The sequence below is a fragment of the Stenotrophomonas sp. 62841_Sma genome, assembly GCF_056482945.1.
The window spans coordinates 649,184-705,703 of the sequence record NZ_CM151224.1 but is presented as its reverse complement, the minus strand read 5'-3'; the positions used below and the strand labels follow the sequence as shown (position 1 = coordinate 705,703).

Below are 56,520 nucleotides of genomic sequence, written 5' to 3'. Positions count from 1 at the left end.
CAGCGCCTGTTCCAGTGCGTCCGGGGTATGTGCGTAATCGACTACCACGGTCGGCAGGCCGTCTTCGCCGCCCAGGCGGTTCATGCGGCCACGGATCGGCTGCAGCGCCGACAACACCTCGGCAATGCGCGGCAGCGGCTGACCCTGCGCGTGCAGGGTGCCGGCCACGGCCAGCAGGTTGTCCACGTTGAAGCGGCCCAGCAGCGGCGACTGCACCGCCGCGCGCTGGCCGTCGATGACCAGTTCGAAGGCAATGCCACGGCCGTCCAGCTGCAGCGCCTCGGCGCGCACGCTGGCATCGGTGGCACCGCGCGAGCTCAGGCCGATCGGTTGCACGCCCGCCGGGAGGCCGGCGAACAGCTGGCGACCGAACGCGTCGTCAAGATTGATCACCGCGGCCTTCAGTCCCGGGCGATGGAACAGCCGTGCCTTGGCCGCGCCGTAGCTGGCCATGTCGCCGTGGTAGTCCAGATGGTCGCGGGTGAGATTGGTGAATACCGCCACGTCGTAGTGCACCGCATCCACGCGGCCCTGGTCCAGCGCGTGCGAGCTGACTTCCATCGCTACCGCGCGCGCACCGGCATCACGCAGCTGCGCCAGCAGCGCATGCATCTGCAGCACCAGCGGCGTAGTGAAGCCGGTCGGCTCAACTGCACCGTAAAGTCCGGCGCCCAACGTGCCGATACTGCCACTGGGCGTTCCGAGCAGGTGCCAGGCCTGGGCCAGCAGCTGCACGGTGGAGGTCTTGCCGTTGGTGCCGGTCACGCCCACCATCGCCATCGCCCGCGACGGTGCGCCATGGAACTGGTCGGCCATCGCACCCATGCGCGCGCGCAGGCCCGGCACAGCGATCGCATCGTCCGGTGCCGGCAGTTCGACCGGTGCCGGCGGTTCGAACAGGATGGCGCCAGCGCCGGCCGCACGGGCCTGCTCGACAAAGCCCAGGCCATGCGCGCCGAAACCGGCGATGGCGACGAAGGCATTGCCGGGGCGCACGGCGCGGCTGTCCAGCACCAGGCCGGTCAGAACGGGATCGTGGCCCGCCAGGGCCACATCCGGAAGCAACTGCGAAAGCAACATCGAAGGACTCATTGCGTGCCTCCCGTAGCGGGCGGCGTCTGGGCTTGCGCGCTGGGCAGCGCAGCGTCGAATTCAGCGGCGGCATCCACCGGCAGCGCGGCCTCGGCCGGCGGCGCGGGCAGGATCGAGGCCGAGTGACCGACCTTGCCGGACTGCTGTGCGGCCAGCCACGACTGCAGGTCGTCCAGCGGCACGTCCATCAGGCGCAGGGTGCCTTCCATCACGTTGTGGTAGACCGGCGCCGACACCAGGCCACCGTAGAACTTGCCGGCCTGCGGGTCGTTGATGACGATGACGGTGGCGAAGCGCGGATTGGTGGCCGGCACCACGCCGGCGAACAGCGCGTTGTAATGGCCGCGCTCGTAACCACCCGGGCCGGTCTTGCGCGCGGTACCGGTCTTGCCGGCCACGCGGTAACCCAGCACCGCCGCCTGCTTGGCGCCGCCTTGGGTAACAACCGTTTCCATCATCGCCACCACCTGCCTGGCGACGCTCTCATCGATGATCTGATGCGCTTCGTTGCGCTGGCCTTTGACAAAGGTCGGCGCGATCAATTTGCCGCCATTGGCCAGCGCCGAATAGGCGGTGGCGATCTGCAGCGGGGTCACATTCAGGCCGTAGCCGTAGGACATGGTGGTCTTGGTGGCACCGTCCCAGTTGGCCGGGCGCCGCACGACGCCGCCGGATTCACCCGGGAAGCCGCTGTGCGGCACCGAGCCATAGCCGAAGCGGCGCACGCCGTCATAGAACACCTGGTCCGGCATCTTCGCCGCGACCTTGGCCGCGCCGATGTTGGAACTGCGGGTGATCACACCAGTCACGTTCAACACGCCGTTGTTGCGCGGCACGTCGCGGATGGTGAAGCGCGCCACCTGCATGTAGCCCGGATTGGTGTCGATGACGGTGTCCTTGGTCACCGCACCGGCCTGCAGCGCAGTGGCAATGGTCAACGGCTTCATCGTCGAACCCGGCTCGACCAGGTCGGTCACTGCGCGGTTACGGCGCGCATCGGGCAGCGCGCCGGTCAGCGAATTCGGGTTGTAGGTCGGCAGGTTGACCATGGCCAGGATCTCGCCGGTGGTCACGTCCATGATCACCATCGAACCGCCGGCCGCCTTGTTGGCCACCAGCGCGTTGCGCAGTTCCTTGAACGCCAGGTACTGGATGCGGCGGTCGATGCTGAGGGTCAGGTCCTTGCCCGGTTCGGCGGCGCGCAGCAGATCGCTCTCGACGGTTTCGCCCTTGCGGTTGCGGATCACCCGCTTGGCACCGGCCTTGCCGCGCAGCCATTCGTCGAACGCCAGCTCCAGGCCTTCCTGGCCGCGGTCGTCGATGTTGGTGAAGCCCAGCACGTGCGCCATCGCCTCACCCTGCGGGTAGAAGCGGCGGAACTCGCGCTGCGCGGCCACGCCCGGAATCTTCAGCGCGACCACCTTCTCTGCCTCGTCCGGATTGATCCGGCGGCGCAGGTACATGAATTCCTTGTCCGACTTCTGCGACAGTCGGCTGCTCAGTTCATCCACCGACATGCCGACCGCCTGGGCCAGCTCAGGGATGCGCTCAGGCGAACGCAGCAGGTCCTGCGGGTTGACCCAGATCGAAGCGACCGGGGTCGACACCGCCAGCGGCTCGCCGTTGCGGTCGGTGATCATGCCGCGCGAGGTCTTGATCGGCAGCTCGCGCAGGTAGCGGGCCTCGCCCTGGCGCTGGTAGAAGTCGCTGTTGATGATCTGCACGTAGGCCGCACGACCCACCAGCGACACCGAACACAGGCCGAGCGCCAACGCCACCCAGCGCAGGCGCTGGCGCAGGTTGAAGGCGTTGCGGGGGCGGTTGCGGCCGGTCTTGCTCATGGGCGCACCACCACGATGTCGGCGGCCTCGGGGAACTTCATGCCGAGCTTCTCGCGGGCGATGCGATCGACACGGTTGGCTTCGGCCAGGGTGGCCTGCTCCAGCTGCAGGCGGCCGAATTCCAGATTGATGTCATCGCGCTTGCGCTCAGCGCGCGACAGCTCGATGAACGTCTGACGGTGACGGTGACGCACGAACACGACGCCGATCGCCGAGGCCACGGTCGAGGCCAACAGGATGATCAGCAGCAGCCGGCTCATGCATCAGCCTCCCGCTTCTGGGCCACGCGCAGCACGGCGCTGCGGGCACGCGGGTTGGCCGCCAGTTCTTCGTCGGTGGCCTTGATGGCACCGCCGATCAGATCCAGCGTCGGTACGAACACCTCCGCCTCGGGCAGGCGGCGGTTGGCCGGCGGGGCCTTGGCCAGGCGGTTCATGTACTGCTTGACGATGCGGTCTTCCAGCGAGTGGAAGCTGATGATCGCCAGGCGGCCGCCGGGCTTCAGCCGTTCCACGGCCGCATCAAGCCCGGCTTCCAGGTCGGCCAGCTCGCGGTTGATGTGGATGCGGATGGCCTGGAAGCTGCGCGTGGCCGGGTGGATCTTGTCTTTTCCGCGCGGCATCACCGAGGCGATCAACTCGGCCAGTTCGGCGGTACGGGAGAACGGCTGCTTCTCGCGGCGGGCCACGATGGCACGGGCGATACGGCGGCTCTGGCGCTCTTCGCCGTAGGTCCACAGCACGTCGGCAATCTCGCGTTCTTCAACGCGGTTGATCCATTGTGCGGCGCTTTCACCGTTGTCCGGATCCATGCGCATGTCCAGCGGGCCGTCCTTGCCGAAGCTGAAGCCACGTTCGGCCACGTCCAGCTGCGGCGACGACACGCCCAGGTCGAACAGGACGCCGTCCAGGCCTTCAGCCGTCGCATCCCACTGCAGCAGCTGGGCGAAGCTGCCACGGAAGATGGACACGCGCGGGTCCGGCGCGAAATCGCGCTCGGCTACGGCGATGGCTTCCGGATCCTTGTCCATGACCAGCAGGCGCCCCTCGGGACCGAGCTGGGTGAGCACGCCACGTGCATGACCGCCACGACCGAACGTGCCATCCAGATAACGTCCGTTTTCGATCACCCTCAGGCCTTCAAGGACCTGGGTGTACAGGACCGGCAGGTGCACCGCCGGCGACTGCGACACCGGAAGGTGACCGGCCTGCGCTTCTGGGCGCATCCGGGCACCCCGGCTCACAACTTCAGGTCGAGCAACCCATCACCCAGATCCTCGTCAGACAATGTCTGCTGGATCAGGGCCCGATGCGCCTGCTCGCTCCACAATTCGAACTTGTCGCCCATACCGAGCAATACCGCCTTCTTCTCAATGCCCACCGCACCGCGGTGGCTGGCGGGGATGCTGATGCGACCGTTGCCGTCCAGCTCAAGATGGGCGGCCGAGCCGACCAGCTTCTGCTGCAACAGGCGCACGACGCGCTGGGTGTTGGGCTTGGACATCACGTCGTCGCGGACCCGCTCCCATTCCGACTCTGCATACAGCCACAGGCAGCCGGCTTCGAACGGGTTGTAGGTCAGCACGAGACGGTTGTTGCTGGCGCGCGCGACGAGGTCGCGGTAAGCGGTGGGAACCGCCATGCGCCCTTTATCGTCAACTGTGATGGCCGTCTCGCCCTGGAACACGACGCGTGCACCTATCCTTCGCCCGGTGAAACATTGAACCACGAAAACCCACAAAACACCCGGATTTCCCTCTGATGCCCACCTTAGCAGCGGCCGAAGGGTTGTCAACAACTTTTCAGCGGGGAAATCGCCAGCCACATCAATGGCTTGCAACAACCTTTAGAGAATTGTTCAAGGCTTATCCACAAGTTGCTGATCCGTCTCAATTTTTGAGATTGAACGGAAGTTCAGGGCTGTGGACAGCGCGTGAAACATCGGCCGCGCATTCATCCAAAACGGGCTGGAAGCGGCGCCAGACTGCGCAAACCGTGCACAATGAGGCCATGTGCCTGCTCGCTCTTGGCTGGATGCACCACCCGCGCTGGCGGCTGGTGATGACCGGCAACCGTGATGAGTTCCACGCCCGCCCGACGGCGGCGCTGGCCCCCTGGCAAGATGAGACCTCCGTCATCGGGGGGCGCGACCTGCGCTCCGGCGGCGGCTGGGCCGGCGTCGGTGCCGCAGGCCGGATGGCGGTGGTCACCAATGTGCGTGATCCGCTGGCCGCCCAGACCGGTCCTTCACGGGGCGCGCTGGTGGCCGACTTCCTGCGCGGCCGCGACCCGGCCACCGTGCATATCGACCGACTGGCAACGGTGGCCGGCGCCTACGCGCCGTTCAACCTGTTGCTGGCCGACGGCCACAGCCTGGAGTTCCTGGGCAACCACCCCGCCGAGCGGCAGCGCCTGGGCCCGGGCGTGCATGGCATGTCCAACGGTGCGCTGGACGCGCCCTGGCCGAAGACCCGGCGGCTGATGGCGGCCCTTGAAGCCTGGCTGCAGGAAGGCCGGGTCAGATCCCTTTCGCAAAGCGAAAGGGATCTGACCCCGGACCTGACCCCACTCTGGAATGCCCTGGCTGACGAGCACCGCCCCGCCGACAGCGACCTGCCCGACACCGGCATCGGCCTGGAGCGTGAGCGCTGGCTGAGCCCGGCCTTCATCCGCGGCGACGACTACGGCACCCGCGCCAGCACCGTGCTGCTGATCGACGCCAACGGGCATGGGCAGATCCATGAACGTCGCTTTGGCCCGCAGGGCGCAGCCAACGGACAGAGCCACGTCATTTTCTGACCTGGTCGTGCCGACCGCTGGCGGGAATCTCTCTCCAGCAGGGGTATTGCCTACCGTTGGCCGGAATCTCTTTCCAGCAGGGTAGTGCCGGCCGCTGGCCGGCAACCTCCGGATCTTCGGGCAGGCCACGCCGCTGCCGGCCAGCGGCCGGCACTACCCGTCACTGCGATCCAAGGCTGCCAACGTCATTCAGCTTCCCGACGCAGCGCCTTTCCGCCCGTGCCACAGGGCCTGCGTTGCCGCAGCCACCCCACTGTGCCCTTTTTGCGCTTGGCACTGTGTCTATAAATGCCGCCCGCAACCTCCCAAGGTGGTCATGCCCGGCACCATGCCGCGCGATCCACATCCACATGGAGGCCCCATGCGCCGCACCCTCATCCTGCTCGCCACCCATCTGCTCACTCTCGGCCTCGGCTTCGGCCTGGGCGTGTACTTCCTGCCGATCCTGATCGCTCCTGATGATCCGCCCGCGGCACAGGTGCAGGCCGCCATGAACGACGCCACCCATCACACCACGTTCCGCCGCGACCTCAAGGGCAGCGACGCGGTGCACTGGGCGGAAGGCAAGGTCAGCGTCAGCGCACGCCAGGTGGCCTTCGACGGGAAGATGGGACCGGGACCGGACTACAAGGTCTACCTGGTCCGCGATTTCGTCGACAACAAGGCGGACTTCCTGAAGATCAAGGCGCAGGCCCGGCGCATCGGCGAGGTGAAGACCTTCAACCGTTTCCTGGTCGATGTACCCGATGACGTCAACGTGGACGACTACACCACGGTGGTGGTGTGGTGCGAGCGCTTCTCGCAGTTCATTTCCGCAGGGCAGTACCGTACGCCGGGCTGACGAACGCGCGACGTCGAGGCAGTGCCGGCCGCTGGCCGGCACTCTGTCCGCCCTGCAGGCATCGTGAAGCTGCCGGCCGGCGGCCGGCACTACCGATGCGCGGTTCACGCATATGGAAGAAGGAGGCGGAGCCGGCCGATAAGCCGGGTTCTGTCGTGGACAGTCATTCCTCTAGGCGTTACGTCACCGCAACGCTCAAGCAACCTACCCGGATCCAACGCGGGCCGCGCCAAAGGATCCCTATTTGGTCTTGCTCCAGGTGGGGTTTGCCGTGCCGGTCTGTTGCCAGACTCGCGGTGCGCTCTTACCGCACCATTTCACCCTTACCGGCCTTCCGAAGAAGACGTAGGCGGTATCTTTCTGTTGCACTTTCCGTCGGCTTGCGCCGCCCAGGCGTTACCTGGCACCTTGCCCTATGGAGCCCGGACTTTCCTCGGCACCCCCGAAGGGATGACGCGACTGTCTGGCCGGCTCCGCCAGTGCACATTCTAGCCTACGCACGCCCTTCCTGCCGTGCTGATCGCGGCGTGCGGTTCATCCATCCACGCATGGCGTGGATCTACCGATTCACTGGACAGGGCCGGCGAAACCCGCGCGGCTCTGGTGGGTGCGGATTCCGCTCTGGTGGGTGCGGACCTTGGTCCGCACCATTCACTCGTCACTCGCCGCAGCCAACGATGTTCCTTTTTGTCGGTCGATATTCAAAACACCCGACATTATGGAACAATGCCGTCATGGGAAACGCTGAGGCCAAGGCACGAAAGCTATTGCGACGCGCAGGCACCCTGCGCGCCCGCGAACTGGTGACTGCCGGGATCGCCCGCGCCCAACTGACCCGCCTGGTCGAGGCAGGCGCACTGATCCGGTTGTCCCGTGGCGTCTACGCGTTGGCGGAAAGAAAGAGCGACGACACCGATGATGGACTGCGGATCATTGCAGAACGCCTGCCACACCCCCGTCTATGCCTGTTGAGTGCCCTGCGCCTGCATGGCCTGACCACCCAGGCACCATTCGAACGCTGGGTCTCCATCGGCAACAGCGACCGCGTTCCGCGGATCGACTGGCCGCCCCTCCGTGTGGTCCGCATGTCGGCAACGACCCTCAATGCGGGGCTGGAAGAACGTCGCGTAGGCGGACGTCTCATATACGTCAGCAACGCTGCCAAAACCGTCGTCGATTGCTTCAAGTTCCGCAATCTCGTAGGGCTTGATGTCGCACTTGAAGCCCTGCGTGACGCGCTTCACAGCCGTGCAACCACGCCGGATGCGTTGATGGAGTATGCGCGGATCTGCCGCGTTGCCAGACTGATGAGACCGTACCTCGATGCCCTGGCTTGATCCCCTCTCCAACACCTCCCCACCGCGTTGCTTCCATCCGGCAACGGCTGCTCGATCTCGCACGCAAGCGGGGTGAGGACTTTCAGTTCGTGCTGGACAGGTTCGCCGTTGAGCGCCTGCTCTACCGGCTCTCCGCTTCTCGATACCGCGACCAGTTCCTGCTGAAGGGTGCCATGCTGTTCGCAGTGTGGTTCGACGCGCCGCACCGCCCTACACGGGATGCCGATTTCCTGGGATCCGGCAGCGCTGAGCCCGATCGCCTGCTACATATCGCACTTTCGCTCTGTGGAATGCCCGGGGACGACGGCCTGCGCTTCGATCCAGGCAGCATCGTCATCGAGGCCATACGTGAAGAAGCCACGTACGAGGGGCTGCGCATGCGCCTGATCGCACATCTGGGCCGCGCACGCTGCCATGTGCAGTGGGACGTCGGGTTTGGCGACGCGGTGATCACCCCGCCGCCGGAGATCACCTATCCGGTGATTCTGGAGGGATTCCCTCCAGCCTGCCTGCGCGTCTATCCACGCGAAACCGTGTTTGCCGAAAAGCTCGAGGCTATAGCGGCACTGGGCATCGCTAACAGCAGGATGAAGGACTTCTTCGACTTGCTGGCACTGATCCGTGAAGACGCCATGGATCGCCCGCACCTTGTAGCGGCCATTGGCGCGACGTTTGATCGACGAAGGACCCCGCCGCCAACGCCCCTGCCCTACGGACTGACTCAGTCATTCGCCGCAGATACCCAGAAGCAGACCCAGTGGCGCGCCTTCCTGCGCAGGAATCGCCTGATCGCGCCGGACCTCTCTTCGGTGATTGCCGAGATTGCCAACTATCTGGACACCCTCGACACACCCGTACAGTCCTGACGCGGCAAGGCCTGGCGCTACCGCGTCCGCCCGGGTGGACGCGGACCTTGGCGCGGCCCGTTCATCCACGCATGGCGCGGATCTACCGACTCCGCTGCTCTGGTGGGTGCGGATTCCGCTCTGGTGGGTGCGGACCTTGGTCCGCACGATCCATCAACTCCCGTACAACGCCTTGCGCGGTGCGCCGGTCAGCTCGGCAGCCAGCTTGGCGGCGGTCGACGGCGGCAGATGCTCGCTCAATTTGGCGTAGACACGGCGGCCATGCGCCAGCTGCGCTTCCTCATCGTCGCCAGCACCCTGCACCATCACCACGAACTCGCCCTTGCGCTGGTTCTCGTCAGCTTCCACCTTCGCCAGCAGGCCGGCCAGGTCACCATCAAGCACGGTCTCGAACAGCTTGGTCAGCTCGCGGGCCAACACCGCCGGGCGCTCACCGCCGAAGATCGCCGCCATGTCGGCCAGCGATTCGGCGATGCGGTGCGAGGATTCGTAGAACACCATGGTGCGTACTTCACCGGCCAGCGCCTGCAGGCGGTCGCGGCGGCCGCTGGCCTTGGCCGGCAGGAAACCCTCGAAACTGAAACGGTCGCTGGGCAGGCCGGCCACGCTCAGCGCGGCGATGGCAGCACAGGCGCCGGGAATCGGGCTGACCTTGATGCCCGCCGCGCGCGCAGCACGCACCAGGCGGAAACCGGGGTCACTGACCAGCGGGGTGCCGGCATCACTGACCAGCGCCAGCGATTCACCGGCCTGCAGGCGCGAGACCAGGCGCTGGGCCAGGGCCTCTTCATTGTGTTCGTGCAGGGCCACCAACGGCTGCTGGATGCCGAAATGGGACAGCAGCTGGCCACTGCGGCGGGTGTCTTCGGCACAGATGGCCGCCACCGACCGCAGCACCTCCTGCGCGCGCGGGCTCAGATCGGCCAGGTTGCCGATCGGGGTGGCGACGACGTACAGGGTTGGCACACTCATTTCAGCGGTACTCACGGGGCAAGGGTAGAATCGTAGCGTGTACCCGGCCAAGGCCGCTGCCCTCATCGCATGGACCCGATCATGAACAAGCCCGCCGCACGGATCTCCGCCCTGTCGTTGTCGCTGATGCTGCTGGCCGGTTGTGCCACCACCAGCCTGACCAGCACGCCCGATTCGCCGGCCCAGAGCCAGGCGCTGGCGCTGATCGAACAGGGCAAGCCACGCGACGCCGCGCTGCAGCTGGAAGCCCTGGCCGCCACCCTGCGCGGCGGCGCTCGCAGCAATGCGCTGGCCGACGCGGCCTGGGCCTGGCACCTGGCCGGTGACAGTGCGCGCGCGCGCAGCCTACTGGGCCAGCTCACCGCCCGCCAGCTGTCCGGCGCCAGCCTGCAGCGCTACCAGCTGACCGGCGCCGAGCTGGCACTGGCCGACAAGCAACCGGCGCAGGCGCTGGCCCTGCTGAAGGACCACGGCGACAACGTGCTGCCGGCGCTGCGTACGCGCTGGTATCTGGCCCGCGCCAACGCGCTGCAGGGCACCGGCGATGCCTTCGGCGCCGCCACCGAACGTGCACGCGCCCATGCCAGCCTGACCGGCAGTGCGCGCAGCGAGAACCAGGCCGCCATCTCCGGCCTGCTCGGTACCCTCGACGACGCCACTTTGCGCAGCCGTGCCGCTGCCCTGCCGGCCAACGATCCTCTGTACAACTTCGCCGGCCGTGCGCTGATCGCGCGCGGCCTGCCGCTGCCGCGCCCGTTCGACCGCGATGGCGCGGCCCAGTTTGATACCAGCAAGCGTCCGCCGGCGATGAGCGACGGCTACCGGCCGCCGGCCAAGCTGGCCGTGCTGCTGCCGCTCAGCGGCCGCCTGGCCACCGCCGCGCAGCCGGTGCGCGATGGCCTGTTGAGCGCCTACTACGGTGAAAGCCGTCGCCGCCCGGACATCAATTTCTTCGACACCGCTGGCACCCCGGCTGGTGCCCTCGCCGCCTACGACAAGGCCGTCGCCTCCGGTGCCGACTTCGTGGTCGGCCCGCTGGGCCGCGACGAAGTGGACGCCGTGTACGGCCGCCAGCAGCTGCAGGTACCGGTGCTGGCCCTGAACCGCGGCAAGGATGCACCGCCGGCCGGCAGCGCTGGTTTCTCGCTGGCACCGGAAGACGACGGCATCGTCGCCGCCGAGTACCTGCGTGGCCGCGAGCGCAACCGCGCGCTGGTGATCAGCAGCAACGACGACACCGGCCGCCGTTCCGCCGCCGCCTTTGCCCAGCGCTTCGCACAGCGCGGCGGCCAGGTGGTGGCCACGGTCAATGTCAGCGAAGCCGTCGGCGATGTCGGCGCGCAGGTGCGCAATGCCGGTCAGGTCGATGCCGTGTTCCTCGCCGTGCGCGCCCCGCAGGCCCGGCTGCTGGCGCCGCAGCTGGCGTTGGCCGGTGCCGGTGGCGCGACCCGCGTCGGCACCTCGCAGCTGACCGTCGGCAGCGGCAAGGTGGAAGAAGACGTGGCGCTGGACGGCATCGTCTACCCGAACGAAGCCTGGAATGTGCGCAGCGTGTCCGGCCTGCCGTCGGCCAGCCAGGTGGCCAGCGCGCTGCCCAGCGCTCGCGGCGCCGCTGGCCGCCTGTTCGCTTTCGGTGCCGATGCCTGGAAGATCACCGCCTATCTGGACAAGCTGTCCAACGAGGGCGGCCTGGACGGTGCCACCGGCACCCTGTTCCTGGACAGCAACGGCAACATCCTGCGCCAGCCGGCATGGTCCACCTTCAATGGCGGCCGGCCGATGCCGATCGTCGGTGGTCGCTGAGCGCAGCCAACGTGGCTCGGCGGTGGAAGCCGCCGCCGAGCAGCACCTGCAACAGGCCGGACTGCGGCCGCGTGCGCGCAACGTGCGTTATCGCGGCGGTGAACTGGACCTGGTGATGGACGATGCCGGCACCGTGGTGTTCGTGGAAGTGCGCTATCGCGCGCGATCGGATTTCGGTGGCGGCGCCGCTTCGGTGGATGCGCGCAAATGCCGGCGCCTGGCCCATGCCGCGCAGCTGTACCTGCAGGACAACCCGGCGCTGGCCAATGCACCCTGCCGTTTTGATGTGGTTGAAGCCAGTGGTGAACCACCGCAGCTGCGGTGGCTGCGTGATGCGTTCCGGCTGGATGACTGCTGATGGTTACCGTCCGCTCTGGTAGAGGCCGACTTTGGTCGGCGCTTCTGTGCCAACCAAGGTTGGCACCCACCAGAGCGCAGCCGGGCCGGCACAACCACGGTGCGTGACTGATGCCGTCGATCATCACCCATGCCGCTGTGCCGTTGGCGCTCTGGTGCGCCGCTGACCGTGGCCGCATCCCACCGCGCCTGCTTGCTGCCGGTGTGATCGCTGCGATGCTGCCCGATGCCGATGTGCTGGCCTTTGCACTGCACATTCCCTACGCCGATGCGTTCGGACATCGCGGTGCCAGCCATTCGTTGCTGTTTGCCGGCGTGCTGGCGGCGGTGGCCGCGGTGTTGGCGTTCTTTGGTAGCCGCCGACCTTGGTCGGCACCCCGCAACCCCGGTAGTCGCCGACCTTGGTCGGCGCTTCTGTGCCAACCAAGGTTGGCACCTACCGAAGAGGCAATGGCACGCTCTGGTAGTCGCCGACCTTGGTCGGCGGTTTCGTGCCAACCAAGGTTGGCACCTGCCAAGGCAGGGCCAACGGTGGCATCGACCCTACAAGCGGCGGTGTTCGTCTTCGTCTGTGCCGCCAGCCATCCACTACTGGATGCGATGACCTCCGGCGGCCTCGGCGTCGCCCTTGCCTGGCCATGGAGCGAGCAGCGCTTCTTCGCGCCGTGGCGACCCATCCGCGTTTCACCCTTCGCCCCGCAGTTCTTCAGCGCGCGGGGCGTGGCCACCCTGCTCTCTGAACTGCGCTGGGTGTGGCTGCCACTGGCTACCGCCGTTGTTGCCTGGAAACTGATCCAACCCGCTCCTGTTACCCCACGAGATCCGTCATGAGTCCTGCCCTGCCTGCTGCACTGGTTGCCGAACTGTCCGCCCTGCTGGGCGCGGAGGGCTGGCGCATGGATGACGGCGCGCTGGAGGCGAACGCGCAGGACAACTCATGGCGTCACCAGCGCCCGGCGGCGGTGGCGCTGCCAGCCGACATCGAACAGGTGCAGGCTTTGGTGCGGGCCTGCCGTGCGCATGGCGTGGCCTTGGTCGCACGTGGGGCTGGTACCGGCACCACCGGCGCGGCGGTGCCGCTGCCCGGCAGTATCGTGCTGTCGTTCACCCGCATGGACCGCATCGTCGAGATCCGCGCCGGTGACCGTTGCGCGGTGGTGCAACCGGGCGTGCTCAACGGCGCCCTGCAGCAGGCGCTGGCCCCGCATGGCCTGTTCTGGGCGCCGGATCCATCCAGCGCCGAGATCTGCAGCATCGGCGGCAACCTGGCCTGCAATGCCGGCGGCCCGCGCGCGGTGAAGTACGGCACCAGCCGCGACAACGTGCTGGGCCTGGTTGCCGTTACCGGCACTGGCGACGTGATCCGCTGCGGCGGTGCCTACACCAAGGACGCCACCGGCTATGACCTCACGCATCTGCTGGTGGGCAGCGAAGGCACGCTGGCACTGATCGTAGAAGCCACGCTCAAACTGACCCCGTTGCCAGTCAGCCAGGCCGGCCTGCGTGTGCTGTACCGCGATGCCGATGCCGCCGCTGCGGCGGTATCGCGGCTGATGTCGCAGCCGGTGGTGCCGACCCGCCTGGAGTTCATGGACGCACGCAGCCTGGAGCTGCTGCGGCTGAATGGTGCCGACGTGCCGGAGGCCGGTGCGATGCTGCTGGTCGAAGCCGATGGTGACCACGACACCCTGCCCTACCTGCTGCAGGCGCTGGCCAGCGCCGCAGAGGGCGACGGCATGATCGAACTGGATGTGGCGATGGAAGGTCGTGCACGCGATCAGCTGTGGGCCGCACGCAAAGCGTTGTCGCCCGCACTGCGCAGCGTCGCGCCGGGCAAGATCAACGAAGACGTGGTGGTACCGGTGTCGCGCATTCCGGAACTGGTGGCCGGCGTGCAGGCACTGGCACGTGACTACGCACTCACCATCGTCACCTTCGGCCATGCCGGCAACGGCAACCTGCACGTCAACATCCTCTACCACCCGGATGATGCCGACGAGAACGCGCGCGCGCATGCCGCGCTGCCAAAGATCTTCGAGCTGACGCTGGCGTTGGGCGGCACGCTGTCGGGAGAACACGGCATTGGCCTGGCCAAGCGAGATTTCATGGCGAAGGCCTTCACCGCAGAAACGCTGGCGACGATGCGAGCGATCAAGGCCGCGCTGGACCCGGACGGCATCCTCAACCCCGGCAAGGTGCTGCCGCCGGTGTAGTGCCACTGCCAATGTGTTGACGACGACCCGCAGGAGCCCTCCCCAGCTGGAGGCGTCGCACTGTACCCGCTACGGACCTTCACGCTGCCAGCCGTCAACTGAAGCTCCATCCGGTGTCCAGTGTGCTTTGCAACTTGTTGCATGGGAAAACTGCGCCTTTGCCAGGTACATATCGCCAACAGCACCACACAGCTCTGACCCACGCCCGCCGTGAGCGCCAGCTGCCTGGTCCAGTGAGCCCGCAGTGACAGCACCATCGGCATCTCTGTGAGCCGTTGGCAACCGCCGAACGGGTTGGGTCGAAGCAACAGGGCCCACGCCCTGCGAACAAGGATGCCGAGATGTACAAGCCTCTCTATCCCCATGTCATCACCACTCTTGGCGAAGCCGCTGCGCGCCTGCCACATGACCTCGCGCCGATCCTGGAGCAGGCCCTGGCCGCGGTCAACGATGCGCGGTCGCTGGCAACGGTCACGTGTGAGTCCTGCCTGCAGCAGCGTCGCGGCAGGCAGCCGCAGGCTGACTGAGTACTGGATGTGCAGTTGCAGGCAGCTTAGCGACATCTGCAGAGCCGAGCCCATGCTCGGCTGCCATGGGGCACATCGCGATGAAAGCCGCGCTTCGCGCGTGAGCCGAGCGTAGGCTCGGCTCTGCAGCGTCGATGTCATCCAGCAACCGCGCACCGATACGGCAGCACCCGGTCATGCCCGGCGGTTTCAGTCGCGTGGCAGCGCCGGGCCATGCCCGGCGTCATCAATCAGACGAAGTGCTGGTATCCGCCGTCGGCGGCTTCGCCATCCACATGCACGCCCTGCCCTTCGGCAATGCGACCGATGCGGGTGAGCGGCACGTCCAGCGATTCGGCCAGGTAGTGCAGCGCGTCGCGCTGGTCGGCGGCGGCGGTGAAGCACAGTTCGTAGTCGTCGCCACCGCGCAGTGCGCAGTCGCGCGCGCCATCGCGGCCGAGCAGCTCACGCAGCGCGTGGGAGATCGGCAACGAATCGGCATCGACATGTGCGGCCACGTTGCTGCGCGTGGCAATGTGGCCCAGATCGGCCAGCAGGCCATCGGACACATCCACCGCCGCGTGCGCGAACGCACGCAGGCGCAGGCCCAGGGTCACACGCGGCGTCGGCCGCAGCAGACGCAGGCGCAGGCTTTCGTAGTCGGCCAGCAGCGTGGCGGTGGCGATGCTCAGCGCAGCTTGCTGCCACAGGCGCAGCGCACCGGCGGCATCGCCGAGTGTGCCGCTCACCCAGATGTCATCGCCAAGCTGCGCGCGGTCGCGACGCAGGGCCTGGCCACGACCGACCTGGCCCATCGCGGTCACCGACAGCGACAGCGGGCCACGCGTGGTGTCACCGCCGATCAACGCGATGTCGTGCTGATCGGCCAGGGCGAAAAAGCCATCGGCGAACGCATCGATCCAGTCTTCGGAGGCTTCCGGCAGCGACAACGCCAGCGTGCACCACGCCGGGCGCGCGCCCATCGCGGCCAGGTCCGACAGGTTGACCGCCAGGGTCTTCCAGCCGATGTCGAAGGCCGGGGTTTCCACCGGGAAGTGCACGCCGCTGTTGAGCGTGTCGGCAGTGACCACCAGTTGCTCATTGGCACGCGGCTGCAGCAGCGCAGCGTCGTCGCCGATGCCGAGCAGGATGTCGTCGCGCTCGAGGGTACGGGCGCGGATGCGGTCAATGAGGGCGAATTCGGCCAGGGACATGGGGCGCTCCCGCTGTTGTACGTGCCGCGCAGTGCGCGGTGGGCGGTAGTGCCGGCCGCTGGCCGGCAACCTCAGGATCCCTGCAGCTGCCGGCCAGCGGCCGGCACTACCACAGGTGGGTCAGTGACCCGATTCGACCTTGCGCCATTCCACGGCGGCACGATCCAGCACGCCGTTGACGTAGGTATGGCCATGCTCGGAACCGAAGCGCTTGGCCGATTCGATGGCTTCGTTGATCACCACGCGGTACGGCACGTCCAGGCGGTAGCGCAGCTCGTACGCCGCCAGGCGCAGCACCGCGCGTTCGATCGCGTCCACTTCTTCGATGCCACGGTCCAGGTACGGGCCGAGCGCTTCGTCGATGTCGCGGCGGTTGTCGAGCACGCCGTGCAGCAGTGCTTCGAAGTACGCCAGGTCGGCGATTTCGCGGGCCTGCTCGTGGGCGAACTGGGCGATCAGCGACTGGGCGTTGCCGCCGGAGATCTGCCAGGCGTAGATGGCCTGCACAGCACGACGGCGCGCGCGCGAGCGCAGCACCGGATCGACGCCATCACGGCGGACGGGTTTACCGGAGGGCTTGCCCTGGGTGTTCTTGTTCATGGCAGCTGCTCCAGAAGATTGACCATTTCCAATGCGGCGAGTGCGACTTCCTCGCCCTTGTTGCCGTGGCTGCCGCCTGCGCGGGCCTCGGCGTCTTCAACGCGTTCCACCGCCAGCACGCCGTTCAGCACCGGCACGCCGAAGTCCAGCTGCACGCGCATCAGGCCTTCGGCGCAGCGATCGGCCACGTGCTCGTAGTGGCGGGTATCGCCACGGATCACGCAGCCCAGGGTAAGGATGGCGGCGTGTTCGTGGGCGGCGGCCAGGCGCGCGGCCACCAGCGGCAGTTCCCAGGCACCCGGCACGCGGATCACGTCGATGTTGGCCTCGGTGATGCCGTTGCCAGCCAGGCTCTGGCGGGCGCCAGCGACCAGCGTGTCGGTGATGCGGGCGTTCCAGCGGCTGGCCAGGATGGCGAAGCGCGCCGATTCGGGAGTGCGAAGATCGCCTTCGAAGTGGCTCATATGCGGCTTGGGGGACTCGATAAGGGGGTAATTCTAGCGTGGATGGGCCCCGGCCGTGGCCGATGGGGGCCCGGGGCGTGCCGACCAACGGTCGGCACCCACCGGTGGCACGGGGTCGCCACCCACCGGTAGTGCCGGCCGCTGGCCGGCAATCACGGGGACTGCGGTTGCCGGCAAGCGGCCGGCACCACCCATTACAGGGTCACCGTCTCCACCACTTCCAGGCCGTAGCCGGCCAGGCCGATCTGGCGGCGCGGGGTGCCCAGTACGCGCAGCTTGCCCAGGCCCAGGTCGGACAGGATCTGCGCGCCAGCACCATTGCGGCGCCACTGGCTCACGTCCTTATCCTTGCCCGGCACCACCGGCGCCGGCTGCTGGCGCAGGCGGGCCAGCAGGGCCTCGCCGTCGCGCGGGGCCGACAGCACCACCATCACACCGGCGCCTTCGGCATCGATCGCGCGCAGGGCATCGGTGGCAGCCACGCCGAAGTCATCGCGGCGCCAGTGCAGCAGGTCGGCCAGCGGGTTTTCCACCTGCACGCGCACCAGGGTCGGCGTTTCGGCATCCGGGGTGCCGCGCACCAGGGCGAAATGCACGTCGTGGGCGATGCGGTCGCGATAGGTGACCAGCTTGAACGGGCCGAACTCGGTCTCGATCTCGCGCTCGTCCACACGCTCGACGGTCTTTTCGGTGGCCAGGCGGTAGGCGATCAGGTCGGCGATGGAGCCCATCTTCAGGCCGTGCTCGCGGGCGAACACTTCCAGTTCCGGGCGGCGTGCCATGCTGCCATCCGGGTTCAGGATCTCCACCAGCACGCCGGCCGGTTCCAGCCCGGCCAGCATGGCCATGTCCACGGCCGCCTCGGTGTGGCCGGCGCGGGTCAGCACGCCGCCCGGCTGAGCGATCAGCGGGAAGATGTGGCCCGGCTGGTGCAGGTCCGACGGCTTGGCGTTGGGCTTCACCGCGGTACGGATGGTGTGCGCGCGGTCATGCGCCGAGATGCCGGTGGTGACGCCCTCGGCGGCCTCGATGCTGACCGTGAAATTGGTCTGGAACTGCGCGGTATTGGCCTGCACCATCGGCGCCAGGCCGAGATCGGCGGCGCGGGTGCGGTTCAGCGGCAGGCACACCAGGCCACGGCCATGGGTGACCATGAAGTTGATGTCGCTGGCCTTGACCAGCTCGGCGGCCATGATCAGGTCGCCTTCGTTCTCGCGGTCTTCGTCATCGACGATGACGACCATGCGGCCCAGGCGGATGTCTTCCAGGATTTCCGGAATCGGGGCGAAGTTCATGCTGCATCTCCATGCGGGTGCTGGCCGTTGGCCGGCACGCTGATCAGGCGTTCGACGTAGCGGGCGACCAGATCGATTTCAAGATTGACCGCGCTGCCCACGCCTGCGGCGGAGAAGGCGGTGTTGGCCACCGTGTGCGGGATCAGGGCGACTTCAAAACCTTCATCGTCCACTTCGTTGACGGTGAGGCTGACGCCGTCCACGCAGATCGAGCCCTTCTTGGCGATGTAGCGGCGCAGCGAGGCCGGCGCGGCGAAACGCCAACGCTGGGCACGCGCGTCTTCGTGGATGGACAGCACCTGGCCGAGACCGTCCACGTGGCCGCTGACCAGATGGCCGCCGAGGCGGTCGGTCGGGCGCATGGCGCGTTCAAGGTTGATGACCGCCCCTTCGGACAGCTGGCCGAGCGTGGTCAGGCCCAGGGTCTCGGTGGACGCATCAGCCTGGAAGCTGCTGGCGTCGAATGCGATGACGGTGAGGCAGACGCCGTTGATGGCAATGCTCTCGCCCATCTGCACGTTGTCGAACGGCAGAGTCCCGACATTGAAGGTGAAGCGGACATCGCCGCCAATGGATTCGCGTGCGGCCAGACGGCCGACGCCTTCGATGATTCCAGTAAACAAGTAACGTTCTCCGCGAAAAGTGAGCGAAAAACGCCGCAAGGCAAACAGGCGCACGCAGGGCATGAGCCCTGTGGCACCGTCTTCTTTCATCCGGACTATGACCGTCGGCTCCGGCATTGGACCGGATCTGCTGACCCCCGGCCGTGGGCCGGGGCGCTCGCGGGCTCGTGCTTGCGCACCTACCGCCGGTGGGGAATTGCACCCCGCCCTGAAGACGTTTGTGTACCGGCGAACCGGCGTGGCTAGTGTACCAGCCCGTGCTGAACGGGGTCGGATGCCACAGCTGTGACGGCCGTCGCTCGCAATTTGTAAAACTTTCATTAAAATTCTGCCCCGGACGACATGAGGTCGCCACGGGCAGCCCGCTGGGCATGCCCGCCAAAGGACTGAAATTCACAGGAATTCCCATGCGCAAGATGCTGATCGTGGCCGCCCTGCTGGCCGCCGCCCCGCTCTCGGCTTCGGCCGACGCCCTGAGCTACACCTACGTTGAAGGCGGTTGGACGCAGGTCAAGGTTGACGACAACGCACTGGACGACCCGAAGGTCGACGGCGGCTACCTGCGTGGCTCTGTGGCCATCGCCGAACAGGTCTACGTGTTTGGTGGCTGGTCGCGCACCAGCAAGACCTATCACTACAGCGACGGTTCGCTGAAGGTTGAACTGAATCAGCCGGAGCTGGGCATCGGCTACCACATGCCGTGGACCGACCGCGTCGACTTCACCGCCGACATCGCCTGGGTGCGCCAGAACGCTGAGCTGACCGATCGTTATGACGGCTACAGCGACCGCTACAAGGACCACACCAACCTGGCCCGCGCCACCATGGGCATCCGCGGCAAGCCGTCGCGCATGACCGAAGCCTGGGCCAAGGCCGGTTACATGGACGGCGGCAACAACTACAAGGGCACCTGGGTCGGCACCCTCGGTGGCCAGATCAACTTCACCAGGACCTGGGGTCTGGTGGGCGAGATCTCCGGCTACCGCGACGTCACCCAGTACTCGGCCGGCATCCGCGCCAGCTTCTGATCCAACGATCGCTCCTCGTCGTGCGATCGAACGGGCCCCGCAAGGGGCCCGTTTTTTTGGCCGGCATACACGACCTCGTGACCCCATCGCGCCATCGAAAGCCCACGCAGATGCGCTAGGCTTGCGCGCCTCTGGAACAGGAAAACACCGTCATGAAGACCCCCACCCGTACTCTGCTGGCCAGCATGCTGCTGTGCGCCCCGCTGATCGCCACGGCCGCCCCGGCCACGCTGTCGCCCGAACAGGCGTTCGACCTGTATGCACGCACCCTGCTGGAAGACGACGCGACCGCCACGCGCGCGCTCAACGACGCACTGAAACCGGCATTCGAAGGCCAGGACGCTGTGACCCCGAACCCGGGTGCGCTGGCCAAGGCATTGGCCGAACCCTGGCAGACCGTACTGGCCAGCACCGGCGCCAAGGTAGACGCTGCAGCCACCGAAGCGCTGTATGCCAAGGCGCTGCGTGATTCGAAGTGCCGCGCGACCAAGAGCGTGATCGAAGATAACCAATACGTTGAAGACCAGAAGCTGGCGCGGATCACCTACAGCTGCCAGCTGCCCGACCTGGGCAAGGTGCGCCCGCTGTTCGCCGCCAGCCTCGCATCCGATGCCAGCCCGGCCTCGCGCAAGCAGTTCACCGATGCCTACACCCAGGCGCTGCAGAGTGGCGCGCGCGTGCCGGTCAGCGGCACATTCACCCTGTACCCGGCCAAGGACAACGGCTACTGGTACAGCGGCAATTTCGATGACCTGGTGGGCACCGTGGCCGGTGCGCTGGCACCGTTCGAGGACTGGATGCAGGACGCGCAGGCGGCCAACGCGCCGAAGGTGACCGGCGTACCGGGCTGCGACCTGTTGCTGCAGCAGCATCGTGCCTGCGTGGCGAAGATCGCACCGGACCAGATCAGCGGCGTGGACGCCATGGCCGAGGAACTGAAGGCCAAGGCCCAGGTGCAGTCTGCCGATGAGATGACGCAGGAATGCAAGGCGCTGCGCCCGATCGCCGAGATGATGTGGACCGACGCGTGCGCGTGAGAGGGTGACACTGGGACGCTTTCCAGAGCGTGGCAACCAGCTACCGTTCTATTTCAAACAAATCTGATAGACGGTACCTGACGACCACTGCACACTCGCGAGCCGTTCGCCCCAAGGCTCTAGTGATGCGCCTCCTGCTTTTATCCCTGCTGCTGGCCACGGTGCCAGCAGCAGCTCGACCAGCGCCGCTCTCGCCGGAATCCACCTTCGACCTGTATATGCGGGCGCTGGTCGAGAACGACCGCCAAGCGTGGCGTGAGTTCCACGCAACCGTGGGACCTGCACTGGACATGTTCCGGGGATGGGAAGACGAAACTTCACCGTTGTCCAAAGCCTTTCCAGACGCTGCTCTGGAATGGGTGGCCGATAATGCTGGGGCGGTCGATGCCGCTCAAGCCCAGCAGGCGTGGATTACCGCGGTTACCCGCAGCTCGCGCTGCCGCGCTTTGAGTAGCGATACCTGGCACCGGCTAAGCGACGGCTATCGCGTCGCCACCGTTCGCTTCACCTGCCGGGTGGGCGATATCGAGCGACTGCGCTCCCTGTTTGAGGCCTGGCAGTTTGACGATCAGGATGAGAGAAACGATCTCATTTGGTCGTCCTATGTCACGCTTTTGCGCGATGGCCCGTTCCGGGCTCTCAACGGCACGACCCAGCTGGTGATGGCCCCCGATAGCGATATCTGGCATAGCGAGGAGCTCGACCAGCTCTCGATCCATGGCCGGATTGAGAAAGACATCAGCCGGGTGCTGATGGAGGCATGGGCACCGATGCCCCACTGGTGGGGTCAGACGCTTACAGCGAGCGAAAAACACATGACACTGGTTGCCGATTGTGACGGCATGATCCAGCAGTATCAGCGCTGTGCGGCCCGCTTCGCACCGAATGAACTGCTGGGCGCCTACGAACTGGCAAGGCATATCAGCGCACAGCACAGGACGGTAGCGGACAGCGAACTGGCACAGCAATGCCTGGCACTGCGAGCCAAGGTTGAAGCCCTGTGGCCAGAGCCCTGCGATTAATGCGCAGATGCCCCGCCGTATGCGCCTGTACTCACCAATGCCGCATTCACCTTGAATGATGCCATTTCGGAATAATTGCATGGACGGCCATCTGCGGCGGGGCAATGCTTCCCGATCCTTCGCCAAGGGCGACCCTTGATGCGTACGCTTCTCTACTTCCTGGTCCTTGCCGCCTTCCCGGCTGCAGGCAGCCCCCCTCCCCTTACCCCAGAAGCGACGTTCGACCTGTACGCACGCACCGTGTTGCAGAACGATGCCGACTCCCAGCGCGAGTTCGATGCACGCATCGGGCCCGCACTGGGCGAGTTCCGCGGGAGGCATCCCGATTTCCCAGCGATCGCATGGGCCCTGTACCGCCAATCGCCCAACGTTCATTTTCAGGGAGTCAGCCCGGTTGACGTGAAGACCGCAAGACGGCACTGGGCTACCGAGGTGCAGCGTAGGACGCACTGTCGCGCTATCCACAGCGAGGTCAGGGATGGTCTTGATGAGGGCTTCCACGTGGCAGATGTCGGTTTCACCTGTCACGTGGCCGATCTGGATGCACTTCGCTTGCTCTACGATGCGTCATTGTTTGACCGGGACGATACGAGCGACATCCGCTTCTGGACGGCCTATAGAACGCTGTTGAGCGACGGGCCTTTTCGTGAGGTCGAGGGAGACACCCGATTGATTTCTGCACCGGGGAGCAGTACGTGGCACAGCGAAGGGCCAGGCGTTAACACCGTCTACGGCCAGGTCGAAAAAGATGTGGGTGAGGTCCTGATGCGGGCTTGGCTGCCAATGCGAACGTGGCTGTTCGAGACAATGCGGCGCGCTGAACAGCAGACGACCGGTGTAGCTGAATGCGATGAACTGACCCAACGGTATCGCCGTTGCGCCGCGCGTTTTGAGCCACAGAAGCTAACTGATGTCGATGCTCTGGCACAGAGGCTGAGCATCGAACACAAGGACGTGGCGGATACTGAGCTCGCACAGCAGTGTGTGGCGCTGCGCCCGAAGATCGATGCAATGTGGCCGGAGCCCTGCAAATGACGATTCAGATGTCGCGATATCTGACAGGTCGCACGGCGCTGTTGCTTGCCTGCCTGGTGTTGCCTGCCTTCGCAAAGGGCGCACCGGACAGGTCTGATCAGAGCCGTCTTGACGCAAGCACGCCAGAGCGGAGCTTCAGTCTGTATGTACGGTTCACGGAAGGTGACCCGCATGCCATCGAAAAAATCGCGGCACTGAACGAGGTGCCAGCGCATGATCTTGATGAACTGCGCAGTCTGATGATTCACACGATCATGTTCGGTGATACACCGCATATAGGCGAGGAGGCACAGCTGCGCGAGGAATACGTCCGTGAGCTGAAGGCGCGAATGCGCGCCATGAAGTGTCGAACCATTGGATCGAAACAGGAAGTGCGTGAGGATGTGTACTGGGCCACAGTGGACTACACCTGCCAGTTGCCGGACATTGCTGCGGTGACACCAAGGCTGACGCGGGTAGAGCTTCAAATGAAGCTGGAGGAAGATTCGCTCACAAGGCTGCGCATCGACCTCGATAGGTTGCGAAAGGCACCCAGCATCGCGAGGACCGGCAGCGTGGAATTTTCACAGGACGCGGGTACGAAGGAGTGGGTGCCGACGGACTTGCCGTCGCTGCGTACGTGGGTTTTGATGATGGCTCCGCTGTCGGGCTTACCGGGCGAACCACGCGAACCAAGCGAAGTCAATGTCTGGAATGCCAAACATTGGTAGTGAAACGCAGAGATCTGCTGTTCAGGCCCCACAGCAGGAGCCGCAGCTCTCCCCACTTGGCGCTGGTCATCTACGCGCAGAGGCAAAAGCCGGCCAGCAAGGGCCGACCGTTGTTGCCAGCACCGGCGCCAAGGTCGACGCTGCGGCCACCGAAGCGCTGCATGCCAAGGCCCCGGGTGATTCGAAGTGCCGCGCCACCAAGAGCGTGATCGAAGACAACGAATATGTTGAAGACCAGAAGCTGGCGCGGATCACCTACACCGGCCAAGGACAACGGCTACTGGTACAGCGGCAATTTCGATGACCTGGTGGGCACCGTGACCGGCGCGCTGGCACCGTTCGAGGACTGGATGCAGGACGCGCAGGCGGCCAACGCGCCGAAGGTGACCGGCGTACCGGGCTGCGACCTGTTGCTGCAGCAGCATCGTGCCTGCGTGGCGAAGGTCGCACCGGACCAGATCAGCGGCGTGGACGCCATGGCCGAGGAGCTGAAGGCCAAGGCACAGGTGCAGTCGGCCGATGAGATGACGCAGGAGTGCAAGGCACTGCGCCCGATCGCCGAGATGATGTGGACCGACGAGTGCGCGTGAGCCGCGTGTAGAGCCGAGCCCACGCTCGGCTCTCGGTCGCGGATGACGACTGCACCCGCACTTTCAGAACCGTTGCATGGCCCTGTGCGGCCCGCATGGTCAATGCTGTTGCCCTCTTCCATCGGGGCAACCGCATGAAACACCGCACGACGTCGACCATGGTCATGTTGCTGACGCTGCTGGCGCTTGTGGCGTGCGGGCAAGCCAAAGCTCCCAAGTCCAGGATTACGACCTTCTCGGTCATCCCAGCGGTTGCCTTCGAGTCAACCCTGCTGAGCGACAGGCAGCTGGATGCGTGGATGAGCGAAGACGACGACTGTCACGCGTTCCTGATGTACCACGATCAGTGTGCCGTGTTGGTATTGCCGCATGAGTACGACGACGGGTTTACCCGTCACCAGTTGCGATTGAAGGCGAAGAACCTGCCGGGCGAGGCACTGGGCGCGTACTGCCGCAACCTGCATGCGCTGTGGAAGCAGCAATGGAAGGGCCAGTGCCCCGTCGGCGAAGAAGACGACGAGGAAGCCTGACGACAAGGGCATCGCTCCTGCTTCGCGTCATTGCCTCACGGGCGCAGCAGCAGCCTGATGTCCTCACCGACCTGACGCTGGTCCACCACACGCAGGCGGCGCTGCTGGTCCATGGCATCGATGCCGAGGCCGGCCAGCAGCGGGCGACCGGTATCGCCCAGCAGCGTGGGCGCCTGATACAGCAGCAGTTCGTCCACCCAGCCGCCGTGCAGCAAGGCACCGGCCAGCGTCGCGCCGGCTTCGGTATGCACTTCGTTGATGCCGCGTTCGGCCAGCAGTGCCAGCACCGCGCCAAGATCGAGACGGCCGTCAACACTGGGCACGCTGGCGAATTCGGCATCGGCCGCATCCGGTGCACTCACTGCAGCATCGTGCAGGTACAGCGTCGGTGCCCCGCCCTCGCGCACGCGGCTGCACTCCAGTGAGCGCAGGCGCGAATCCAGCACTACGCGCAGTGGCGGCATCACCTCGGCATCAGCCAGGCGCACGGTCAGCATCGGGTCGTCGGCCAGCACGGTTTCGGCGCCGGTCAGGATCGCGCCGGCGCGCGCGCGCCAGTGCTGCACGTCTTCGCGCGCAGCCGGGCCGGTGATCCACTTGGAACTGCCATCGGCCATCGCGGTGCGACCGTCGAGGCTGGCGGCCAGCTTCACCCGCAGCCACGGCCGGTTGCGCTCCACACGCGACAGGAAGCCCTTGTTGATCTCGCGTGCCTGCGCCGCCATCAGCCCTTCGGCGACCTCGATGCCGGCGTTGCGCAGCAGATCGAAGCCACCACCATCGACCTTCGGGAACGGATCGCGCATCGCGGCCACGACGCGCGACACACCCGCTTCGATCAAGGCCAGCGCACACGGCGGTGTGCGCCCGTAGTGCGCACAAGGCTCCAGGGTGACGTAGGCGGTGGCACCGCGTGCTTCGCTGCCGGCCTCGCGCAGCGCGAACACTTCGGCGTGCGGTCCACCGGCGCGCTGGTGCCAGCCCTGCCCGACCACGCGTTCGCCGTGGGCGATCACGCAGCCGACCATCGGGTTGGGGCGGGTGGTGTAGGCGGCACGCTCGGCCAGGCGCAGTGCGTTGGCCATGTGCAGGTGGTCAAGGACGGAGAACGGGGTGGTCATGCGGCCATGGTAACGCCGCCGGTGCCGGTGTAGATCCACGCCATGCGTGGATGGGCGCCACTGTGCCAACCAACGGTTGGCACCCACCAGTGGATGTGCCATCGGCGCCAACCAAGGTTGGCATCTACCGGGGCGGTCAGCCCTTCTTCTTCTTGGTCAGGGCGATCACGTCGCCCAGCAGCTGCAGCTGTTCGGTACTGGAGGGCAGGTCGCGTTCAAGCTTCTCGATCTCCTCGCGGAAATCGGCCACGTCCTCGAAGCTGCGGTAGACCGACGCGAAGCGCACATAGCCGACATGGTCGAGCTTGCGCAGTTCGTTCATGACGAACTCGCCAACCTTGATCGAGGGCACTTCGCGCTCGCCGCTGATGCGCAGCTGGTGGACCACGGCGCGTACCGCCGCTTCGATCTTGTCTTCGGCCACGGCACGCTTCTGCAGCGCGCGGTCGAAGCCAGCGCGGACTTTGCGCTGGTCGAATGCCTCGCGGGTACCATCGCTCTTGACGATGGCGGGCAGCTTCAGTTCGACCGTTTCCATGGTGCTGAAGCGCTCGCCGCAGGCTTCGCATTCACGCCGACGACGGATCGTCGCGCCGTCTTCGGAGACGCGCGAGTCGATGACCCGGGTATCGGCATGTTGGCAGAAGGGGCAGTGCATGGAACGCCTGGCTCAGGAAAGTACCTATTGCCACGGTCATGGCAGCGTCGCAAAGGTACCTGAGAAAGGGCCCCGCAGCAAATGCTGTCTGCGCGCAGGCGCCTGCATTTCGGCCAATCAGAGCATCCAGCGAGGTCTGGGCTACCCGCTCAACCAGGCCTTCCGACCGGACATCGACGGCGTACAAGCCGAATCGGTCATTCCTCCAGCCTTGAAAGCCACCGCAAATGCCAGCTCAAACTGGCCCATGGGGCGCCGATGATGATCAAAACTGGCGCAGCCAGCAGAAGCCCGGGGGCCCAACCAGTTGCCGCGAAGAGCATCGAGACGGCCGCGGCCGCTTGGAAGGCAGAAACGATGGGGAGGGCCTCCAACCAACTTTTCCTGGCATGCAGCCCTTGCGCTCCAGCGGTTCGCCAAGTGTTGGCCAGCATCAGTGCTGCGTAGGCGCTCCACACCGACATGACCGACCAGTTTGCGATAGCCATCAGAAACGCCTCCGACGACTGGCGGCTGATCCAGATCATCAAAAGCACCAGCGCGACCAGCACGCCCGCCAGAGCACATGGAATGGAAAACAACAGCAGATGCAAACGCAACCTGATGCGTTTTTGGTGAACCAGGGTATTCATGGGTTTCCCCCCAGAATGAAGACCATGGGGAGGTTAGGCAGACGGTCTTCTCACCACCATGCAAATTGTCTGAAAGTGAGCTGTGCGGGAGAGTCGACGTTCGCGATCCCCAGCGCAGCCACGCTGGATGCCCCGCCATCACAAGCAGCCGCAGCCCATGCCCGAGTAACGCCGGCATCGATATATCTCATTGCTTGACGGTGATCTACAGCGTGGCGGCGACCACGCCGAAGGCGAATCGGAACGCCTGGCTCAGGGGAATACCTGCCGGAAGGGTTTTGACAGTGTCGCAAAAGCACTTGAGAAGGGCCCGACCAACAAACTCCGCTTCACTTGACTGGCCCGCTGGCTTTCGACAGCCATCGGAAGTGGCAGGCGAGGCTGATCCAGGGAGCCCCCCAACCGATTGCCAGTATCAGCAGTATCGGATCCACTCCAAAACTTGAAACTGTTATCACCAACGCGGAAACAGCCTGAGCAGCTGACACTAGAAACAGCGTCCCCAGCACTGGCGCGGCGGGCTTCAATCCATCCGGTCCGCGCATATGCCACGTGTTTATGAGCTGGTAAACAGGCGGGATCGCCGTCACAGACAGCAGACCCCACATCGCAAGCAATCCAAGAACTGCGCTGTTGTCACCGCCATGCGCCCATACCCCTAGCATCAGCAGCAGCGAACCCAACAGGCCAGCCAGCGCGCAGGGAATGGAAAAGAGCAGGAGATGCAGAAGCAGTCCGACGCCCTTTCGGCGACCCGTCGAATTCATGGTTTCCCCACGGTAATGAAGACCATGGGGAGGTTAGGCAGGTGATCTTCTCACCACCATGCAAATTGTCTGAAAGTGAGCTGTGCGGGGCAGTGGACGCTTACGACCGCCAACGCAACCATGCCAGGTGCCCGGCCATCACCAGCAGCGGTGGACCAAACCCGAGGAAGCCCAATGTTGAGATCTCCCCGCGCTTGAAGGTGAAGTACAGCGTGGCGGCGACCACTGCCAACGCGGCCAGCACCCCCAGCGCCAGGCCTACCCAGGCGACAACCGGCGATTGGCGCAGGCCTGCAACACCGCGCCACAGGAACAGGCCAGTCAGCCACAACCACGACAGCAGGCCGATGATTCCGGCCGACGACCACAACAGTAACAGCGTGTGCTCGTCGCCCGTCAGGTACTTGCCATCCCATACGACCATCAGCCCCAGCACGGCACCCGTGCCGCCTGCCGCCGCGGTAGGCAGGCCCACCAGCAGGCCGGCAATGGCCATCCAGCGCTTGTGATGACGCTCATCCATGCGTTCGGTTTCCTTCCATGGGCCGCGTCATGCGCGGCGTTTGATCCACACCAGCATCGCAGCCGGCACCAGCATCGACGGGCCCAACAGCAACAAGCCGATGCCTTCGGCGTTCACGGCGATGCCCCACCACAGCGCAAGCCCCAGCGGGGGCAAGGCGGCGAGACCGCCCGCCAGCAGCATCCACCACCAGAGGCGGTGCACGTGCAGCCCGGCACGCCCCTGCATCAGAAAACCCGCGCTCAGCCACAACCAGGCCAGGCAGCCGGCAATGCCGGCCAGGCCCCACAGCGGCATCACCGTTACCGAGGCCAGCGTGCCATGACCAAACTGGCCCAGCCCCATCAGCAGCAGCATCGTCGCCGCCGCGCCGCCCATCGCCAGGCTGGGCAGGCCGAACAGCACCGCCAGGACGGTGTAGAGGTACTTGAGGTGGCGCTCATCCATGCGCGGTTACTCCCATACCGGGGTCGGAGCCCTTCCCGGCGGGAAGGGATCCGACCCCTGCTGCGATCAGCCGTAGACCGGGTACTTGCGGCACTGCGCGCTGACGGCGTCGCGCACGCGGGCGATGACGGCGTCATCGTTCGGTGCGTCGAGCACGTCGGCGATCCAGTTGGCCAGGTCCACGCAATCCTGTTCGACGTAACCACGGGTGGTCACCGCCGGGGTGCCCAGGCGCAGGCCCGAGGTCACGAACGGCGAACGCGGATCGTTCGGCACCGAGTTCTTGTTGACGGTGATGTGGGCCTTGCCCAGCGCGGCTTCCGCGTCCTTGCCGGACACGTCCTTGCCGATCATGTCGACCAGCATCAGGTGGTTCTGGGTGCCGCCGGAGACGATCTTGTAGCCGCGCGCGATCAGCGTGTTGGCCATCGCCTGGGCGTTCTTCACCACCTGCTGCTGGTAGGCCTTGAAGCCCGGTTCCAGCGCTTCCTTGAAGGCCACGGCCTTGCCGGCGATGACGTGCATCAGCGGACCGCCCTGGATGCCCGGGAACACGATCGACTGCAGCTTCTTGACCAGGTCTTCGTCGGCGCCCTTGGCGACGATGATGCCGCCGCGCGGGCCGCGCAGGGTCTTGTGGGTGGTCGAGGTGACCACGTGCGCGTGTTCCAGCGGGCTGGGATAGACGCCAGCAGCAACCAGGCCGGCGACGTGGGCCATGTCGACGAACAGGTAGGCACCGACCTTGTCGGCGATGGCGCGGAAGCGCGCCCAGTCGATCACCTGCGAGTAGGCCGAGAAGCCGGCCACGACCATCTTCGGCTTGTGCTCCAGGGCCAGGCGCTCGACTTCGTCGTAATCGATCAGGCCCTGGTCGTTCACACCATACTGCACGGCGTTGAACAGCTTGCCCGAGGCGTTGACCTTGGCACCGTGGGTGAGGTGGCCGCCGTGGGCCAGGCTCATGCCGAGGATGGTGTCACCCGGCTGCAGCAGGGCGAAGTACACGGCCTGGTTGGCCTGCGAGCCGCTGTGCGGCTGCACGTTGGCGTAGTCGGCGCCGAACAGCTGCTTCAGGCGGTCGATCGCCAGCTGCTCGGCGATGTCCACGTATTCGCAGCCACCGTAGTAGCGCTTGCCCGGGTAGCCTTCGGCGTACTTGTTGGTCAGCTGGCTGCCCTGCGCTTCCATCACCGCCGGGCTGGTGTAGTTCTCGCTGGCGATCAGCTCGACGTGGTCTTCCTGGCGCTGGGTTTCAGCGGCGATGGCCTTGGCCAGTTCGGGATCGTAGGATTCGATGCGGACGTCACGCGGGAACATCGGGTACTCCAGCAGGCAGGGAAAAGGGGTACGGCTCAGCCCCCGATTGTAGCCCCGCACCGGGCCTGCCGGGGCCGAAACGGACGGGGCCGGCATCCCCGAAGGAATCCGGCCCCGTATGGTTTCGAGTGCGCTGTACCGGCGTACCGGTAGATCCACGCCATGCGTGGAGGTGGCTGCGGACTCAGCGGCTGCTGAGCACGTACTGGGCGATCACACCGGTGGCGATGGCCACCAGCAGCATGTTGCCGCGGTCATCGCGGATCCAGTGGTGGCCATACGGCGGGCGACGCAGGTGATAGCGCGGGTAGTCGTTCACCACATAGACCGGGCCACGGTAGTAGTCGCGGTAGCGATGGCCGACCTTCCAGCCGTAGCCCGGGCCATAGGCCGGGCGGTACACCACACGCGGCGGTGCCGGGCGGTAGTAGCGGTCATGGTCGCGGTGCCACTCGCGGCGATCCTGGCGGTAGTCGCGCCGGGCCTCGCGGCGGTCGCGCTCCCAGTCACGGCGATCCTGGCGCCACTCGCGGCGATCATGGTCGCGGCGGTGGTCGTTGTCGGCGAAGGCCGGGGCCACGGCGCCGAGCGCCAGCACAGAGGCCACGGCGCCGGCCATTACTCGATTGATGCGCATGTCAGACCTCTGCTCGGGTGGGTGGTGAGCCCATATTGCGCACCCGATCTGAACCGTTTCCGGCTGGAAACGCTTCCCGCTACAGGACTGTGACCGGGTATTCAGGCCGCGGCCAGCCCGACGCCCCTGCCCGGGCGCGGCCCGGAACCGGTTCCGGCTATAATTGGCGGTATTCCATTTCAGTCTGTGCCCGCTGCCGCAACGGGATGTTCCCGTGACGGGTCGGGCGCAGGGCCGCGCCTACGGAGACCGCATGTCCTCGCAATACATCTACACCATGAACCGCGTGTCCAAGGTGGTCCCGCCCAAGCGGCAGATCATCAAGGACATCTCGCTGTCCTTCTTCCCGGGCGCGAAGATCGGCCTGCTGGGCCTGAACGGCGCCGGCAAGTCCACCGTGCTGAAGATCATGGCCGGCGTGGACACCGATTTCGAGGGCGAAGCCCGCCCGCAGCCGGGCATCAAGGTCGGCTACCTGGCGCAGGAACCGGAACTGGACCCGACCAAGACCGTGCGTGAAGCGGTCGAGGAAGGCGTGGGCGAAGTGCTGCAGGCCCAGGCCGCGCTGGACGCGGTGTACCTGGCCTACGCCGAGGAGGGCGCCGACTTCGACGCGCTGGCCAAGGAACAGGAGCGCCTGGAGGCGATCCTGGCCGCTGGCGACGCGCACACCCTGGAGAACCAGCTGGACGTGGCCGCCGATGCGCTGCGCCTGCCGCCGTGGGATGCCGTGGTCGGCAAGCTGTCCGGTGGTGAGAAGCGCCGCGTGGCGCTGTGCCGCCTGCTGCTGCAGAAGCCGGACATGCTGCTGCTCGACGAACCGACCAACCACCTCGACGCCGAGTCGGTGGAATGGCTGGAACAGTTCCTGGCGCGCTACACCGGCACCGTGGTGGCGGTCACCCACGATCGCTACTTCCTGGATAACGCCGCCGAGTGGATCCTGGAACTGGACCGCGGCCGCGGCATTCCGTGGAAGGGCAACTACACCGACTGGCTGACCCAGAAGGATGAACGCCTGAAGCAGGAAGACAACCAGGAAAAGGCTCGCCAGAAGGCGATCCAGAAGGAACTGGAGTGGTCGCGCCAGAACGCCAAGGGCGGCCGCACCAAGGGCAAGGCCCGTCTGGCCCGCCTGGAAGAGCTGCAGTCGGTCGATTACCAGAAGCGCAACGAGACCAATGAAATCTTCATCCCGCCGGGCGAGCGCCTGGGCAATGCGGTGATGGAGTTCAAGAACGTCTCCAAGAAGTTCGGCGACCGCCTGCTGTTCGACAACCTGAGCTTCCTGGTGCCGGCCGGCGCCATCGTCGGCATCATCGGCCCGAACGGTGCCGGTAAGTCGACCCTGTTCAAGATGATCACCGGCCAGGAAAAGCCGGATACCGGCGAGATCGTGGTCGGCCCGACCGTGAAGCTGTCCTACGTGGACCAGAGCCGCGACGCGCTGGAAGGCAACCACAACGTCTTCCAGGAAATCGCTGGCGGCCTGGACATCCTCAACATCAACGGCATCGAGATCCAGTCGCGCGCCTACATCGGCCGCTTCAACTTCAAGGGCCAGGACCAGCAGAAGATGGTCGGTTCGCTGTCCGGTGGTGAGCGTGGCCGCCTGCACATGGCCAAGACCCTGCTGCAGGGTGGCAACGTGCTGCTGCTCGACGAACCGTCCAACGATCTGGACATCGAAACCCTGCGTGCGCTGGAAGATGCGCTGCTGGAGTTCCCGGGCAACACCTTCGTCATTTCGCATGACCGCTGGTTCCTGGATCGCATCGCGACCCACATCCTGGCGTTCGAAGGCGACTCGCACGTGGAGTTCTTCCAGGGCAACTACCGCGAGTACGAAGAAGACAAGCGCCGCCGCATGGGCGACGACGCTGCGCCGAAGCGCCTGCGCTTCAAGGCGCTGAAGTAAGGCAACAGGAAAGGCCGCGCTCGCGCGGCCTTTCTCCTTTTGGTAGGTCGCCACCGTTGGTGGTGACGCTGTGAAGCGTACCGACCAACGGTCGGCACCCACGTTCTGCATTCGGGTAGGTCACGACCGTTGGTCGTGACGCATTATTGTCGCGAGATTCCCCCATGTCCCTGTTCGAGCGCCTGTTCCAGCTGCAGCAGCACGGCACCACCGTGCGCACCGAGCTGCTGGCCGGTGTCACCACCTTCCTGACGATGTCCTACATCGTCTTCGTCAATCCCGAGATCCTCGGCACCACCGGCATGGATGCGGGCGCGGTGTTCGTGGCCACCTGCCTGGCCGCTGCACTGGGTTCGGCGGTGATGGCGCTGGCCGCCAACTTCCCGGTCGGCATGGCGCCCGGCATGGGCCTGAACGCGTTCTTCGCCTTCACCGTGGTCGGCGCTGCCGGCCTGCCGTGGCAGCAGGCACTGGGAGCGGTGTTCATCTCCGGCCTGGTGTTCCTGGTGCTGTCGCTGACCGGTGTGCGTGCATGGCTGGTGTCGGGCATTCCTTCGTCGCTGCGCTCGGCCATCGTGGCCGGCATCGGCCTGTTCCTGGCGATCATCGCGCTGCAGAAGTCCGGCGTGATCGTCGGCAATGAAGACACGCTGGTGGCGCTGGGCCCGTTGAACACGGCGCCGCCGCTGCTGGCGCTGGCCGGCTTTCTGCTGATCGCGGTACTGGAAGCGCGCCGCATCCGTGGCGCGATCCTGATCGGCATCCTGGCCGTGACCGGCGCTGGTTGGGCATTGGGCGACGTGCAGTACCAGGGCCTGGTCTCGCTGCCGCCGAGCCTGGCGCCGACCTTCCTGCAGCTGGACCTGCCGGGCCTGCTGCACCATGACGGCGGCGCGCCGATCGCGGTGCTGCTGCAGGTGGTGCTGGTATTCGTGCTGGTGGAAGTGTTCGATGCCACCGGCACCCTGTACGGCGTGGTCGGTCGCGCCGGCCTGCTGAAACTTCCGGGCGCGCAGAAGCGCTTCGGCCGTGCGCTGCTGGCCGACAGCACCGCGATCGTGGCCGGCTCGATGCTCGGTACCAGCAGTACCACCGCGTTTGCCGAAAGCGCCTCGGGCGTGCAGGTAGGTGGCCGTACCGGCCTGACCGCACTGGTGGTATCGGCACTGTTCCTGGCCGCGCTGCTGTTCTCGCCGCTGGCGGCGATGGTGCCCAGCTATGCCACCGCACCGGCGTTGCTGTTCGTGGCTGGCCTGATGCTGCGCGAACTGGTGGAAGTGGACTGGAGCGACCTGACCGAATCGGTGCCGGCGGCACTGTGCGCGCTGGCGATGCCGTTCACCTACTCCATCGCCAATGGCCTGGCGTTCGGCTTCATCGCCTACGCCGCGCTGAAGGCCGGTACCGGCCGCTGGCGCGAAGTGCATCCGGCGGTGTGGCTGGTGGCGGTGCTGTTCACCCTGCGCTACGCGTTGGAATAAGCGGTAGGTGATGCCGGCCAGCGGCCGGCACTACCAGAGCACGCTTCGGCCAGCGGCCGGCGCTACCGGGCGCTGGTTCACCTGCTGCGCACGGTGCTCTGGGATGATGCGGGCATGGTGCCGCCAGTCCTTCCTGCTGATCCGTCCTCGCCGTTGCGCCGCCGGCTGCTGCGTGCGGCAGTGCTGGCACCGCTGGCCGCTGCGCTGACCACCCTGCCCGGCTGCTCGTTGCCGGTGCAGGTCGATGGCACCTTCCTGCAGCCGTGGCGCAGCCACCTGCAGTGGGGCCTGGCCGACTGGCAGCGATCCTTGAAGCTTGCCCATACGCTGGGCTGCCGGCAGCTGGTGCTGCAGTGGACCGGCATCGTCGGTGGCAGCGACGGCGACTGGTCGTTGCCCGACAGCAGCCTGCAGCAGCTGTTCACCGCCGCCAGCGGGAACGACATCCGCATCCGCGTCGGCCTGCCCTTCCAGCAACGCTGGTGGCAGGCCATCGGCGCAGACGATGCCACGCTGCAGGCCTTCCTGGCCGACAGCCTGGCGCAGGCACGCCGCTGGTTGGCACAGGCGCCCTGGGCGCAGCAGCCGGCCTTCGGGGGCTGGTACCTGCCCTACGAGCTGGAGCAGTACCACTGGGCCGATCCGGCACGCCAGCTGTGGCTGGCGCAGTGGTTGCACGGCCTGGTGCAGGCCGCCGGCGCACGCGGCGGTGACTGTGCGATCTCCTGTTACTTCAGCCGCCTGCAGACCAATGGCAACCTGGTCACGCTGTGGCAGGCGGTACTCGCGCACGCGGCCGTGCGGCCCATGGTGCAGGACGGCGTGGGGGTGGCCGGCGCCGGCAACGTGCAGCAGCTGCAACCGCTGCTCGATCATCTCCATGCCAACGGCATCGGTTTCGATGCGATCGTTGAACTGTTCCGCGAACTGCCCGGCGGCCCCGCCGACGGCAGCGGATTCAAGGGCGAAACGGCCGATGCCGCACGCATCCAGCGGCAGTTGGCATGGGCACGCGACAGCGGCGCACAGCACGTGCTGGTCTATGCACTGGAGCCATGGCTGACCCAGGACACACCGCAGGCCGCAGCGCTGCGGCGACGCTGGGGCCTGCCTCAGTAGTAGAGGATGGCGGTGGCGAACAGGCCCTTGGCACGCTGCGTATCACCACCGCCGATCGCGATGCGGTACTGCACGGTCAGGTCCAGGTAGGAACGCGGCGTGTTGTAGTGGTCCTCGCGGAACCAGTAACGCACGCCCACGCCTGGCCCTGCGCCAAGTGACCAGCTGCGCTGTGTATCGTTGAGCGCGAACGACTGCGCCGGGAACAGCGGGTAACGGATGTCGCGCACGCGCGAGCGCTGGTCCAGCCAATCGGCGCCAACCACGACATAGGGTGTGACCACCCAGTGCGTCTGCCCGGCACCGAAACGGAAGCTGCGCCCGGCACGCAGTTCACCGGCAGCGAACCACTGTTCGCGATGCAGGCGGCCATTGGCCTCGCCAAGGCGCCGCACCGGCGTGCCGTTGGCATCGAGCGCGTCGAGGGTGAAGGTGGCACCGTTGTCGTCCCAGGTATATCCCCCCTGCGCATAGCCACTGACCATCCACCACTGGTTCACATCGGTGCGCAGATCGGTGCCGTGGTAATAGCCGTAGGTCAGGTAGGACATCCATCCACCGGAACCGCTGGCCAAGCGGTAGCGCGCCAGCGTGCTGGCTTCCAGTGGCCGGTTCAGGGCCAGCTGCAGGCGGCACTGCACCGCTGCCGATGCGGGGTAGACCTCGCCCTGGCGGGTGGCACTGCCGAGGAACTGGCGGCGCTCGATGCCGGCGCTCAAACCGGTCTGGCCAAAGGCGTAGCGCAGGCCGAACGAGGCGATGGTGGACGGCCAGCCGGTGGTCGAGCGCGAATGACTGAGGCGCTCGGCGCGTGCACGCGCATCCGGCGTTGATTCGCCGGTGCACGGATCCACCGCACGGATCGACTCGTAGGTGCCACCCTCGTCGTACAGCGTGTTGAGCAGGCGTGCGTAGAGCTCCAGCGTGCCATGCTGGTCATTGAACGCTGGTGGCCGCCAGAACGCCTCCAGCGTACTGAACACCGAATCGCCGGGCGTACTGATCGCCGCACCGCCGACATTGGTTGCGGCCTGGCGCGCACCCCGGAAACCCGCCGAGGCGACCACGCCCCACTCGCGTGAATAGTTGGCGATGGCATTGCGCACGTTGTAGCGCTGATGCTCATCCAGCGGCAGCTCACCGACGTCGGCGCGGTCGATGGCGCTACGCAGCAGTGACACCGCCTGTGGATGATCGCCGTTGGCTGCGCTGGCGTAGGCCTGGTCGAGCACCACGCTTTTCGGTGCCTTGCCGGTGGCCTCGGCGGCACGGAAGTCGGCCAGTGCGCGCGCAGGTTCGTGCGCCTTCTGGTTGAGGTAGCCGCGCTGCATCAGCGCCTCCGCATCGTCAGGGCGCTGTGTCAGCGCCGCATCCAGGCGCTGCCGTGCTTCGTCCTGCTGGGCACGGTTGCCCGCCGCCAGCGTGGTGGTGAGCAGGCCTTGCAGGTTCGCGTCGTCCGGTGCGAGTTGCACGGCCTGCCGCGCCTCAACGATGGCATCGGCGTAGTCCTCGCGCGCGTAGGCAGCGTAGGCGCGCTGTGCGGCACCGCCATCGCCCTGCAGGTCGGCCGGCATCAGCTCGCAGACATTGCTTGTGTCGCTAGACTGGCAGTGCTGGAACGGTGCCGGGTAGGTCTGGGCGCTGATGCGGGGAAGCGCGCGACTGGAACGGATCGCCCGGGCGCGTTGCTCGATGCCCTGCTGCAGCAACTGCTGCGCGCGTGCATCGCCCGCATCCGTCGGCAATGCCGACTGCAAGGGTGCCAGCAGCGCCGCGGCGCGCGTGCGGTCGGCACTGGCCAGCGCCGCATCCACCGCCAGCAGACGCACGTTGCGCTGCTGCATGGATGACCCGGGCGTGGCGAGTGCCGCATCGAAATCCTCATTGGCCCGCAGTGAACTGCCCTGGCGCTGGCGCAGGTAACCGCGCATGACCCGTGCATTGAGGTCGTTGGCATCTACCTGCAATGCCTGATCAGCACTGTGCTCAGCGTCGGCCAGCTGATCGCCCTGCAGCTGCGCGGTGATCAGCAGCAACCGGTATGAAGCCACGTCGGGGGCCAGTTCCACGGCAGCGTGCGCCTGCTCAATGGCGGCGGCATCCTCGCCTGCGGACAGCGATTGATAGGCCTGCTGGGCCTGCAGCAGGGCGCCTTGGCGACCCAATGCCACGCGCCGCGCGCGCAGCGCCTCGGCATTCGGTGCACCCAGCTGCAGCGCGGTGCCGATGGCGGCGTCGGCCTGTTCGGGCTGTTGCTGTGCCTCCAGTGCCGCCACCCACAGCAGTGCCCAAGCGCCCTGTTTCGGCTGCTGCCGGAACGCCTGCTCGGCCTTGCTGGCCGCCTCTCCCATCCGCCCGGCGTCATAGGCCGCGTACGCCTCGGTGGCCAGCGCGTAGGCCTGCTGCCTGCTGCGGTCTGCGGCGCTGCCGACCGGACGCGATGGGGATGTCGTGCGCGCACCTTCGCCTCCGGTTGCCGCGCTACGTGCAGCGGTGGCAGCCGCCAGCGCCGGCAAGGCCGGATCTTTCATCCCCGCGTCCAGCGCACGGCGCGCCTGCTGCTGCGCTTCTGCGCCACGCCCGAGCTTCTGCAGCGCATAGATCTGCAGCAGGCGCAGCCGCACCACATCCGGGCGCAGCCGGATCGCTTCAGTGGACTGCTGGTACGCCGCTCGGTAGTCACCACGCTCATAGGCGGCAAACGCCTGTTCGGCGATACGGTAGGCAGCTCCAGACAATGGCAGCTGCGCATCGGCCTGGGCCTGTACCGATACGCTGGCCGTGGCCAACGCGACGGCAATGACGGTGGACAGCAGCGTGGTCTTCATGCCGGCAAGGCTCCGGGAGGCGGTGACTGCAGCGCGGCCGCACGTCGACGCTGCTCCTGCATGGCCTGGGCCACGGCCTCCTCGGTGGTGATGCCCTGCTTGACCAGGTAATCGCCGATGCGGCCGTCGCGCTGCGGCATGTAGTCGTCCAGTGCGATCTCGAAGCGCGCGTGGTCGATCAGGCGCATCTCCACCAGCAGGTCGCCCAGCAGCGGCACGTTGTCCAGGTGCCACTGCCGGTCGCCGCCGATCAGGCGCAGGCCCGCGTTGATTTCGCTTTCGCGGGCGATGCTCTGTTCGACGTGCTCGCTGCGGGTTTCCTGCTTCAGCAGTGCCAACGCCTCTTCGGGCAATGGGCTGGCCACGGCCAGCCGCAGGGTGCCTTGCTGGCGCGGTGGCAGCGGCAGCATGCGCCATTGCACGCAGGCATCGGCACTGACCGGGAACTGGCAGGCGCGCAGGTAGTCCACGTCGATGACCGCGCGTGGCAGGTCGCCCTGGAAGGCGATCGCCTCGGCCAGCGTTTCATCATCCAGCCAGCCCTGGGTGAGCAAAATGCGGCCCAACGGCTGCTGGCGGCCTGCCTGCTGCTGATCCAGCGCCTGCTGCAGGCGTTCGGGTTCCACCGCCTGCCAGGTGCTCAACAGCTCACCGAGCTGCTTGCGGGTCTGCACCAGCTGCGCCGCATCCGGGAAGTCGTGCATGGTCTTGTCCCAGACCATGCGCTTGCCGAACAGCAGGTAGGCCAGGAACACCTTCCACGCGCGTGCGGTGGCCATGAAATTGATCATGTTGCCGACCACCATGCGCGGGATCGACATCAGCGCATGCTCCCAGCCATACAGCCGGTTGACGAAGTAGAAGCGCTGTACGACGCGGGTGGCCAGCGCCGCCGTGGTCAGCAGCGCCACGTTCATCTGCCAGGTACCGGCCTGGAACACGCTGGGAAACTGCATCGTCCACAGCCCGGTCATCTTCAACAGCCAGAACAGCAGCAGCTGCAGGAAGATGACGTAGGCGATGATGCTGACGAACGAGGTGATGATGCCCTTGCGGTCACGCGCCAGCAGGTACTTGGTGGCCAGCGAGCCGCGCCAGCCCAGCGACTCCCAGCTCTGCAGGCCGATGCCCAGCACCCACCGCGCCTTCTGCCGGTACGATGCGCGGAAGTTGTCGGGGAAGTACTCGCGCACGCACAGCGCCATCTGCTGGGTGCGCTCGCGTACCGGGCCCCAGCCGAACCAGGACGGGCGACGCACGCGGAACTGCACCGGGAAGCGCGCGAAGATCGACTGCATCCCCATCGCCGCCAGCCGCGCACCGACGTCGTAGTCCTCGGTGAGGCTGTCGGTGTTGAAGGGCTGGTTGTCGGTCTGCGCGCTCAGTGCCAGCAGCGCGCGCCGCGAGAAGCAGGTGCCGACGCCCGCCGACGGCACCATGCCGGAAACACTTTCACGCACCACCAGATCCTTGGCATGCCATTCGGCGAACTCGTCCATGTAGACGCCGGCCACCAGTTCGTACCACTCGCGGTCCAGCGAGGTGACCGGCAACTGGATCATGTCCTTGCGCGGCAGCAGGTAGTTGTAGAAGCGCAGTTCCATCGGGTGCAGCACGTCCTCGCTGTCGTGCAGGATCACCCCGGCGAACTCGATGTCGTGGCGTTTCTCGTAATCGAAGATGGCCAGGATCAGCCAGTTCAGGCAGTCGGCCTTGCTGGTCGGCCCGTCATGCGGCACTTCCACGCGGCGCAGGCGCTTGTAGCGGCGGCGCATGCGCTCGACTTCGTCGATGGTCTGCTGATCATTGGGATAGGTGCCGACGAACACGACGTACTCGCGGTAGTCGAGCACGTTGATCATGTTCTCCACCATCTGCGCGATGACGTCGTACTCCATCCACGCCGGCACCATGATTGCCAGCGGCTGTTGCGGCCGCTGCAGCAGGTCTTCCTGGCTCAGTGGCCGGTACGCCTCGCGACGCTTGATGGTGAGCGCCCGCCAGCTCTCGCGCACCCAGTACCAGACATCGATGAACAGGTCATCGAGGCTGGAGATCAGGATCAGCACGGCCACCGCCGCCGCCGTGGTTTCCAGGGCAGCGTAGTAGTTGGCCAGCTGGATGTTCCAGAACAGACCGTCCACGGTGGATCAGTGCCCTGTGTTGGCGGACTTGCGGCGACGCACCTGGGTAACGCGGGCGGCCAGCAGCGCGAACACGATCACGCCGACCAGCAGCAGCAGCCAGACCATGTGCCGTTCCCACTTCGATTGCGGATTGCCGTCCTGCGCGATACGCGTGCCATAGGGATCCTGGCGGTCGAATTCGCGCACGGCATCACTGCCGTCGAGCACGGCGAGATCACCGCGCAGCAGCCGGAACGGTGCGCCGAATGACGGTGCCTGTGCGCCCAGGTCGCTGTACAGCACGCCGAGCTGGCCGCCGGAGGTGCCGACCTGCACCACCGCGGCACGATCCAACCCGCTGACATCCAGCAGCGGCTGCGGCTTCCCGCCGATCAGCAGATGACCGTCCTTCAGGCCGGCCACATCGACACCCGATGGCGCCACACCGAACGCCAGCCACGGCGCACCCGGGCTGACCGCCGCACCGGCATCGACCACCTTCAGTTCCGACGCCTCCGGCGAGGCACCCACTGCACTGGCCACCGCAATCACCTTGCGCAGCGATGCCGGTGCATCCTGCAGCCACGTGGCCGGCACGAACACCTGGTTGCCGCGCGACAGCTGACTGCTGGCGCCGACGAAATCACTGCCCAGCGACCGCTTGGTCAGGGTCAGGTGGCTGCTGGGCAGGATCGAGACCGGATAGGCGGTGGCCGGATCGTGGCAATAAGGTCGTGCCGGCTGGCGCAGGAAGCTGACGCGGATCTCGTTGCGCGCCGACAGCGCGTAGGCCGGCACCTTGGCCACCAGCCGTTGCGGCTGGCCATTGGCCGACAGCACCTTGCCGCCCAGCAGGTAATCGTTGAAATGGATCGTGGCCACCGCGCCCTGCCCGGCGGCGTTGGGCGCCGCCGAGACATCGATCACCACTTCCTCGGGCAGGCGCCCATCGGCCGACAGCGCGCCGAGGTCGAAGGTGGCACTGCGGTCCGCGCGGGTGACCACATCCATCGTACCGGCGATGTTGCCGAGCCGGCTCAGCAGCACCTGGTCTCCGTCCAGCTTCGGTGTTCCCGCCGCGCTGACCTGCAGGCTGCGGCCCAGCGCATAGCTGCGCCACTGTTCGGCGAACAACCCGGCGACCTTGCCCGCCGCCGGGTCGACCACCAGCGTCGGGCGGCCGGCAACAGCGACCACGCTGACCGAGGCGTTGGCCGCGGGCTTTTCCAGGCCCCCCATATCGGTACCGCGCCATGCGGCGAAAGCAGTGCCCGCATCGGCACCCATAGCCGCAACCTGCACGGCCAGCGCGTCCAGTGCCGCGCGTACGCCGGTCCGCAACGCTTCGCTGCCGATCATCACGTCAGCGGCCAAGGGCCCACTGTCACGCAACGACAGCAGCGCCCCCACTTCGGCCAGGTCCTTGATCGCATGCGTACGCTCGCCCGCAGCCAGCGCGGCATAGGCCGGCACGCCCTGCAGGCTGGCCGGGATGCTGATGCCGGTCAGGTCGACGCTGTCACCGACCTTGGGCAGCGCCACCACCTGCACCTGCTTGCCGCCGCCCTGCAACGCGGTACCGATGCGCCAGGCGGCGTCGTAGGCCGGCGCCTGCAGCGTCTTGCCATCCACCAGCAGCCGCACCTGCGGTGGCAGCGCGCCCCAGGCCTTGGCCACGGTATCCACGGCACGCCCATCGAAGCGGTAGCTGAAGCGCGAGTCCGGCGACAGCCGCAACACGTTGGCCGGCGCGCTCTGGTCGGCACATTGGTAGTCGGAGACGATCGACCACCAGCCGACGCCGACCCGCACGAAGCCGTTCTGGCGAGGTTCGCCATCGATGGCCAGCAGCTGGCTGGCATCACCCTGCGCATCGGTGATCGAACGCGCGGCGATCGGGTCGCCGTCGACCGACCACAAACCGGAAGTGCGCCCAGCGTGGCCGCGCACATAGCGCCCGTCCAGCTGCAGCTGCGCATCGCGGGTGGCGACGCCGGCCGGCACCGGCAGGTAGACCTCGCGCTGGCTCTCCTGCCCGCTGAGCACCAGCGGTTGGCGGAAACCGAGTTCACGCAAGGTCATCTGCCGGTTGACCGTGCTGTCGCCGCTCCATTCGGCGAATTGGCCGGCGACGCTGTCGGCGGCATGGGCACTGGCAACCACGCCCGACAGGACGAACGCGGCGGCGGATGCAAACAGGGGAGAGCGGCCGGTCTGGGTCATGGCGTCACTTCGCGTGGATGGAGGTGGGCGGCACCGCTGTTGCGGAGGCCGGGCGAGAATTCGGGAAGGGGCGTGCCACGCAGGGCGGCGACGACGCGCGCGCTGGCACGGCCATCGCCGTAGGGGCTGGCGTCGGGATCGAAGCGGGTCGGGTGCGGTGGTTGTGCCAGTGCCGCGTTGACCGCCTCGACAATGCGCGAGGGCCTGGTGCCGACCAGCGTCACCACTCCGGCCTCGACCGCCTCCGGGCGTTCGGTGACGTCGCGCATGACCAGCACGGGCTTGGCCAGCGCAGGCGCTTCTTCCTGCACGCCACCGGAGTCGGTGAGGATGACGTCGGCGCGCTGCATCAGGCGCACGAAGCGCAGGTAGTCCTGCGGCGGCACCAGGTGCACGTTGTCGAGATGGCCGAGGTGGGCGTTGACCGGGCCCTGTACGTTCGGGTTGAGGTGCACCGGGTACAGCACCTGCAGGTCCGTGCGTCGCGCCAGCTCGGCCAGTGCACGGCAGATGTCCTCGAAGCCCTGGCCGAAACTCTCACGGCGGTGGCCGGTGACCAGCAGCAGGCGACGATCGGGGTCAAGCATGTGGAAGGGTTCGTCAGCCCGCGCACGCAGCGCCGGGTCGGCATCCAGCCGCTCTACGGTCTGCTGCAGGGCATCGATGACGGTATTGCCGGTGACCAGGATCTGCCCGCCCAGGTGTTCACCGGCCAGGTTGGCGCGCGAGCTGGGCGTGGGCGCGTACAGCTGGTGGCCGACCACATCGATCACCCGCCGGTTCATTTCCTCCGGCCACGGCCGGTTGATGTCACCGGTGCGCAGGCCGGCCTCGACGTGGCCGATTGGAATGCGGTGATGGAACGCGGCCAGCGCGGCGGTCATCGCCGTGGTGGTATCGCCGTGCACCAGTACCCGGTCCGGGCGAACCTGCGTGTAGAGCGCGTCAAGCCGTTCGAACAGCTTGGAACACAGGCCATTGAGCGTCTGGTTGGGCACCATGACATCGAGGTCATGGTCGGCGGTGATCGCGAACAGCGACATCACCTGGTCCAGCATCGCCCGGTGCTGGCCGGTGATGCAGACCACCGATTCGATGTCCGCAGCCTCCGCCAAGGCCCTTACCAGCGGCCCCATCTTGATCGCTTCCGGTCGCGTGCCGAACACCGACAGGACCTTCATCGCAGCGCTCCGAAAGGCCGGCGCGAGGGAATGCCAGGAGCTGTAGCCACGTCTGGATCCTTTCGGCGTTCCCGTCCAACACCCGCAGGCAGGAGACGGTCACCTCATGAGGAAACTCCAAAATCGCGACGTACATCACATTCGAATGATGGTACGTGCGTCGTGGCATTGATCTTCATCGTTGGAAGATCAAGACGCAGTCAACGCCGCCCGTGGAACGGGCGACGTTGCGGTGGAACGCAGCAGTGGCGCGGCCTGCGGCCGACTTACTCGTACTGGATGGTGAAGGTGGCCTGGCCGTTTGCGACACCTGCACCCACCGTGCCGGCCTGGGTCTGCACATAGCGGGCACGCAGCGGCAAGGTCATCGTGCTGGTACCGGGCGTGGTGGTACCGACGTTGACAGTCTGGCCGAAACGCACTTCGCGCTCGGTGCTGCCATCACGCTGGACCATCTGGATGCCGATGCGGGTGGCACTGTTGGTGGCCGCGCTGAGCTTCAGCACGCCCGGCATGTTCGAGCTGTCCTGGTCGGCATCCAGGCGGATACCGATCTTGCTCTGATACTGCGCGACATTGCTGCCTTGGCAGTTCAGACGGATCTCGAAATCGCGATCGACAGCCTTGGAACCGACACCGGTGAACGTGGTGTTGGGCACGCTGCCGAAATCGACGGCAATGTTGCGACTGCCCGCCTGCACTTCGCAGGTCGGGCTGACCACGGTGGTGCCCGAGCCCTTGAAGGTGGAGGTCAGTTCCGGACGGCCAGGGCCGTCGCCGTCGAGATAGTAGGTGGTGAAGCGACCGTTGGGCGCGATGATGCCCGACCCCGTCTGCGCGGCCGTCTTGATCAGTTCAACCCGGAAACGCCCACCATTGAGTGTCAACGTGCGATTGCCCGGCAGTGGCAGAGTATGCGGGTAGTAAGTCTGGATGGAACCGGAATCGCGATAGACACGGATACCGACCCCCGCAACGTCGGTAGCATAGACGTCGTTGAAACCTGGCACAGCATTTTGTTGTGCAGCGTTGACGAAGCGGCCATTGGCGCTGCCCCCCCAGCGATCACATGTGCCTATGTTGTTACGCTGGTTGATCGGCACGATCAGTTCCTTGATCAAACCACCGACCGGCAGGTTGGGCAGAATGACGATCTGCCCCATGTCCATCTGCACGTCCTGCGCGACAAAACCCTGCTGCGTGATGTAGCAGGTTGCCAACGCCGGGCTGGCGAGGGTAATACCTCCCAAGATGGCCACGGTGGCAAGCAGCTTGCGGCCACGGGAAGAGATCATCGGCATGCTGCCTCCAGCGGGATGAAGCCGGTCTTGGACGCATCGGCGCCTGCCGGAACCTGGTAATCGACGGTGCAGCGCTGGTCGGCGCCGGCGCCCCACTCCACCAGCAGGCTGCCCTGGTTCTTGTCACTGCGCACGTACAGGCGGCCGCCCTGGCTGACCATGCCCACCGGCTGGCCCTGCTCGTCCTTGACCTGCGCACCGAACGGCATGGTGCGGCCATCGGTGTTGCGCACCTGGATCAGCAGCGCGTTGCCCTTGCGGGTATCGAAGCGCAGGTAGCTGATGGCACCGGCGAACGGCGCGATCGACTGGCTGGTGCTTTCCAGCTCGACGTCGTGGGCCATGCCCTGCGGGTCGAGGGTGACGGTATTGAGGCGGTACGGCGACACGTACGGGACCACCGCGTAGCCGCGGCCGTCGACGCGCAGGCCCGGGGCGTTGCTGACGATCGCATCGCGTGCGCCCGGCGCTTCCACCAGCACCATGGTGTCGCCACGCTGCGGGGTGAAGGTGAAGCCGCCCGGATGCACGACCACGCTGCCGTTGGCACCGACCGACGCCTGGCGGAAGTCACGCGAGTGGCTGTAGCTGGCGTTCAATGCGGAATAGCGGCTGCGGTATTCGACGTTGCCGATCGCGGTGGTGCTGCCCTCGCGGGAATCGGACAGGGCCGCGCCATAGCTGAAGTTGTTGTCGACACCGGCCGAACCGGTGATGCCAACGCGGCTGTTGTCGTAGCCCCCGCGGTCGCGCACGCCAAGATCAGCACTGAACGACACAGGGTGGGTACCACGGCCCAGCGGCACGCTCATCGACAGCAGGTACTGGGTATCCGAGCGACCGAGTACGCCCTCTTCGGTGCGCAGCGCCGAGAAACCGTAGTTCACCGAACGCCAGGCGTTGTTGTAGCCGACCTGGTACTGCTTGGAGGTGCCGGAACGGTCGTAGAAGTCACGCACCGAACCGGTCACGTACAGCGCGCCGCCACGACGGCCCAGCGGCTGGTTCAGCGTTACCTGGAACTGGCTGCGCTGACGGCCACGGGTGGTCGGATCGATGCCGCGCTTGTCCGAATCACGGCCGTACAGCGCATCCTGCAGGCTGTAGAAGCCTTCGGTCGAATAACGGTAGGCGGCCAGGGTCAGGTTGGTCCCGGTCTCGCCGATCATGTTGCTGTAGCTCAAGCGCACGCTGGCACCGGTGTGGTTGCCGTAGTGGTCGAACGTCGTACGTGCGTGGGTGACGTCGGCGGCGAACGCGCCAACCGGCGTGGACAGGCCGACGCCGTACAGCAGCGACAGGTAGCCGTCGCTCAGTGCACTGCCGCCGTACAGCGTCAGCTGGTTGCCGATACCGCGCTGGTAGGTGCCCTGCACCAGCCACGGCTCATCGGCCAGCAGCTTGTTGCGCACCTGGCCGGCGGTCAGCGAGTAACGCGACACGCCTTCGCGCAGCATCTGCGGCACCGAACCGAACGGCACCTTGAATTCGCGGCGGCGGCCATCGGCCTCGATCACGCTCACTTCCAGGTCGCCGCCGTAGCCGGTCGGGTACAGGTCGTCGATGACGAAGCTGCCCGGCGACACGGTGGAGGAGTAGATCAGCTGCTCGTTCTGGCGCACTTCGATGCGTGCGTTGGTCTCGGCGATGCCGCGCACGACCGGCGCGTAACCGCGCAGCGAATCGGGCAGCATGCGGTCGTCGCTGGCCAGGCTGGCACCGCGGTAACCGATCGAGTCGAACAGTTCACCTGTGGTGTAGGCCTCACCGATGGTGAGCATGCCGCGCACCTGCGGGATGCCGCGCTGTGCATAGGTGGCGATGCTCTGCCAATGGCGGCCATCGCCCTCGGACCAGGTCAGGTTCGAATCGTGGCGGAACTGCCAGCCACCCAGGTTCATGCCGGCGTTGAGGCCGAGGTAGGCACTGCGGTTGCGCTGGCCACCTTCGACACGGCTGTCGCTGTCGATGGCATTGAAGCTGTAGCCGACGAAGCCGGCATTGATGCCGCGGTCCCACAACGCCGGGTTGACGTAACCGCGCGCCTCACGGCGCAGGAACACCTGCGGGATGCTCAGGTCGTAGCGCAGGTTGCCGCTGTCATAGACACCATAGGCATTGGCCATGCGCTGCTGGACCGGCACGCAGCTGGTCTTGTCGGTCGGCACGGACGGATCCTGCTGCAGCAGCACGGCTTCGCTGTCCACGCCCATTTCTTCCAGCATCGGCAGCGGCAGGCAGGCGTCGACACGGCCCTGCGCATCGGCCTTGAACTGCAGATCGCGACGGCCCTGCCAGGCACCGTTGACGTAGACGTCGACGCGGTAGTTGCCGGCCACCATCGGGTTGCCGTTGCTGAAGGCCGCCAGATCGACCTGCTTGGCCTGGCCAGACAGGAAGCTGGAGTTGAACTGGGCCGATTCCGGTGCACGCGCATTGGCCGCACCACTCTGCGCCATCAGCGCCTGTTCGCCGAGATTGGCCGGGGCAGCCAGCGCCCATCCTGGGCAGGCCACGCCAGCAACCAACAGGCAAAGCGCCTGATGGATCGACAATGTCAATCTGTTTCCGATCACACTGACATTCCTTCAATTCGCCGCACAGCGGCGGTGGCGGGATGCGCAGGCCCAAGGCCGGCGCGGCGCGTTCAGCCCCCGGTGCTGCCGAGGCGGATGGTGTGTTCCACCCGGCCGCCGTAGTCGTTGATGGTGATGAAGCGGACCTGGTCGGTGCCCGCCGGTGCGGCGAACTCCAGGCTCTGCTTCGGCGCGACCATCGCGCCCTTGTCCTCGACGGCCTTTTCACTGCTGCCGGTCACGGCATGTACTTCGGCCAGAGTGACGTGGAAGGGGCTCGGGTTTTCCACCCGCAGACGGTCGCCCGTGCGGGTCCAGCGCAGCGCTGCCGGCGCGTCGTTGGCGACGCCCTTCAGGCCCTGCGGCCGGTAGAAAAGCTTCAGGCGCGAACGGAACGCGACCTGCAGGTAATTCTGTTCGCCGCTGTCGGCGTTGTCCGGGGACGGCGGAACATCCAGCACGTTGAGCCAGAACACCGACTCACGGTCGGTCGGCAGCTGCGCGCCGGAGAAGATCAGTCGCAGCGCCTGGCTGCGGCCCGGTTCGACGCGCGCGATCGGCGGCGTCAGCACGAACGGGGCATCGCTGGTATCGGCGGTCTGGTTGGCATCGCCGCTGTCGATCCAGGCCTGCACCAGCGCCGGAGAATCGCCCACGTTGTCGACCTGCACGGTGACTTCGCGCGCCTGCGCCGGATAGATCACTCGCGTGCCATTGACCACCACGCCGGCCAGAGCGTTCTGGCAGAAGGGCAGCGTGAACGCTGCCAGCAGCAGCGCCCGGGGAAAGAATGCTTTCATCGGAAGTACTACGCTCGAGGTATGTGGCCAGGGGCCGCGATGCACTGGCCGGCGCGTACGCCGGCCAGCGCGGGTACGACTACGATCAGTTGTAGATGATCGTGTACTTGACGCTGCTGGTGACGTCGCCCGGGGTGGCGGCGTTAGTGGCGTAGTACTCAGCGTAATAGTTCAGATTGGCCGAGCCGTCGGTGCCGACGGTGACCCACTGCGAGTTCTCCTGGGCCAGACCGAGGCCAGCCGCCTTGATCGGCAGGAACGTGTTGTTCGAGCCCAGCAGCTGCAGCTGCACGTTGGTGGCAGCGTTGGCCGAAGCCTGGTTGACCAGGCGGCCGCTGTTGAAGTCAACAGTGGAACCCGGCTCGAAGTAGGTGGCGACGTTGCCGGCGCTGCACTTGCTCAGGTTGATGGCGAACGGGGTACGGCCCGCAACGGCACCGGCGGTGGCCAGGGTGTTCTTGGACACGGTCGGCAGGTTGACGGCGAAGTCCTTGCCGCCCGGGGTCGAGATGGTGCAGGTCTTGTCGGTCACCTTGCCGTTGAAGGTGATGGTGCCGTCGGCGGCGTTGGCGGCCAGCGGAGCGGCGGCCAGCATCAGAGCGGCGATGATATTGATCTTGTGCATTCGCTTTTACCTAACCCTACTGAAGAGATGAGAAGTAGAGGAGGAAGCAAGGAGCACTGCCGGGCTATCAAGACCCATCCTTGCGTCTCACCTGTGGCCGGACTCGGACATACCTTCCCCTGAATCCGTGACGCAAGTATAGGCACAACTGTGATGAAAGTCTCATTATTTTTCTGAACGCCAATTCATTGACGCCTCAAATGTGACGTGGTATGCGGAATGAGAGCCCGGCGGGCGTGGGGGATTTGACGGCAAGGCGATCAGGTCACAAACGACCCTGCATGACGCTTCCCGTGGCGCGTTCGGCATGCGCGAAAACAGGCTTTTTTCAGGTGGAAATCGCCTTATTTGATGCGCATCACTCTTTCTTGGTGATGGCCCTAGCAGATTCGGATTTGTCCTATTAAAGACGGATCGAACCTGTCGCTAACTAGGACACACCGAACCAGAGAACGTGTCATGAGGAACTCCATTCTGCTGTGTGTGGCCCTGATGTCCGTCAGTGCGCTGGCCCAGGCCAGCAGCGGCAGCATCCGTTTCAGCGGCCGTATCGCCGAGCCGGGCTGCACGACGAACCTGTCCCAGGGTGAGCTGAGCCTGGCCGCCTGCCCGCCCTCGGCCAAGGGCTCGACGGTGGCCGTGACGGCGCTGGCCGATGGCCAGGCCGCGACGCTGCGCGACGGCAAGCGCCAGGGCCAGAAGCTGTCGGTGTCGGCCAGCGCGATGCGCGCCGGCGATATCGCCTTCTCCGAGCGTTACAGCGTGCAGGCTTCGAAGCAGCAGCCGCTGCAGGGCGCCTACCTGGTGGTGGTCGACTACCTGTAAGCCGACGTGTTTACGCCGGCGGCAGCTCGAAGACCTGGCGCAGATAGGCCAGGTAGCCCGGGTCGTCGCACATGCTCTTGCCCGGCGAATCGCTGAGCTTGGCCACCGGCTGGCCGTTGCAGCGGACCATCTTGATGACGATGTTGAGCGGCGTTGGCCCCAGATCATTGGTCAGGTGGGTGCCGACGCCGAAGGCGACCTGGCAGCGACCACGGAAGTAGTCGTACAGGCGCATCACCTTGGCGATGTCGAGCCCATCGCTGAACACCAGCACCTTGCTGCGTGCATCCACCCGGCGCTGCTGGAAGTGGGCCAGCATGCGGTCGCCCCAGTCGAACGGATCGCCGGAGTCATGGCGGACGCCGTCGAACAGCTTGCAGAAGTACATGTCGAAGTCGCGCAGGAACGCATCCAGGCCGACCACGTCGGACAGCGCGATGCCGAGGTCGCCGCGATACTCGCGTGCCCACGATTCCAGTGCCGCCACCTGCGAATCGCGCAGGCGTGGGCCCAGCGCCTGGAATGCCTGCAGGTACTCATGGGCCATGGTGCCGTGCGGGGTCATGCCGTACAGGCGGGCGAAGTGCACGTTGCTGGTGCCGACCAGCTGCGGGCCGAGCGCATCGCGCAGCAGCGGCAGCAGACGGGCATGCCAGTCACGCGAGTAGCGGCGGCGGCTGCCGTAGTCGGCGATGCGGCACTGCTCGAACCCCGGGGTATCACGCAACAGCGCGGCCTTGGCCTGCAGGCGGCGCTCGCCCTCGGCGAAGTCGGCGGTGGTGGTGTTGCGGAACCAGACTTCGTTGATGATCGCCAGCAGCGGCACTTCGAACAGGATGGTGTGCAGCCAGGGCCCGGTGATGTCCAGTTCGATCTCGCCGGGCACGGTCTTCGACGCGCGCAGCTGGATGTACTTGCGGTCGAGGTGGAACAGGCCGAGGAAATCGGCGAAGTCCGGCTTCACGAAGCGCAGGCCACGCATGTAGTCCAGCTCCGCGTCGCTGAAACGCAGGCTGCACAGATGGTCGATCTCTTCGTCGATCTGGTCGATGTAATGGGCCAGGTCGATGCCGGGCGTGCGGCACTTGAACCGGTACTGCACCTGGGCGCCGGGGTGCTGGTGGAGCACCGCCTGCATCATGGTGAACTTGTACAGGTCGGTGTCGAGCAGGGACTGGATGATAGGCATGGGGCGGATTATGCGCCCGGCAGGGTGAACCGGGGTGCCTGCGGCCACACTCAGCTCACGGGAAACAACATTGGTAGATCCACGCCATGCGTGGATGCTCTTGCGGCACTACAACGCCCTGCGCAGCAGCTTCGGCACCAGCATCAGCGCATGCGCCCAGATCGCGCCCCACACCGCTACCCGCACCGGCAGCGAACGCTGCCTGGCCTCGAACTTCTGGAAATAGCGCCACAGGCCCTTGTGCTTGTGCCATTCAACGAAGAACGGCCGCGAGCGGCTGGAGACGCCACGAACGTGGATGACCTGCAGGTCATTGGCGATCGCCACCACTGCTCCGGCTTCGCGTGCACGCCGGCACAGGTCCAGGTCTTCGGCATGCAGACGATAGCCGGCGTCCCAACCTCCGATGCAGTCGAACAATGCACGCGGCATCATCAGCAGCGCACCGGACAGCGCCGGCACCCGCTGCAGCGCCTGCTGCGGGTCACGCGGCACCGCCAGCTTCGAGCCCTTGCCCGGCGAGCGCAGCATCATCAGGAAATCCGGGTCGCGGCGGCGCACGGCTTCGTCGGCATGGCCCTGCTCGTCCACCTGCTCGACACCGAGCAGGCAGTCGCCCAGTGCTTCCGCGCGGCTGCGCAGTGCGGCCAACGTCTCCGGTTCGACCATCAGGTCCGGGTTGATGAAGGCCAGCCATGGGCTGTGCGAATCGGCCACGCCCTGGTTGTTGGCGGCGGCAAAGCCGGGATTGTCCGGATTGCCGACGAAACGCACGCGCGAGTCGTGGCTGGCATGGCGCTGCACGATATCCAGCGTGCCATCCATCGAGCCATTGTCGATCACCCGGATCTCGGCCACGTCCTGCGCCTGGCGCAGACGCGAGAGGCAGGCGTCGATGGTGCTGCCGCTCTGGTAGGTGACGACGATGGCGGCAATGGCAACATTCAAGCAGGAGGCTCCGGCGCGGAAGACGAGACGAACAGGTCACCCTGTTCCTTCGGCATTATCGCCTGCCGCATGCGCTGCTGCAGATCGGCACGCAGGCCATGCAGCGGATCGTGCATGAGGAAGTCAGCCAGCCGTGGCACCCACCCCGGCCAGCGCGCGGCCAGGGCCTCGAGATCGCCATCACGGCTGACCGCCTCCCCTGCCCGGCTGACGAAGGCGGTCTCGCACAGCACGTTGCGCCATCCCAGGCCAGCCATGCGCAGGCTCAGGTCCACCAGTGCCGCGTTCCAACCCACGTAGCTGTCCACGTCCAGGCCGCCGGCGCGGCGACGCGCGTTGCCGCGCACCAGTACCGCGTGGGTGACCGCCGAGGGCAGCTCCGGATGCAGCACCGGCAGCGTGGCACAGGTGTGTGCCAGCAGCGCCGGGTCCTCCGGTTCCGGATTGATCTCGCCCAGCCGCGGCCATGCAGCGGTTTCGCCGGCATTGCACCACGGGGTTGCGGTGGCGATGGCGGCGTCGCGGGCGAAGGCATCCTGCAGCTGCTGCAGCCAGCCCGGCGCGGGCACGCTGTCCGGCGCCAGCACCGCCACGTCCATGCCCTCGCAGGCGCGCAGCATCTCATCCAGATGGGCGACCTCGCCCAACGGCCGCGCGCGGCGGGTGTATTCGGCCTGCAGTGGCGTATGCGCCAACCAGTGCTCCACCACCGCCTGCGCACGCGGGCCGGTCTGCGCGTCATCGGCCAGCCAGACCGCGGTTCCCGGCGCGGTGCCGGCATCCAGCGCAGCCAGGCAGCGGTCGAGTGCGGCATCGTCCACGCACAGCGGCAACAACACGATCGCCCCCATCCCGCCTCCGTGGTTGTCGGTAGCCACAGCCTAGCACTGGGAGGGTATCGGCCGGGTTGCACCCGGCACCTGCAGAGGCCAGAGCCGAAGCAACAGCAGAAGCCGGCTATCCGTGGCATGGCGGGGTGGGTCCGGTTGCGGGGGACGCCGTTAACCCGTCCATGGGGGCTTGGCCGCGGCATCCATGCCGCGGACACCCCCGCAACCGGACCCACCCCGCCTTCGACAGATCTCTGCGATCTGCAGTAGATCCACGCCATGCGTGGATGAATCTCCATCGGAATCGAATATTTCGAATTGGAATCGAAAAGCATCCACGCATGGCGTGGATCCAGCGTGTCGACCAAGGTCGACACCTACCAACAGCCGCGGGAATCTGTCAGAGGCGGGGCGGTGTGGGTTGGCAGGACCGTTGGCGCCATGGGCCCGAGGCATGCCTCGGGCGGGTTGGGCAAGACGCCCAACCCCGGTCTTGCCGTGTGCGCAGGACTGCGCACACGAGCAAGGCGCCATCGAGCCCCCATGGAAGGGTTTACGGCGTGTCCTGACAACCCACACCGCCCCGCCATCCCCCAGAAACCCGCTGTTGCTGTTGCTGTTGCTGTTGCTGTTGCTCCAGCTCTGGCCTCTGCGGGTGCCGGGCGCAGCCCGGCCGTCAACCCCTTACTTCTTTGCGCGCGGCTGGTTCAGCGGTTCCATCGCGCGGAAGCGCTGGCTGTACTCGTCGGTCAGGGTGCGTGCCTCCTGCCCGTTGCGCACGATGCTCGGCGTCAGCAGCACGATCACCTCGGAACGGCGGCTGGTGCGGCTCTTCTGCCCGAACAGTGCGCCCACCACCGGAATCCGGCTCAGGCCGGGGATGCCGCTGCTGCCATCGGTGCCCGTGTCGGTGATCAGGCCGGCCAGCATGATGGTGTCGCCGCTCTGCACCGCCGCTTCGGTCGACAGCTTCTTGGTGGAAATCCGCGGGTTGCAGTTGCGCTCGGTCGGGTTGCAGTTCTCCGGCACGTTCGAGGCGCTGCTCACTTCCTGCACGATGTCGAGGAATACCGTGCCGTCGCGGGTCACGCGCGGGCGCACCTTCAGGATCACGCCGGTGTCGATGTACTGCACCGAGCTGTAGCTGCTGGTGCCGATACCGGTGTTCACCGTGGTGGTATTGATCGGCACCTTGTCACCCACGTTGAGCGTGGCCTCGGCGTTGTTGCGCACGAACACCGAGGGGGTCTGCAGCAGGCGCACATCGGTGACCTTGTCCAGCGCGCTCACCACCGCCGCGCCATTGTGGCCGGTGAATGCCCAGCCAAGGCCTTCGCCACCGGTCGCGGCACCAGCAAAGCTGCTCCAGGAGCCGCCGGCGGCGGCCGGCAGGGTCACGCCGGCCAATGCGCCGGTCAGCGCGCGCCCGGCCACCGCGTTGTCGAAGAACCAGTTCACGCCGTACTTCAGGTCCCCCTCCAGTGCGACCTCGGCCACCTGCGCTTCGATATGCACCTGCAGCGGCATCACGTCCAGCTTCTCGATCACTTCGCGGATCGAACGCCAGGCCTGTGGGGTCGAGCGCACCAGCAGGGTGTTGGTTTCCTCCACCGCCGACACGCCCACGCGATCGCCTTCCACTTCCAGGCTGACGCTGACATTGCCGGACTGGCGCTGCGGCAGGTTCATGCTGCCGTTGCCGGTGCCACTGGAGCCACTGCCCGGCGTCGAACCGAAATTGCTGCTGTTGTTGCTGTCCATGCCACGATCACCGTCGCTGCCCAGCTGCGACGGCATTGCACCCGGTGCCAGCGAGGCCGGGCTGGAACCGCCGCGGTTGCCGCTGCTGGCGAAGGCTTCACTGAGGCGTTCGGCCAGGTCGCGCGCCTTGATGTAGCGCAGCTCATAGGAGAACAGGCGGGCGCTGCCACCGGCGGTGTCGATGCGGTCCAGCCACTGCTGGATCTGGTCCAGGTAACGCACCTGCGGGGTGATCACCAGCACCGCGTTGGCGTTTTCCAGCGGCAGGAAGCGGAACATGCCGGCGCTGGGCGTCTTGCTCTCCTCGCCGAACACCTTCTCCAGGTCGGCGGCCACCTGCTCGGCCTTGCCGGACTGGATCGGGAACACGCCCACCGACATGCCCGACAGCCAGTCGACGTCGAAGATCTCGACGGTGCGCATGTAGTTTTCCAGCTCGGCGCGGGTACCGCCCAGGGTGATCACGTTGCGGCCGCTGTCGACGTTGACGATGGCGTTGGGGCGCGCGTACGGCTCCAGCACCTTCTTCATTTCAGTTGCCGAGATGAACTGCAGCGGGATCACCCGTACCTCGAAGCCACGCGCACTGGCTGCCGGCGCCGTGCTCGGCGCGACAGTGCCGGCCAATGCCTGATCGGCGGCGACGATGTTGTAGCGGCCGCCGCTGTAGACCATGCGGGCATTGTTCCAGCCCAGCACCATCTCCAGCAGGTTCAACGCCTGCGCCGGCGACACCGGCTTGGGCGTGGCCAGGGTGACCGTGCCCTGCACCCCCGGTGCGATCACGTAGTTCTGGCCCAGCATGTCACCGAGGATGGCCTTGACCACCGCATGCACCGATTCGCCTTCGAAATTGAAGGTTGCTTCACCGGTGCTGGCGCCATGCAGTGCCGGAGCCGGTGCGCGTGCTGCTTCGCGGTTGATCATGGTGCCGGTGCCACGGCGGATCACCGCCTGCGGAGCGCCCTGGGCGTCACGGGCAGCATCAGCGGCGACTTCGGCCGCCTGGCCGGCCTCGGCAGTGGGCGACAGATTGCCCTTGCGCTGCACATGCGGTGCGGACACGGTGCTGCAGCCGACCAGCAGCGCGAGGGCAAAGGACCAGGGAAGGAAACGCAGGCTCATGCATTCACTCTATCGGTTGGTGCCATCGCCCGGGGGCGGCGACGGTTGTTGCTGCTGTTGTTGTTGCTGCAGCTGGCGGCGACGGGCCTGGATGCGTTCGCGGATGGCCTGCATCTGCGCTTCGCTGGGGCCGTTGTTGTTGGCAGGCGGTGTGGCGGCCGCCGCAGCCGAGGATGCCGGCGCACTGCCAGCAGGCAACGGCGATGCGGTTGCCGCAGCCGGCGGCGGTGCCGGCGGAGCGCCTGCCGGGGGCGGCACAACGATCGCACCGGCCGGTGGCGCACCGTTGGCGCCGCGCAGCACGGTCGGCGGTTCACCCCCCTGCCCGTTGAATACCGCCAGTTCCAGCACCTGGTTGCCACCGGGGCCGATCACGGTGGCCTGGCGCGGCTGCAGTGCGACCAGCTGCCAGCCGTCGACGGCTTCACCGTTGAGGCGCAGGCGCAGCGAGCGGTTCTGTTCGGTGGTGAAGGTGGCCATGCCGAAGTCGCCGGTCAGCAGCACGCCGGTCAGGCGCAGCGCGGCGCTGGCGGCGGGCTCGCTGCCGCCGAGCAGGTAGGGCTTAGGCCTGCGGTCCTCGGCGAACAGCGGTCGCTCGCCGATCGCGCTGTAGCTGTCGGCGCTGGCCATGCGTTCTGCGGCCAACGGCGGCAGCACCGGCAACGAAGGCACCGCATCGGCATCACCGTCCGCACCTGGCAGCTGGCTGCCCAGACCGAAGCCGGTGGCCAGCCAGACCGCTGCCGCCCAGCCGGCCAGTGCCAGCAGGAAGCCGGTGCGCAGGC

General features: G+C 66.4%; 51 protein-coding genes, 1 other RNA gene, 1 pseudogene and 1 riboswitch (2 of these 54 only partly in view). Of the genes and pseudogenes, 20 read left to right on the top strand and 33 right to left on the bottom strand.

Annotated features, from left to right (window positions below; all coding sequences use genetic code 11):
- The 5 genes in view from ACZK5G_RS03165 to ACZK5G_RS03145 are tightly spaced (at most 14 nt apart) and all read right to left on the bottom strand, a layout consistent with a single transcriptional unit that may run on beyond the window.
- On the bottom strand, positions 1-1,092 hold the 5' portion of the coding sequence (locus ACZK5G_RS03165) for a UDP-N-acetylmuramoyl-L-alanyl-D-glutamate--2,6-diaminopimelate ligase (protein WP_478465312.1). The gene continues 417 nt to the left of window position 1, outside the view; 1,092 of the gene's 1,509 nt are visible here — the first part of the coding sequence; its start codon is at positions 1,090-1,092; its stop codon lies beyond the left edge, outside the window.
- A complete protein-coding gene (locus ACZK5G_RS03160) occupies positions 1,089-2,933 on the bottom strand; it encodes a peptidoglycan D,D-transpeptidase FtsI family protein (RefSeq protein ID WP_049425022.1) in 1,845 nt (614 codons plus the stop codon). Before ACZK5G_RS03160 ends, ACZK5G_RS03165 begins: the two co-directional genes overlap by 4 nt.
- Positions 2,930-3,193, bottom strand: coding sequence for a cell division protein FtsL (gene ftsL / locus ACZK5G_RS03155; RefSeq protein WP_005412242.1), 264 nt, complete (start codon positions 3,191-3,193; stop codon positions 2,930-2,932). The genes ACZK5G_RS03160 and ftsL overlap by 4 nt, the downstream gene beginning before the upstream one ends.
- Entirely contained in the window at positions 3,190-4,158 is a 969-nt protein-coding gene (gene rsmH, locus ACZK5G_RS03150; protein WP_049425020.1) for a 16S rRNA (cytosine(1402)-N(4))-methyltransferase RsmH, read from the bottom strand. Before rsmH ends, ftsL begins: the two co-directional genes overlap by 4 nt.
- A 14-nt stretch (positions 4,159-4,172) precedes the next feature.
- Positions 4,173-4,574: a division/cell wall cluster transcriptional repressor MraZ gene (locus ACZK5G_RS03145; RefSeq protein ID WP_008266948.1), complete on the bottom strand. Its 402-nt coding sequence runs from the start codon at positions 4,572-4,574 to the stop codon at positions 4,173-4,175.
- Positions 4,575-4,942: 368 nt separating this feature from the next.
- On the opposite strand from ACZK5G_RS03145, the gene ACZK5G_RS03140 reads away from it, so the two are divergent.
- A complete protein-coding gene (locus tag ACZK5G_RS03140; RefSeq protein WP_478465311.1) occupies positions 4,943-5,731 on the top strand; it encodes an NRDE family protein in 789 nt (262 codons plus the stop codon).
- Positions 5,732-6,092: 361 nt separating this feature from the next.
- Positions 6,093-6,572, top strand: a complete 480-nt coding sequence (locus tag ACZK5G_RS03135) for a DM13 domain-containing protein (protein ID WP_049461627.1) — start codon at positions 6,093-6,095, stop codon at positions 6,570-6,572.
- Positions 6,573-6,695: 123 nt separating this feature from the next.
- Here ACZK5G_RS03135 and rnpB read toward each other — a convergent pair.
- Positions 6,696-7,047, bottom strand: an RNA gene (gene rnpB, locus ACZK5G_RS03130) — RNase P RNA component class A.
- Positions 7,048-7,249: 202 nt separating this feature from the next.
- Here rnpB and ACZK5G_RS03125 point away from each other — a divergent pair.
- Complete coding sequence (locus tag ACZK5G_RS03125) at positions 7,250-7,909, top strand: type IV toxin-antitoxin system AbiEi family antitoxin domain-containing protein (protein WP_329894154.1); 660 nt, start codon at positions 7,250-7,252, stop codon at positions 7,907-7,909.
- Entirely contained in the window at positions 7,906-8,775 is an 870-nt protein-coding gene (locus ACZK5G_RS03120) for a nucleotidyl transferase AbiEii/AbiGii toxin family protein (RefSeq protein ID WP_329914618.1), read from the top strand. The genes ACZK5G_RS03125 and ACZK5G_RS03120 overlap by 4 nt, the downstream gene beginning before the upstream one ends.
- 153 nt (positions 8,776-8,928) lie before the next feature.
- On the opposite strand, the gene rsmI is transcribed toward ACZK5G_RS03120, so the two are convergent.
- Entirely contained in the window at positions 8,929-9,747 is an 819-nt protein-coding gene (gene rsmI, locus ACZK5G_RS03115) for a 16S rRNA (cytidine(1402)-2'-O)-methyltransferase (RefSeq protein WP_005412235.1), read from the bottom strand.
- An 81-nt stretch (positions 9,748-9,828) separates the two neighbouring features.
- Between rsmI and ACZK5G_RS03110 the strand changes: the two genes are divergently transcribed.
- From ACZK5G_RS03110 to ACZK5G_RS03090, 5 genes are all read left to right on the top strand, one after another.
- Positions 9,829-11,550 (top strand): penicillin-binding protein activator, encoded by a 1,722-nt coding sequence (locus ACZK5G_RS03110; protein WP_285301872.1) that lies wholly within the window; start codon positions 9,829-9,831, stop codon positions 11,548-11,550.
- A complete protein-coding gene (locus ACZK5G_RS03105) occupies positions 11,540-11,908 on the top strand; it encodes a YraN family protein (protein ID WP_180866607.1) in 369 nt (122 codons plus the stop codon). The genes ACZK5G_RS03110 and ACZK5G_RS03105 overlap by 11 nt, the downstream gene beginning before the upstream one ends.
- A gap of 110 nt (positions 11,909-12,018) precedes the next feature.
- The gene (locus ACZK5G_RS03100) at positions 12,019-12,738 is read left to right on the top strand and encodes a metal-dependent hydrolase (RefSeq protein WP_478465308.1); all 720 of its coding nucleotides are present in this window, start codon (positions 12,019-12,021) and stop codon (positions 12,736-12,738) included.
- The gene (locus tag ACZK5G_RS03095; RefSeq protein ID WP_478465306.1) at positions 12,735-14,120 is read left to right on the top strand and encodes an FAD-binding oxidoreductase; all 1,386 of its coding nucleotides are present in this window, start codon (positions 12,735-12,737) and stop codon (positions 14,118-14,120) included. The genes ACZK5G_RS03100 and ACZK5G_RS03095 overlap by 4 nt, the downstream gene beginning before the upstream one ends.
- Positions 14,121-14,461: 341 nt before the next feature.
- Positions 14,462-14,647: a hypothetical protein gene (locus tag ACZK5G_RS03090; protein WP_032128040.1), complete on the top strand. Its 186-nt coding sequence runs from the start codon at positions 14,462-14,464 to the stop codon at positions 14,645-14,647.
- A 230-nt stretch (positions 14,648-14,877) separates the two neighbouring features.
- Here ACZK5G_RS03090 and thiL read toward each other — a convergent pair whose 3' ends face one another.
- The 5 genes from thiL to ACZK5G_RS03065 all read right to left on the bottom strand — a co-directional run bounded on the left by thiL (position 14,878) and on the right by ACZK5G_RS03065 (position 18,822).
- A complete protein-coding gene (thiL, locus tag ACZK5G_RS03085) occupies positions 14,878-15,840 on the bottom strand; it encodes a thiamine-phosphate kinase (RefSeq protein WP_478465304.1) in 963 nt (320 codons plus the stop codon).
- Between the two features lie 120 nt (positions 15,841-15,960).
- Complete coding sequence (gene nusB, locus ACZK5G_RS03080; RefSeq protein ID WP_005408062.1) at positions 15,961-16,440, bottom strand: transcription antitermination factor NusB; 480 nt, start codon at positions 16,438-16,440, stop codon at positions 15,961-15,963.
- Positions 16,437-16,904, bottom strand: coding sequence for a 6,7-dimethyl-8-ribityllumazine synthase (gene ribH, locus ACZK5G_RS03075; RefSeq protein ID WP_005408061.1), 468 nt, complete (start codon positions 16,902-16,904; stop codon positions 16,437-16,439). Before ribH ends, nusB begins: the two co-directional genes overlap by 4 nt.
- Positions 16,905-17,098: 194 nt before the next feature.
- Entirely contained in the window at positions 17,099-18,199 is a 1,101-nt protein-coding gene (gene ribB / locus ACZK5G_RS03070; protein WP_049425006.1) for a 3,4-dihydroxy-2-butanone-4-phosphate synthase, read from the bottom strand.
- Positions 18,196-18,822 (bottom strand): riboflavin synthase, encoded by a 627-nt coding sequence (locus tag ACZK5G_RS03065; protein ID WP_049425005.1) that lies wholly within the window; start codon positions 18,820-18,822, stop codon positions 18,196-18,198. The genes ribB and ACZK5G_RS03065 overlap by 4 nt, the downstream gene beginning before the upstream one ends.
- Positions 18,823-18,896: 74 nt before the next feature.
- Positions 18,897-19,042: riboswitch (FMN riboswitch) on the bottom strand.
- Positions 19,043-19,229: 187 nt separating this feature from the next.
- Here ACZK5G_RS03065 and ACZK5G_RS03060 point away from each other — a divergent pair.
- The 7 genes and pseudogenes from ACZK5G_RS03060 (at position 19,230) to ACZK5G_RS03030 (ending at position 24,774) form a co-directional block, all read left to right on the top strand.
- Positions 19,230-19,850, top strand: a complete 621-nt coding sequence (locus ACZK5G_RS03060; RefSeq protein WP_478465302.1) for a hypothetical protein — start codon at positions 19,230-19,232, stop codon at positions 19,848-19,850.
- Between the two features lie 152 nt (positions 19,851-20,002).
- Entirely contained in the window at positions 20,003-20,887 is an 885-nt protein-coding gene (locus tag ACZK5G_RS03055) for a hypothetical protein (RefSeq protein WP_478465300.1), read from the top strand.
- A 125-nt stretch (positions 20,888-21,012) separates the two neighbouring features.
- Positions 21,013-21,909, top strand: coding sequence for a hypothetical protein (locus ACZK5G_RS03050; protein WP_107432422.1), 897 nt, complete (start codon positions 21,013-21,015; stop codon positions 21,907-21,909).
- A gap of 138 nt (positions 21,910-22,047) precedes the next feature.
- Positions 22,048-22,944: a hypothetical protein gene (locus ACZK5G_RS03045; RefSeq protein WP_478465299.1), complete on the top strand. Its 897-nt coding sequence runs from the start codon at positions 22,048-22,050 to the stop codon at positions 22,942-22,944.
- Positions 22,941-23,654, top strand: a complete 714-nt coding sequence (locus tag ACZK5G_RS03040) for a hypothetical protein (protein ID WP_478465298.1) — start codon at positions 22,941-22,943, stop codon at positions 23,652-23,654. The genes ACZK5G_RS03045 and ACZK5G_RS03040 overlap by 4 nt, the downstream gene beginning before the upstream one ends.
- Positions 23,655-23,760: 106 nt before the next feature.
- Positions 23,761-24,244, top strand: a pseudogene (locus tag ACZK5G_RS03035) (hypothetical protein); the annotation flags it as partial.
- Between the two features lie 95 nt (positions 24,245-24,339).
- Positions 24,340-24,774, top strand: coding sequence for a hypothetical protein (locus ACZK5G_RS03030; protein WP_235202862.1), 435 nt, complete (start codon positions 24,340-24,342; stop codon positions 24,772-24,774).
- Between the two features lie 35 nt (positions 24,775-24,809).
- On the opposite strand, the gene ribD is transcribed toward ACZK5G_RS03030, so the two are convergent.
- The 8 genes from ribD to ACZK5G_RS02990 form a co-directional block, all read right to left on the bottom strand.
- On the bottom strand, positions 24,810-25,895 hold the full coding sequence (gene ribD, locus ACZK5G_RS03025) for a bifunctional diaminohydroxyphosphoribosylaminopyrimidine deaminase/5-amino-6-(5-phosphoribosylamino)uracil reductase RibD (protein WP_032128044.1): 1,086 nt from the start codon (positions 25,893-25,895) through the stop codon (positions 24,810-24,812).
- A gap of 136 nt (positions 25,896-26,031) precedes the next feature.
- A complete protein-coding gene (gene nrdR, locus ACZK5G_RS03020) occupies positions 26,032-26,553 on the bottom strand; it encodes a transcriptional regulator NrdR (RefSeq protein ID WP_004143350.1) in 522 nt (173 codons plus the stop codon).
- Positions 26,554-26,750: 197 nt separating this feature from the next.
- On the bottom strand, positions 26,751-27,185 hold the full coding sequence (locus ACZK5G_RS03015; RefSeq protein ID WP_478465296.1) for a hypothetical protein: 435 nt from the start codon (positions 27,183-27,185) through the stop codon (positions 26,751-26,753).
- A 329-nt stretch (positions 27,186-27,514) separates the two neighbouring features.
- Complete coding sequence (locus ACZK5G_RS03010) at positions 27,515-27,952, bottom strand: hypothetical protein (RefSeq protein ID WP_197615382.1); 438 nt, start codon at positions 27,950-27,952, stop codon at positions 27,515-27,517.
- A gap of 100 nt (positions 27,953-28,052) precedes the next feature.
- A complete protein-coding gene (locus ACZK5G_RS03005; RefSeq protein WP_478465294.1) occupies positions 28,053-28,475 on the bottom strand; it encodes a hypothetical protein in 423 nt (140 codons plus the stop codon).
- Positions 28,476-28,502: 27 nt separating this feature from the next.
- A complete protein-coding gene (locus ACZK5G_RS03000) occupies positions 28,503-28,922 on the bottom strand; it encodes a hypothetical protein (protein WP_478465293.1) in 420 nt (139 codons plus the stop codon).
- 66 nt (positions 28,923-28,988) lie between these two features.
- Entirely contained in the window at positions 28,989-30,242 is a 1,254-nt protein-coding gene (gene glyA, locus ACZK5G_RS02995; protein ID WP_010481990.1) for a serine hydroxymethyltransferase, read from the bottom strand.
- Between the two features lie 184 nt (positions 30,243-30,426).
- The gene (locus ACZK5G_RS02990) at positions 30,427-30,879 is read right to left on the bottom strand and encodes an RcnB family protein (RefSeq protein ID WP_478465292.1); all 453 of its coding nucleotides are present in this window, start codon (positions 30,877-30,879) and stop codon (positions 30,427-30,429) included.
- A gap of 253 nt (positions 30,880-31,132) precedes the next feature.
- Here ACZK5G_RS02990 and ettA point away from each other — a divergent pair, with 253 nt between their 5' ends.
- The 3 genes from ettA to ACZK5G_RS02975 all read left to right on the top strand — a co-directional run bounded on the left by ettA (position 31,133) and on the right by ACZK5G_RS02975 (position 35,397).
- A complete protein-coding gene (gene ettA / locus ACZK5G_RS02985) occupies positions 31,133-32,797 on the top strand; it encodes an energy-dependent translational throttle protein EttA (protein WP_005412220.1) in 1,665 nt (554 codons plus the stop codon).
- A gap of 164 nt (positions 32,798-32,961) precedes the next feature.
- The gene (locus ACZK5G_RS02980) at positions 32,962-34,278 is read left to right on the top strand and encodes an NCS2 family permease (protein ID WP_005408048.1); all 1,317 of its coding nucleotides are present in this window, start codon (positions 32,962-32,964) and stop codon (positions 34,276-34,278) included.
- Positions 34,279-34,392: 114 nt separating this feature from the next.
- Complete coding sequence (locus ACZK5G_RS02975; RefSeq protein ID WP_478465291.1) at positions 34,393-35,397, top strand: DUF4434 domain-containing protein; 1,005 nt, start codon at positions 34,393-34,395, stop codon at positions 35,395-35,397.
- On the opposite strand, the gene ACZK5G_RS02970 is transcribed toward ACZK5G_RS02975, so the two are convergent.
- The 8 genes from ACZK5G_RS02970 to ACZK5G_RS02935 all read right to left on the bottom strand — a co-directional run bounded on the left by ACZK5G_RS02970 (position 35,391) and on the right by ACZK5G_RS02935 (position 49,057).
- On the bottom strand, positions 35,391-38,225 hold the full coding sequence (locus tag ACZK5G_RS02970) for an NfrA family protein (protein WP_478465289.1): 2,835 nt from the start codon (positions 38,223-38,225) through the stop codon (positions 35,391-35,393). The two genes, ACZK5G_RS02975 and ACZK5G_RS02970, sit on opposite strands and share 7 nt — an antisense overlap.
- The gene (locus tag ACZK5G_RS02965) at positions 38,222-40,369 is read right to left on the bottom strand and encodes a glycosyl transferase family protein (protein WP_478465287.1); all 2,148 of its coding nucleotides are present in this window, start codon (positions 40,367-40,369) and stop codon (positions 38,222-38,224) included. Before ACZK5G_RS02965 ends, ACZK5G_RS02970 begins: the two co-directional genes overlap by 4 nt.
- Before the next feature lie 6 nt (positions 40,370-40,375).
- Entirely contained in the window at positions 40,376-42,574 is a 2,199-nt protein-coding gene (locus ACZK5G_RS02960) for a hypothetical protein (protein ID WP_478465286.1), read from the bottom strand.
- Positions 42,571-43,755 (bottom strand): non-hydrolyzing UDP-N-acetylglucosamine 2-epimerase, encoded by a 1,185-nt coding sequence (wecB, locus tag ACZK5G_RS02955; protein ID WP_478465285.1) that lies wholly within the window; start codon positions 43,753-43,755, stop codon positions 42,571-42,573. Before wecB ends, ACZK5G_RS02960 begins: the two co-directional genes overlap by 4 nt.
- 266 nt (positions 43,756-44,021) lie before the next feature.
- Positions 44,022-45,056 (bottom strand): fimbrial protein, encoded by a 1,035-nt coding sequence (locus tag ACZK5G_RS02950; RefSeq protein WP_189720563.1) that lies wholly within the window; start codon positions 45,054-45,056, stop codon positions 44,022-44,024.
- Positions 45,047-47,611: a fimbria/pilus outer membrane usher protein gene (locus ACZK5G_RS02945; RefSeq protein ID WP_049462840.1), complete on the bottom strand. Its 2,565-nt coding sequence runs from the start codon at positions 47,609-47,611 to the stop codon at positions 45,047-45,049. Before ACZK5G_RS02945 ends, ACZK5G_RS02950 begins: the two co-directional genes overlap by 10 nt.
- Before the next feature lie 92 nt (positions 47,612-47,703).
- Positions 47,704-48,432: a fimbrial biogenesis chaperone gene (locus ACZK5G_RS02940; protein WP_032128056.1), complete on the bottom strand. Its 729-nt coding sequence runs from the start codon at positions 48,430-48,432 to the stop codon at positions 47,704-47,706.
- A gap of 85 nt (positions 48,433-48,517) precedes the next feature.
- On the bottom strand, positions 48,518-49,057 hold the full coding sequence (locus tag ACZK5G_RS02935; protein ID WP_049462839.1) for a fimbrial protein: 540 nt from the start codon (positions 49,055-49,057) through the stop codon (positions 48,518-48,520).
- A 459-nt stretch (positions 49,058-49,516) separates the two neighbouring features.
- On the opposite strand from ACZK5G_RS02935, the gene ACZK5G_RS02930 reads away from it, so the two are divergent.
- Entirely contained in the window at positions 49,517-49,882 is a 366-nt protein-coding gene (locus ACZK5G_RS02930) for a hypothetical protein (protein ID WP_014645902.1), read from the top strand.
- A gap of 10 nt (positions 49,883-49,892) precedes the next feature.
- On the opposite strand, the gene pncB is transcribed toward ACZK5G_RS02930, so the two are convergent.
- From pncB to ACZK5G_RS02905, 5 genes are all read right to left on the bottom strand, one after another.
- Complete coding sequence (gene pncB / locus ACZK5G_RS02925; RefSeq protein WP_010482009.1) at positions 49,893-51,071, bottom strand: nicotinate phosphoribosyltransferase; 1,179 nt, start codon at positions 51,069-51,071, stop codon at positions 49,893-49,895.
- A gap of 108 nt (positions 51,072-51,179) precedes the next feature.
- A complete protein-coding gene (locus ACZK5G_RS02920) occupies positions 51,180-52,019 on the bottom strand; it encodes a glycosyltransferase family 2 protein (protein ID WP_478465283.1) in 840 nt (279 codons plus the stop codon).
- The gene (locus ACZK5G_RS02915; RefSeq protein ID WP_279912434.1) at positions 52,016-52,870 is read right to left on the bottom strand and encodes a glycosyltransferase family 2 protein; all 855 of its coding nucleotides are present in this window, start codon (positions 52,868-52,870) and stop codon (positions 52,016-52,018) included. The genes ACZK5G_RS02920 and ACZK5G_RS02915 overlap by 4 nt, the downstream gene beginning before the upstream one ends.
- Before the next feature lie 663 nt (positions 52,871-53,533).
- Positions 53,534-55,735, bottom strand: a complete 2,202-nt coding sequence (gspD, locus tag ACZK5G_RS02910) for a type II secretion system secretin GspD (RefSeq protein ID WP_285303254.1) — start codon at positions 55,733-55,735, stop codon at positions 53,534-53,536.
- Between the two features lie 9 nt (positions 55,736-55,744).
- Positions 55,745-56,520, bottom strand: partial view of a hypothetical protein gene (locus ACZK5G_RS02905; protein ID WP_478465280.1) — the 3' portion only. Its footprint extends 19 nt past the window's final position; only the last 776 of its 795 coding nucleotides appear in the window; its start codon lies beyond the right edge, outside the window; its stop codon occupies positions 55,745-55,747.

Excerpts from the sequence above, each read along its gene's own strand:
- ACZK5G_RS02970 (WP_478465289.1), bottom strand. The coding sequence starts at position 38,225 with ATGAAGACCACGCTGCTGTCCACCGTCATTGCCGTCGCGTTGGCCACG.
- ACZK5G_RS02950 (WP_189720563.1), bottom strand. The coding sequence starts at position 45,056 with ATGCCGATGATCTCTTCCCGTGGCCGCAAGCTGCTTGCCACCGTGGCC.
- thiL (WP_478465304.1), bottom strand. The coding sequence starts at position 15,840 with ATGTCCCTGGCCGAATTCGCCCTCATTGACCGCATCCGCGCCCGTACC.
- ACZK5G_RS03000 (WP_478465293.1), bottom strand. The coding sequence starts at position 28,922 with ATGGATGAGCGCCACCTCAAGTACCTCTACACCGTCCTGGCGGTGCTG.
- nusB (WP_005408062.1), bottom strand. The coding sequence starts at position 16,440 with ATGAACAAGAACACCCAGGGCAAGCCCTCCGGTAAACCCGTCCGCCGT.
- ACZK5G_RS02930 (WP_014645902.1), top strand. The coding sequence starts at position 49,517 with ATGAGGAACTCCATTCTGCTGTGTGTGGCCCTGATGTCCGTCAGTGCG.
- ACZK5G_RS03135 (WP_049461627.1), top strand. The coding sequence starts at position 6,093 with ATGCGCCGCACCCTCATCCTGCTCGCCACCCATCTGCTCACTCTCGGC.
- ACZK5G_RS03010 (WP_197615382.1), bottom strand. The coding sequence starts at position 27,952 with ATGAATTCGACGGGTCGCCGAAAGGGCGTCGGACTGCTTCTGCATCTC.
- ACZK5G_RS03095 (WP_478465306.1), top strand. The coding sequence starts at position 12,735 with ATGAGTCCTGCCCTGCCTGCTGCACTGGTTGCCGAACTGTCCGCCCTG.
- ribD (WP_032128044.1), bottom strand. The coding sequence starts at position 25,895 with ATGACCACCCCGTTCTCCGTCCTTGACCACCTGCACATGGCCAACGCA.
- ACZK5G_RS03090 (WP_032128040.1), top strand. The coding sequence starts at position 14,462 with ATGTACAAGCCTCTCTATCCCCATGTCATCACCACTCTTGGCGAAGCC.
- ACZK5G_RS02915 (WP_279912434.1), bottom strand. The coding sequence starts at position 52,870 with ATGGGGGCGATCGTGTTGTTGCCGCTGTGCGTGGACGATGCCGCACTC.
- ACZK5G_RS03060 (WP_478465302.1), top strand. The coding sequence starts at position 19,230 with ATGCGCAAGATGCTGATCGTGGCCGCCCTGCTGGCCGCCGCCCCGCTC.
- rsmH (WP_049425020.1), bottom strand. The coding sequence starts at position 4,158 with ATGCGCCCAGAAGCGCAGGCCGGTCACCTTCCGGTGTCGCAGTCGCCG.
- ACZK5G_RS03110 (WP_285301872.1), top strand. The coding sequence starts at position 9,829 with ATGAACAAGCCCGCCGCACGGATCTCCGCCCTGTCGTTGTCGCTGATG.
- ACZK5G_RS02940 (WP_032128056.1), bottom strand. The coding sequence starts at position 48,432 with ATGAAAGCATTCTTTCCCCGGGCGCTGCTGCTGGCAGCGTTCACGCTG.
- wecB (WP_478465285.1), bottom strand. The coding sequence starts at position 43,755 with ATGAAGGTCCTGTCGGTGTTCGGCACGCGACCGGAAGCGATCAAGATG.
- ribB (WP_049425006.1), bottom strand. The coding sequence starts at position 18,199 with ATGAACTTCGCCCCGATTCCGGAAATCCTGGAAGACATCCGCCTGGGC.
- ACZK5G_RS03160 (WP_049425022.1), bottom strand. The coding sequence starts at position 2,933 with ATGAGCAAGACCGGCCGCAACCGCCCCCGCAACGCCTTCAACCTGCGC.
- ACZK5G_RS03030 (WP_235202862.1), top strand. The coding sequence starts at position 24,340 with ATGGTCAATGCTGTTGCCCTCTTCCATCGGGGCAACCGCATGAAACAC.
- ACZK5G_RS03040 (WP_478465298.1), top strand. The coding sequence starts at position 22,941 with ATGACGATTCAGATGTCGCGATATCTGACAGGTCGCACGGCGCTGTTG.
- ACZK5G_RS03005 (WP_478465294.1), bottom strand. The coding sequence starts at position 28,475 with ATGGATGAGCGTCATCACAAGCGCTGGATGGCCATTGCCGGCCTGCTG.
- ACZK5G_RS02990 (WP_478465292.1), bottom strand. The coding sequence starts at position 30,879 with ATGCGCATCAATCGAGTAATGGCCGGCGCCGTGGCCTCTGTGCTGGCG.
- glyA (WP_010481990.1), bottom strand. The coding sequence starts at position 30,242 with ATGTTCCCGCGTGACGTCCGCATCGAATCCTACGATCCCGAACTGGCC.
- rsmI (WP_005412235.1), bottom strand. The coding sequence starts at position 9,747 with ATGAGTGTGCCAACCCTGTACGTCGTCGCCACCCCGATCGGCAACCTG.
- ftsL (WP_005412242.1), bottom strand. The coding sequence starts at position 3,193 with ATGAGCCGGCTGCTGCTGATCATCCTGTTGGCCTCGACCGTGGCCTCG.
- ACZK5G_RS03015 (WP_478465296.1), bottom strand. The coding sequence starts at position 27,185 with ATGAATACCCTGGTTCACCAAAAACGCATCAGGTTGCGTTTGCATCTG.
- gspD (WP_285303254.1), bottom strand. The coding sequence starts at position 55,735 with ATGAGCCTGCGTTTCCTTCCCTGGTCCTTTGCCCTCGCGCTGCTGGTC.
- ACZK5G_RS03055 (WP_478465300.1), top strand. The coding sequence starts at position 20,003 with ATGAAGACCCCCACCCGTACTCTGCTGGCCAGCATGCTGCTGTGCGCC.
- ACZK5G_RS03100 (WP_478465308.1), top strand. The coding sequence starts at position 12,019 with ATGCCGTCGATCATCACCCATGCCGCTGTGCCGTTGGCGCTCTGGTGC.
- ACZK5G_RS02980 (WP_005408048.1), top strand. The coding sequence starts at position 32,962 with ATGTCCCTGTTCGAGCGCCTGTTCCAGCTGCAGCAGCACGGCACCACC.
- ACZK5G_RS03045 (WP_478465299.1), top strand. The coding sequence starts at position 22,048 with ATGCGTACGCTTCTCTACTTCCTGGTCCTTGCCGCCTTCCCGGCTGCA.
- ACZK5G_RS03125 (WP_329894154.1), top strand. The coding sequence starts at position 7,250 with ATGTTCCTTTTTGTCGGTCGATATTCAAAACACCCGACATTATGGAAC.
- pncB (WP_010482009.1), bottom strand. The coding sequence starts at position 51,071 with ATGCCTATCATCCAGTCCCTGCTCGACACCGACCTGTACAAGTTCACC.
- ACZK5G_RS03145 (WP_008266948.1), bottom strand. The coding sequence starts at position 4,574 with ATGGCGGTTCCCACCGCTTACCGCGACCTCGTCGCGCGCGCCAGCAAC.
- nrdR (WP_004143350.1), bottom strand. The coding sequence starts at position 26,553 with ATGCACTGCCCCTTCTGCCAACATGCCGATACCCGGGTCATCGACTCG.
- ACZK5G_RS03050 (WP_107432422.1), top strand. The coding sequence starts at position 21,013 with ATGCGCCTCCTGCTTTTATCCCTGCTGCTGGCCACGGTGCCAGCAGCA.
- ACZK5G_RS03140 (WP_478465311.1), top strand. The coding sequence starts at position 4,943 with ATGTGCCTGCTCGCTCTTGGCTGGATGCACCACCCGCGCTGGCGGCTG.
- ACZK5G_RS02975 (WP_478465291.1), top strand. The coding sequence starts at position 34,393 with ATGGTGCCGCCAGTCCTTCCTGCTGATCCGTCCTCGCCGTTGCGCCGC.
- ACZK5G_RS02960 (WP_478465286.1), bottom strand. The coding sequence starts at position 42,574 with ATGACCCAGACCGGCCGCTCTCCCCTGTTTGCATCCGCCGCCGCGTTC.
- ettA (WP_005412220.1), top strand. The coding sequence starts at position 31,133 with ATGTCCTCGCAATACATCTACACCATGAACCGCGTGTCCAAGGTGGTC.
- ACZK5G_RS02935 (WP_049462839.1), bottom strand. The coding sequence starts at position 49,057 with ATGCACAAGATCAATATCATCGCCGCTCTGATGCTGGCCGCCGCTCCG.
- ribH (WP_005408061.1), bottom strand. The coding sequence starts at position 16,904 with ATGAGCCACTTCGAAGGCGATCTTCGCACTCCCGAATCGGCGCGCTTC.